Raw genomic sequence first — 56,953 nt, forward strand, 5'->3', positions numbered from 1 at the left:
TGGGCGTATGCGTGCAGGACAGCGCGCTGCGTGAGAAGTTCACGGGCACGCCGGAGAAGGTCATCAATCTGATGACCTTCATCGCCGAGGAAGTGCGCGAAGTGCTGGCACGACTGGGCTATCGCAGCCTGGACGAGGTGATCGGCCGGACCGAACTGCTCAAGCAGATCAATCGCGGCGCCGAACATCTCGACGACCTCGACCTCAACCCCATATTGGCCAAGGTCGATGCGACCGACGAACAACGTCGCTTCTCGCTGAAGGAATGGCGCAACGAGGTGCCCGACAGCCTGGACGCGCAGATGATGCGCGACGCCAAGGCCGTGTTCGAGCGGGGCGAGAAGATGCAACTGACCTACACGGTGCGCAATACGCACCGTGCGGTCGGTACGCGCCTGTCGGCCAAGATCACCGAGAAGTTCGGCATGTCCACTCTGGCGGACGGGCATCTGACCGTGCGGCTGCGCGGATCGGCGGGCCAGTCGCTGGGCGCGTTCCTGTGCAAGGGCATCACGCTGGAAGTGTTTGGCGACGCCAATGACTATGTCGGCAAGGGCCTGTCGGGCGGCATCATCGCCGTGCGGACAACCGTGTCCAGCCCGCTGGTCAGCAAGGATAATACCATCCTGGGCAACACCGTCCTCTATGGCGCGACCAGCGGCAAGCTGTTCGCGGCGGGTCAGGCAGGCGAGCGCTTCGCAGTCCGCAATTCGGGCGCCAAAGTGGTGGTCGAGGGCTGCGGCGCCAATGGCTGCGAATATATGACCGGCGGGACCGCCGTGATCCTGGGTGAAACAGGCGCCAATTTCGGCGCGGGCATGACCGGGGGCATGGCTTTCATCCTGGACGAGGATGGCAGCTTCCCGGCGCGGGCCAACCCGGAGAGCATCGTCTGGCAGCGGCTGGAAAGCGCGCATTGGGAAGGCGAGCTGAAGGCGCTGATCACCGAACATGCAAAGATGACCGACAGCAAATGGTCGGCCACCATATTGGAAGATTGGAATCGCTGGCGGCGTTATGTCTGGCAGGTTTGCCCGAAGGAAATGATCAATCGCCTCGCCCAGCCGTTGAGCGATGCACCGCAAGAAGTGGTTGCGGCGGAATAGGCCGACCCGCCACCCTGTCGATCGCCATCCTTAGGTCGGCGGCGCAGGGATTGGCGGGGCCGGCACCAACGTCAGAGATGGGACCGGGGGCGACGCGACAGGCGGTGCCCCCTCCTCCCCATCGGCGAATCGCTGGATGTTGGCGGGCAGACGATGCATGTCCGACGGTGGCCGTTCGACAGGTGGTGCTTTGACCTCCTGCGTCAGATACTCGGCGACCACTGGGTCGCTTGTACCCTCGATCATACCATCGGCATCCCAGCCCGGATTATCTGCGGCCATGCGTCGCTCTGCCAGCGTCGGACCGCAACCTTTGCAGACGATCTCCCCTGGTCCCTTGTCCGGGCGGCTATTGGCAAGAGCCGACGAATCGCCAACGTCGTCATTGATCGTGCCCGCATAGCCGGGCAGGACGCGGGGCGGCTGGCTGGTCGCGAACGACCCCACCGCCAATCCCAGCATCACGCTGCCGCCGATCAAAGCCGCGCTAGCCATCCAGAATCGTGTCGACATGGCGGCATTTCTCCTGATTCTCGCGCGGCGAGAGGCCGATTGTCGCTTCATGAGGCCTTGTCCCCGCGAAGATCATGCCATCCATAACGAGGGACGCGATCGGTTGTTGCATGGGGCACAAGCCTTTGCTAATGGCCTGCGCCTACCAAGTGCCGGACCCGTCCGGTTTCCCTTGAAATGTGCGGTCATGGCGGAATTGGTAGACGCGCAACGTTGAGGTCGTTGTGGCCGAAAGGCCGTGGAAGTTCGAGTCTTCTTGACCGCACCAATTTCCTTTGAAAACAAAGGATTTTTCGGGGGTTTGGCGCAATTTGGCACATAGAGAAATCTGCAAGCTGTGCCAAACCCGCGTCGAACTGCATGATGGGTGGCCCCAATCGAGGCCTAGCGGATGATGCGAGGACGTCCCATTCGTCCGTTCAGTTGGACGCTGCTAACCCGCGCCCATTCGCGAGCAACTTCGGGAAGCCACCTAGGTCGCGCCAGCGCGGAGACATGCGGAGGTATAGCCGCCATTTCCCTGAGAGATGCACCATCCGCGCGAGCATCGTAGGCGCGCAGCGCCATGGCCGATCGTACTATCCGGGAAGTCCCCGCGACCGGGCCCGGCTCAATCCCCGCCAATGCCTGCTCAAGTCGTTGGATCGTGTCTATCTTGCGAACCAACCGCCCATCCTGCGCGAGCTGGTAGGTGAGATGGACGGGGCCTGACATGACGGTTCCCGAGACAACATCCAGGCGAAACACCTCGCCATGAACGATAAGGCGGACATGTTCGCCATCCACATCAGGGAGGATGCGGGAATCGAAGCGGTGAATGTTCGTGGCATCCGATGCGGTCGTCGCTTTCGCAGCGACCGAGTAGCCGATCTCGCCTGCAGACATTTCCGCAGTCAGTGCGCTGGCCGCGGCAAATCGCCGGTAGACAGGATCGCGACGCAACACTTCCCAGGCAAGAGCGTCCCGGCCAAGCGCCGGGATGGCATCATATGCTGCCCTGTCGCGCCAGTCCGGCAGTCGCGCGGTCCCGGTCACGCTGCTCATCCCTCAGCCCATTTCACCCATTTGGGACCGGACGAACATCGCTGCGGCCTCGGCTTGGTCGGGGCGTAGCCGACGAGCGCTGCTAGCTGTGGCGAGAAGAGCCTCGCCACCTGCGGCGGATAGACCAGCCATTGCAGTTCGAACGGTTTCAGCCAGCCGAGACAATAGCTGACGACGATGCCGCGCCGTGGTGCGGCGCTGACGTTGCCCCCGCCACCATGGAGGGTGGAGCCGAGGAAGATCAGGGCATCACCCGGCGATACCGTCGGCACGTTCGCTTCCTCCTCGGGAAGGATGGGAACGTTCCAGTCAAAATGGCTTCCGGTCCAGAGCCGCGTGCCGCCGTTCTCCCGCGTGAACGTCTTCAACGGCCACATGACGTTTACGAGATATTCGAGGCTGCCCTTCGGCCCGGCCCACATGTCCTGGTCGCGGTGGGGCAGTTGCGCCAACGCGCGGGGGTGGATCTCGATCGCCTGGGTCAGGTTGAGCGCGATCCGCTCGCACCACGGCAGCAGCATCTGCTCGACGATATCGAGGACCAACGGATGCATCACCAGCCGCTCGATCGCCGGCGAGCGCGTCAGCAGCAAACCGAAGCGCTTGGTGCGCTCGCCATAGAAGGCGCCCCGGCACAAAGGCGTCGCAGCAAAGCGGGGATTCAACTCTGCCTCAATGTCGAAGATCAGTGCCGGCTCGATGGCGTGTCCCAATACGCACCGGCCGTCGCACGCGAGCGTACCGACATGGCGGTCGACTGCGGCGCTCACGCCGGCACCCGTTCGAGCACGGGGGAATAGACACCGGACCAGCGAAGCCGCTCCGGCGTATCCGGCCGGACATGGATGAGGAAGGCGCCGATCGGCCCGCCCGGAATGCGTACCGCGGGCCCGAGCGGTTCGGCCTGCCAGCCCAGCGACAGCACTTCCTTGCGGAACGGGTCGGGAATGATGCCCGTATAGCGCTCGATGCCGCGATCGAGCGCGACGTCCACCATCGCAGAGAAGAGTATGTTGCGCAGCTCGCGGCGGCGCTCGGCCCCATGCCGCTGGGGCAGGCAAAGCCGCGTGCTTTCCCATGTTCGCTCGTCGGCCGGCACACGCCGAGCGGACAGAGATGGGGGACAGCGTGCCGAGCATATGCGGCCGGGTGCTCGGGAACAGCCGGATCGACGCCGCGTGGCCGCCATCGTCCTCGGCGATGATCAGGTAGATCGTATCGGCATTGTCGAACTGGTCGATCTCGTACTGGCCATCGACGACTGGTACGTCCCAGCCGAACAGGTCGACGAAAAGGCGCTTGCGGTCGGCGAACATGGATTGAAGCAGGGGGCGTTTTTTGGTGCCAGGTGACTGTCGATGACTTGGATCATGAGAGGGTGCTCCTGGTCGTGGTGTCGCCCACAAGAGAAGCAGCCGGAGGGTTCCTGAAATAGACCGAGTGATTACTCGGGTTGACGCCTCAATTCGTGAAGGCCGATCTCGCCGGCAAGCACGGCGCTCACCACCAATTCGGTGCGATCATGTGCGTTGAACAAGTGTCGCGCCTCGGTCAGATATCCGTCCACGGTTCGCGGCGTTAGCGAAAGCGCCCGCGCAATTTCCTTATTGGAATATCCACGGCCAGCCAGTGTGACGCAATCGCGCGGGCGTGGGTGCAACTTGGGTTGAGGTGGAACGATCTCCCTTTCGCCGAGAATCAACCGCCGAGCGGATTGAAACGCGAAAATCCCGATCATTTGGGCAGCGCCGAGGTAGCGCGGGCCGTGCTCCGGGCGACGCATGCCTGCGAAGGTGCACGACCCCATGCAGTCGCCTAGTCGAACGTAAGGCAGCGTGATGCCTTCGTTCAAACCTTCGCGCGCACCCATTTCTAAGCTGGCGCGATCCTGTCGATCCAGTTTGATGATGCGGGAGAGATCGGACCAAAGAAATGCGCTGTCGGCAAAGATACATCCCCGAATAACCGGATCGCGGCGATATCTCTGCCGACCAATAAGATGTTCGGTGATTGCCGTTGGATAGTCTTTCAGATCGACACGGTCCCATCGCTGTGCCCGCAAGTCGTCATGGTGGATCAAGGCATAATGCAAAAAACCTAATTCCCGCGCGATGGCCTCCATTAAAGCTACTAATACCAAGACTCATTGATCGGAACCTGTGAGCCCAATTTCGAAGTCCGAGGGTCATGATGCGCCATGGGTGATCGATGAGGCGGTTCCATGCGAAGCAGCAATGGTCGACGATATTGTCATAGGACGAGAAGATACGGTTCGAGAGCCAGTTATCGCGCATAAACTGCCATAGATTTTCGACTGGGTTCAACTCTGGGCATTTGGGCGGCACCGGCAGCAATGTGCTATTGGCGGGGATCGTCAGTGCGCCGGACATATGCCACCCGGCCTGATCGAGCATGAGGATGGCATGGGCGCCCGGCGCGACCTGACTGCTGATCTCGGCCAGATGCATGGCCATCGCTTCACTATTGCAATGGGGCATGACGAGCCCCGCGCCTTTCCCCTCGGCCGGACAGATGGCGCCAAAGATCCAGGCCGATGCCCGGCGCAGATCGCGGGGCGCTATTGGCCTGGTTCCGCGTTTGGCCCAGCGCCAGGTGACCTTGGTCTGCTGGCCTATCCGAGCTTCGTCCTGCCACCACAGCTCTACGGGCGTGCCTTTGGGAAGGGTTTTGCGGATTTGCGCCAGACTGGCGGGAACTCTTTTTAAAAACGGCGATATCCGCGAGGTTCTGCGCATGATGGCGCGGGCGAGCCGAGAGCTTGCGATAGCCCATGGTCCGCAGTTCATGCCCCAACGCCTGTTTGCTGATTGAGATATTGAACTCGTCCCACAGCCACTGGCCCAAATCAATAAGGCGCCAACGCACAACGCCATGGACAGCAGGTGTCGGCCCCGTCTCGATGATCTCCTCCAGCGCGCGGCGGTGTCCGTCATTGAGGATCGTTGCCGGCCCTGGCGCCTTGCGTGTCAGCAACCCGTCCGGCCCCTCAGCGTTGAAGCGAAAGACCCAATCCCGCACAATCTGACGCGTCACGCCGCCGACAAGGGCAGCATCACTGCGGCTGCCGCCGTCCAAAATCGTCGCTATTGCCAGTAGTCGACGTACTTGTGCCCCGTCCTTGCAGCGCCGTGCAAAGGCACGAACATCACCGGCGCTGAAATCACCGCGAAGCGTGATCGGAACAGACATCGCAAAACTCCTCCAGTTTGCGATGTTGAATCACGATATGGCGCCTTCCCAAAGCCCCAACAAGTCAGATTCCGCAGCTCTTGGTATAATTCATCTTTCGTGTCAGTCGCGCGCAAGGCATCCACAACGGTGTACGTCAGCGAGAGACAAGAAATACCGCGTGTAAGTGTGAGACTAGCGAGCATCTACCCATATTCCTCGCCCCCAACAAATTTGCCGCCAAAAACAGTCCTCTCGGGCGAGATGTTCGAGCCGACGGAAGTGGTAGGCCACACAGAACGCGCTCAAGGCATTAGCTTATCGTATGAATGACAAAGGTATCGGCGATTCTGGCGTCGCCATTGTCGGGCCACTCGGCGTTCCGGGTGAGTGACCTTTCGAAGAATGGGTCGTCACGGCCAGGTTCATTCTGCAGCCTCCAAGATGACCGACGGAGCAGCGAACGGACAAGTCGCATCAATATCCGTACTTCAACGTAAACCCGACTTGCCTGGGTGGATTATAGACGGCCATATCCGCTGCGGCCGTCGGCACCAGGCCTTGAACGAACGCCTTGTTCGTGATGTTGTTTGCAAAGAATGCTACGGAAAAGCGGCTCTCGTCCGAAGTGAAGCCGAACGTCGCATTTATCTGCTCATGGGCCTTGGCATAGACACGATAGCCCAGCTCCAGCGGGCTGCGGCTGGTATAGTAGACAGAGACCGTCGCATCAAAAGCACCCGCCTGCGTCGAACGCTTATAGTGTCCCGTCAAATTGGCCGTAATCTTCGGCGTCCGCAGAAGGCGTTTGCCCGCGACGGACTCGCTATATGTGGTCAATCCAGAGGCGCTCAACGGAGGTACGTAATAGATCGCACCGTCGAAATCGTTGTATTTCGCCTTTGGCAGCCATGAACCTGCCGCGCGAAGCGAAAATTCGTCCGACACGTTCCAGGTCGCATCAACATCGATGCCATATATGGACGCCTTCGCCGCGTTCGAGGTCAGGATTGTGAGGCCGCTAAAGTTTTGTACTTGGATATCCTTATACTGATAATAAAAGGCGCTCGCGGCCAGCGACAGCCGGTGCGCGCCCTTCTTGAAGCCGACTTCGAAAGCATCCAGGCTTTCCGGCGCCGCTACCAACGCTTCCGTTGATGAACCGGGCAGGACGATCACCGGGTTTATCACACCGCTTTTGAAGCCCTTGCTGTAAGTGAAGTATAGGTTGCTCGATGGATCGAGCTTGTAGCGCGGCGTGAACGAACCCCAGCCCGCGTCGGGCCCCGGAATCGGCGTCGCCGCCGTGACACGGTTCGCAATAACAGTGCCTTTCTTGCGATCATGGGAATATCTTCCACCGACGGTCAGCGCAAGACTGTCCAGAAGATCGTAGGCACCTTCGGCAAATGCCGCATAGGAGTGCGTGATGACGCCCGTATCGGAGTTCACCAAGTTCGGAAGGACATCGGGATTTATGATCGTGCCTGCGGTTTCATTTCCCCGGAACGCGAACACACCCGCGACATATTTGAACCTCGACGCGCCCTTCGAGGTCCAGATCAGTTCTGCGGACGTGGTCCGGGTGAGCTGCGGAACCTGAAAATCGAGGCATGGGAATGTCACATAACATCTAAGGCGTTCGGCGGGATCGGCGATTGCCCCGCCGCTGACGTCGACGCGCACATTCGCCTTCACCCGATTATGCGCGATCAGCGCCGTGAGGCTTCCAGCGTCGGTGTCGACCGTCCCTTTCAGCGAGGCGCCGTAAATTTCGGTCTTGATGAAGGCGGAGAAATCATGGGCAGTGGTCCAGGGATAGCGGCAGCGTGGCGTGCGCAGTATCTAGAGGCCGATATACTCCCAAATTGCCAAGCGGGACGCACAAAGGAGCCATTGCCTCATCGGCGATGCGACCCGCCATGCCCGTCAGCCCAGCGATCGCGCGCTGCTGCCTACCAAACCGGGCTTGCCACCCATTTTTATATTATCGCTATATATAGCGCATATATGCTATTTCTTCATTCAATATCCCTATTGACTGAATAATAATATGCATATTATTCTTTCTCCAGAAATAGGCCGAGTCACCAGCGGCCATATTAGGAGAGAGACATGGGCATTGCCCTTCCGGATATGCACGTCCTGCCAAAACATCCCCTGATCATTGGCGGCAAATTGCTGGAACGCGGCAGCGGCGCGGTGCAGCCCCATATCTATCCCGCCAACGGACAAGTGACGGCGGACCTGCATATGGCGAGTCCCGCCGATGTCGATGCCGCGGTTGCCGCCGCCCGTGCGGCTTTCCCCCAATGGCGGGCGCTGACCGGCGACAAGCGCCGCGATCTCATGTTCAACCTTGCCAGCCTGCTGGAAGCCAATGTGCAGCAACTGGCCCAACTCGGTGTGATCGAGAAGGGCGAACCGGCGATGATGGCGCCGCATATACCCCCCATCGCGGCGCAGAAATTTCGCTATTTCGGCGGCTGGGCGGACAAGATTCAGGGGCTGACGGTCAGCACCTGGGGCGGCCCGGCACATGATTATGTCGCCTATGAACCCTATGGCGTGATCGGCGCGATCATTCCGTGGAACGGTCCTCTATTCGCAGCGGCCATGGTGCTGGCCCCCGCGCTGGCCGCCGGCAACTGCGTCGTGCTGAAGGCCCCGGACCTCGCCCCCTATACCGTCATGCGGCTGGGCGAATTGTTCGTGGAAGCTGGCTTCCCGGCGGGCGTCGTCAATGTCGTCACCGGCGGCGCGGATGCGGGCGAAGCGATGGTCGCCCATCCCGGCATCGACAAGATCCAGTTCGTCGGCAGCGGCGCAACCGCGAAGAAGGTGCTGCGCTCGGCGGCGGAGACGCTCAAGCCGTGCGGCCTTGAACTGGGCGGCAAGTCGGCGGTGATCGTCTTTGCCGACGCGGACCTGATGGACGCGGGCAAGCGCGGCCTGACCGGGGGGGTCAGCGCAAACGGTCAGGGATGCGTCAACGGCACCCGCCTGCTGGTCGAGCGCCCTGTTTACGATCAATATCTGCAAATATTGGGCGGCATGGCCGCGCATATAAAGGCGGGCGATCCCAATGACCCGGTGACCATATTGGGACCAGTCATCTCCGACGCCTCCGCCCAGCGCATCACCGGCATGGTCAGTGCGGCGACGAGCGCAGGCGGCAGGCTGATTGCGGGCGGCGAGCGGCTGGGGGGCGATCTTGCCTCCGGCTATTTCCTGCCATTGACGATCGTTGCCGATGTCGCGCCCGACAGCGTGATTGCCCGGCAGGAGGTATTCGGCCCGGTGCTGACGGTAACGCCCTTCGACACGGAAGAGGAGGCGATCGCCATCGCCAATGGCACCGACTATGGCCTTGGCGGCTATATCCACACCCGTGATTTGCGCCGCGCCCATCATGTCGCCTCGGCGCTCGACGCAGGCATGGTCCAGGTCAACGGGTCGGGCGAAGGCATGACGCCCTGCGTGCCCTTCGGTGGCGTGAAGCAGAGCGGCTTTGGTCGCCTCGGCGGCGAGGCGGGCCTCAAGGAATTTTTGCGCGTCAAGAATGTGTGGGTCAACCTTGCAAAAGGGGCCGGGCAATGAGCCTGCTTGATCCGGCGGAGCGCACCGCGCGAGGCGTCGAACGGCAAAATGCGCTGCTGGATGCCCCCGCCCCCACGCCCGGTACGCTGATGGAAGAATCGTGGCGGGACTATGTCTTTGCCGAAGTGTGGGCGCGTCCCGCACTCGATCTGCGCGCCCGCTATCTGATCTCTCTGGCCAGCGCCGCCAATGTCGGCGACGCCGCTGCAACGGAACGCTATGCGCGGGGGGCGCTCGCCAATGGCGAACTGACGCTGGCGGAATTGCGAGAGGCCGCGCTGCATGTGGGCGTATATAGCGGCTGGTCCTTCGGCACCGTGCTGGACGAGGCCGTCACCCGCGCAGCGACCGCGCTGGGCCTGCCGCCTGTAACCACGCCACCCATCCGCGCGGAGCCGTGGGATCCGGTGGTGCGGCATCAGGAAGGCATGGACAATTTCCAGGCGGTGATGGTGTTCGGCGGCCCCAAGCCGCAGACCGCCTATTTCGAGGGCGGCATCCTCAATTTCGTGTTCGGCGAAATGTGGATGCGGCCGGGTCTGGATCAACGCGCACGGCGCTGGCTGACCCTCGTCGGCGTCAGCAACGCATCGGCCAGCACGCCGATCCGCAGCCATGTCTGGTCGGCAATGGCGAGCGGCAATGCCTCCTGGGAGGAGATGTACGAATTCGTCCTCCAATATGCAGTCCACGCCGGCTGGCCGCGCGCATCAGTCGTTCAGGGCGCGGTGATCGAACAGGGCAAGCGGGTCGCCGAAGGCCTGTCGTTCGCCCCCTGATCGGAGAGAGAAATGACCATCGTTGGAGATATGAGCGGCAAGGCCGCACTGGTGACGGGCGCGGCATCGGGCCTTGGACGCGCCACGGCAGTCGCATTGGCACAGGCGGGTGCGGACCTGTGCCTGGTCGATGTCAACGCGACCGGACTGGAGGAGACGGCAACGCAGATCCGTGATCTGGGTCGCACGGCGATCGTGCAGACGGTCAACCTTGCCCTCCCGGAGAATTGCGAGGTCGTGGTAACTGCCGCGATCGACGCCTTCGGGCGTCTGGATGCGCTGTGCAACGTCGCGGGACTGATCAGCTTCACCCATACGACCGATATGCCAGTCGCGGACTGGGACCGGACGCTGGCGGTGAACCTTGGCGCGCCCTTCCACCTCAGCCGGGCGGCCATTCCGCACCTGCTGGAAAAGGACGGCGCGATCGTCAACGTCGCCTCCTCCGCCGCCTTCATCGGCGAGGCCTATGCCGCCGCCTATTGCGCCAGCAAGTCGGGACTGATCGGTCTGACCAAGGCGATGGCGATGGAATATATGAACCGGCCGATCCGCATCAACGCGGTCGCGCCGGGCGGCATGGCGACCAACATCGCGGCGAACATCGTCTGGCCCGAAGGTGCGGACATGAGCCTTATCAAGCGTTTTTCGGGGATGCGGGGACTGGTCGAAGTGGACGATGTCGCTGCGATGATCGCACATCTCGCCTCGGACGCGGGACGCGCCTTCCACGGTGCCTGCGTGACGATGGATCGCGGCATCACGGCGGGGTGACGACATGACCGACAACAAGATTATCAGGACCGGCTTCATCGGCCTGGGCAGTCAGGGCGGGCCAATGGCGCGCCGCATGGCGGAGGCAGGCTATCCGCTCACCCTGTGGGCGCGCAGGCCGGAAGCGCTGGAGGCCTTTGCCGATACGGCGGCCACCCACGCCCCCTCGATCGCGGCGCTTGGCGCGGCGAGCGATCATGTCGGCCTCTGCGTCGTCGACGATGCGGGCGTGCAAGCGGTGTGCGCCGACCTCATCCCGACGATGGCGGCGGGCAGCCGGATCATCATCCATTCAACCGTGCATCCGCAGACCTGCCTCGACCTTGCCGCGCAGGCCAGCACGCGCGGCATCGCCCTGATCGACGCGCCGGTAAGCGGCGGCGGACCGGGCGCGACGGCGGGCACGTTGACCGTCATGGTCGGCGGGGACGCCAATGCCGTGGCCGACGCGCGCCCGGTGTTCGAGAGCTTTGCCGGCTCCATCGTCCATCTGGGCGGCGTGGGCGCAGGGCAGCTCGCAAAGCTGATCAACAACGCACTGATGGCCGCGCATATGGCGCTGGCCAACCATGCGCTCGATGCCGGATCGACGCTGGGCATCGACCACAAGCCGCTGACCGAGCTTGTTCGCGTCAGCAGCGGGCGCAGCTATGGGTTCGAGGTGGCGGCGCGCCTGCCGGACCCGACCGCCTTCGCCCATGGCGCAAAGCTGCTGGCCAAGGATGTCCGCCTGCTCGGCGAAGTGCTGGGCGACGACCCGGACGCGCGCATTTTCGACCAGCTTACCCGCCCCTTCCTCGACCGCGCGCAACAATAAAGCCGCCTCTTCGTCCCTTCAGGAGACATATAACATGACATTCTCGATCGATCAGTTCCGTCTGGACGGCAAGGTCGCCATCGTCACTGGCGCGGGGGGACGCGGCAACGGCATCGGCCGCGCCTATGCGCTGGGGCTGGCACAGGCGGGCGCGGCGGTCGTCGTCGCCGACATCAATGCCGATGGCGCAAAGGCCGTGGCGGACGAGATCGTGGCGAGCGGGGGACAGGCCATCGCGGCCACCGTAGACATCACCGATCCCGCGTCCGTCGCGACCATGGCGCAGGCGGCCACCAATGCCTTTGGCGGCATCGACATCCTCGTCAACAATGCCGCACTGATGGCCGAGCTGGGGCAGTTGGCCGCCGCCGACGTGTCGCTGGACGAATGGAACCGGATCATGACCGTCAATGTGACGGGCGCGCTGCTGTGCGCGCAGGCCGTCATCCCGGCGATGCGCGCGCGCGGCGGCGGGCGGATCGTCAACCAGGTGTCGGGTGGCGCTTTTCCCGCCATCTCCATCTATGGCGTCAGCAAGCTGGCGCTGGTCGGCCTCACCACCACGCTCGCCCGCCAGTTGGGGCGCGAGGGGATTGCGGTCAACGCCATCGCGCCGGGCAACACCACCAGCGACGCGGGCAAGTTGCTGACGCCCGACGATTCGCCGTTCATCAAATATCTGGAGATGAATGTCGCGATGCGCGTGCGCGGCGCGCCTGATGAGCTGGTTGGATCGCTGCTGCTGCTCTGTTCACAGGCCGGTGGCTGGATCACGGGACAGGTTATCCATGTCGATGGCGGCTGGGTGCTGCGCCCCTGATCGCCGCTTGATCCCTGACCATCAATGGCGCAGCAGGGCGCGAACGTTATGAAGGGATCGGGAAGACGCATGGCTGTACGCAATGCCGAAGAGCAGGAGGCCAGCTATAGCCGCCGACTGGTCAGCGCCACGGCCGAGACTATGCGCGAGCTGATCCTGTCGCGCGCGGAAGACGAACTGATCGGTTCGCTGCCGGATATCGCCCGGCAGTTGAACGTCGGCATTGCCACCGTCCAGCAGGCCGCCCGCATCTTGGAGCATGAGGGGTTGTTGACGGTCCGCCGTGGTCCGGGCGGTGGCTATTTCGGAACCCGGCCCGACGCTGCGGCACTGAGCCGGTCGGTGGCGACCTATCTGCGCGTGCGCGGCGCCGACGACTATGAAGCGCTGGAGATGATGACGCTGCTCGACTGCGAGTTGATGCCGGCGGCGGCGCGCTGCGACAGTGCGGCGCGGCATGAAGACCTGCGCCTGCTCCAGCAACGCGTCGATCATTGTCATAGCGGCGCGGATCGGGTCGCGTTCGAGGATGATCTGCACGCCGTCCTGTTCGCGATGGTCGACAGGCCGTTGATGGAACTGCTCGCCGGGGTCGCCATGCGTTATTATCGCAGCAGCCCGATCCCGCAGGTTTTCGAAGGGGAGAAAGGTCTGATAGACTGGCGTCGGTGGCGCCACCAGATCATTGCGGCGATCCTGGCCCGCGATCCCGACCTGGCGCGCTTCGAGGCGGAACGGCATCGGCGCGACCTGCTTGCCCGGTTGGAGAAAAACGACAGGCGCTAGATTTTTGACCGTGCGCGATGCGCAACAATCGGATTTAAGGGCGGATATTCTCACTTGGGAGGCTCCGCTTGAAACTGTCCGTCTACGCCGCCGCCGGCGCACTCGCGCTCCTGTCCTCTGCTGGCGCCTCCGCGCAGGATGGCAAGCCGCGCGCCGACCAGTTGGCCTTCCGCGATCTCTACAAGGAACTGGTGGAAACCGACACCTCGGTCGCAACCGGCAGTTGCACGCTGGCCGCGGAGAAGATGGCGACGCGTCTTAAAGAGGCGGGCTTTACCGACGCCCAACTCCTGCCCTTCTCGGTCAAGGAATTTCCGCTGGACGGCGGGCTGGTCGCGATCCTGCCCGGCAGCGATTCCAAGGCGAAGCCGATGCTGCTGCTCGGTCATCTCGACGTCGTCAACGCCCGGCGGGAAGACTGGCAGCGCGATCCCTACCGCTTCATTGAGGAAAATGGCTATTTCTACGGGCGCGGCACGGCGGACATGAAGGCGATGGTCGCAACGTGGGTCGACACGATGGCGCGGTTCAAGACGGAGGGCTTCAAGCCCAGGCGCACGATCAAGATGGCGCTGACCTGCGGTGAGGAATCGGGTGCCCGCTTCAACGGGGCGCAATGGCTGGCGCAGAACAAGCCCGACCTGATCGCCGCCGAATTTGCCCTGAACGAAGGCGGCGGCGGGCGTACCGATGGCAAGAACAAGCTGGTCAGCCAGTCGATGCAGGTGGGCGAGAAATCCAATCGCAGTTTCGAACTGCAAACGACCAATCCGGGCGGCCACAGTTCGATCCCCATCAAGGACAACGCCATCTATGAACTGTCCGACGCGCTGGTGAAACTGCGCGCCTACGCCTTCCCGGTCCGCTTCAATGACACGACCCGCGCTTATTTTGCGAAGGAGGGTGCATCGCGGGGCGGCGAAATGGGCCGCGCGATGGTCGCCCTTTCGAAAAACCCGAATGACAAGGCCGCCGAAGCCATCGTGTCGACCGATCGCGGCTTCAACTCGATGCTGCGGACGACATGCGTCGCAACCATGCTGGACGCGGGCCATGCCGTGAACGCCCTGCCGCAGCGGGCGAAGGCAACCGTCAATTGCCGGATCATTCCGGGCGAAGATGCCGACACCACGCGCGCCGCGCTGGCAAAGGTAATCGGCGATCCCAAGGTCAGCGTCACGCTGGTCGGGCGGCTACGCCCGGTGGCGGTGCCGCCGCCACTTGATTCCAGGATCATGGCCCCGGCGGAAAAGCTGGTCGCGCGCTATTTCCCCGGCATCGCGCTGATCCCCACCATGTCGACGGGCGCGACCGACGCCACCTATCTGGCGCCGATCGGCATCCCTACCTATGGCGTGCCGGGCGGCTGGGGCGACCCGGATGGCAATGGCGCGCACGGGCTGAACGAACGCCGCGAGGTCCGGTCGGTCTATGTCGGGCGTGATTTCCTCTATGATCTGGTCAAGGCCTATGCCAGCCAGCCCTGACGGCTGGGTCTGGACCAGCCCGCGACCGACCCGATACAGACGTCCTAAAGGTGGACATATGTTTCAGATAATGGTCTGATCATCCGCCGAAACGGACGGAGCGGGTGATGATCGGTAGACTGTGCGTGGCCTTGCTAGCGATTCTGGCCCTTTGCCCTTCTCCGTCAATGGCGAAGGCAGACGGCCTGACCGTTCATGCGGCCACGCGCGGCAGCTTCCCGTTGGCAACGCCCGGTCAGGCCACGACCATTATGCGCGATCCCGACGATCACATAGTGGTCGCGCACGCTGCCGACGCGCTGGCCGACGACATCAAGGCCGTGACCGGCACCCGCCCCGTCATCGCGACCGAAATCACCCCCACCGTCCGCAGGCCCGTCATCATCGGCACGCTGGGCAAGAACAGGCTGATCGACCGGATCGTCGCCGCCGGGAAACTGGACGTCACCCGCCTGCGTGGTGCGTGGGAGAGCTTCCTGATCGCGACCGTCGACCGACCCCTGCCGGGGATCGAACAGGCGCTGGTCATCGTCGGCAGCGACCGGCGCGGCACCGCCTTTGGCGCCTATGAACTCAGCGAAGCGATGGGCGTGTCGCCCTGGGTCTGGTGGGCGGACGTCACGCCCCGCCATCGCGCCACGCTGTCCGTGGCGCGCGGCATCCGCCGGTTCGGGCCGCCATCGGTGCGCTATCGCGGCCTCTTCCTGAATGACGAGGACTGGGGGCTGTTCCCCTGGGCGGCCCGCACCTTCGACCCGGAAAAGGGCAATATCGGGCCGAAAAGCTATGAGCGCATCTTCAGCCTGCTGCTGCGGCTGAAGGCCAATACGCTGTGGCCCGCCATGCACAAGGTCAGCGCACCGTTCAACGCCGATCCCGCCAACGCAAAGCTGGCCGACGACCATGGCATCATCATGGGGTCGTCCCACGCCGAACCGATGCTGCGCAACAATGTCGGCGAATGGAAGCAGGCGCCGGACGCCTTCAACTATGCCGCCAATCCCGCTGGGGTCCATGCCTATTGGGAGGAACGGGTCCGCAGCAACGCGGGCTATGAGAGCCTGTGGACGCTGGGGATGCGCGGCATTCATGACTCCGGCATCGTCGGCGCGAACAGCCCGGAGGAGCGCGTGGCGCTGCTCAATCGCATCATCGCCGACCAGCGCGCACTGCTGCGTGACCATGTCAGCCCCGACGTCGCCAAAGTGCCGCAGATGTTCGTGCCATACAAGGAGGTGCTGGATATCTACCGCGCCGGACTGAGCGTGCCGGATGATGTCACCATCGTCTGGCCGGACGATAATTTCGGCTATATCCGGCAGTTCCCGAGCGAGACCGAGCGCAGGCGCGCGGGCGGGACGGGCATCTATTATCACCTCTCCTATCTGGGTGCGCCGCTCTCCACCCTCTGGCTGAACAGCACACCGCCCGCGCTGATTCAGGAGGAGATGACCCGCGCCTATGATCGGGGCGCCCGGTCGATCTGGATCGCCAATGTGGGCGACGTCAAGCCTGCCGAAATCGGCATTACCCTGTTTCTGGAAATGGCGTGGGACATCGACCGCTGGCGAGGGCGCAGCCAGCGCGCGTTTCTGGACGACTGGGCTGCGCGGACATTGGGCGCGGCACAGGACAAGGCGATCGGCGGCATCCTAGACACGCATTTCCGCCTGAATTTCGAGCGTCGCCCCGAACATCTGCAATGGTGGCTGCCCGGCCAGAAGGCGCGCCATAGCAGCCTGTCGCCGCAAGCAGTCGATGCGCGCCTCGCCCGGTTCAAGACGTTGGTGGAAGAGACGAAAGCCGTTGCCGCGACCATGCCAGCCGACCTGTCGGATGCCTATTTCGAACTGGTCGATTACCCGGTGCGTGCCGCCGCTGCCGCCAATCTGCGCTATTTCGGAACGGAGCGTTACGCGAAGCTGATCGACAGTCGACCAGAAGATGCGCGTCTGGCCGCTGGCATGGCGGCCACCGCCGATCGCGAGATCAAGGCGCTGACCGATCGGTTCAACAATGACATTGCGGGCGGCAAATGGCGGCACATCATGGCGGAGGAACCGGCCGACAATCAGTGGACATCCTATCGCACCGTGCCGATCGCCCTGCCTTCGGCCGGGATGCGGCAGGACGGCGCGACAGTGCTGCCGACGATGGCCGCGAGCACCAGCGACGAGATGATCGTCGAGGCGGAGGATTTCGCCAGCAATCGCGGCTGGCGGCTGGTCGAAGGATTGGGCCGGGGCAAGGGAACAATGATCGCGTCGCCAGATGCTACCCTTTCCTTCACGATCACGGTTCTGTCCGGCGATCCGCGCCAACTGACACTGGGCCTGCTGCCGCTCTATCCCGATGCGGGCGACGGGGCGTTCCATCTGGATGTCGCCATCGACGGCCGTGCAGCCATGCGGGTGGATGTGCCACGCGACACGGGTAGCCCGGACTGGGCGCAGGGCGTTTTGGACAACCAACTGCGCGTCGCGGTTCCGGCAATCCTGACGCCCGGTCGCCATAAAGTCCGCATCACCGCCCAATCCAGCGGACTCGCGCTCGACCAGTTACTGCTACGTCCTTAGTCCCGCCGCCCGATCCGGGGATCATGGCGACGGGATTTTGGAGATCAGGCGGCATCGACCAGCACGATCTCACTGTCCTCGATCGCGGTGACGCGCAGCACGTCCATGTCGCTGACCGCCGCGCCGTCACGGGCATTGACCCGCACATCGTCGATCGTCACCGCGCCGGTGGCGGGCACCAGATAGGCCTTGCGGTCCTTGCCCAGCGGATAATCGACGCTTTCCCCGGCCTTGATCGTCGCGGCGACGACGCGGGCGTCGGTGCGGATCGGCAGGGCGTCATCATCATTGTCATAGCCCGACGCCAGCGTCACGAACTGGCCCGACCGCTCGCCCTTCGGGAAGGGACGCGCACCCCAGGCGGGTTGCTCGCCCGAGCGGGTGGGGACGATCCAGATCTGGAAGATCCGGGTGGTCACATCCTCCTCATTATATTCCGAGTGGCGGATGCCGGTGCCCGCCGACATGACCTGCACATCGCCTGCTTCTGTCCGGCCCTTGTTGCCCAAACTATCCTGATGGGTGATCGCGCCTTCGCGGACATAGGTGATGATCTCCATGTCGCGATGGGGGTGCGGCGGAAAGCCGGTGTGCGGCGCGATCGTGTCGTCATTCCAGACGCGCAGGTTTCCCCAGTGCATCCGGGCCGGGTCGTGATAGCCCGCAAAGGAAAAATGATGCTTGGCATCCAGCCAGCCGTGATTGTCACCGCCAAGGCTGTCGAAGGGGCGCAGTTCGATCATGGGTCGTCTCCATATTGAAGGAATTGGCGGTCCAGATGTCCGCCGGTTGACCTTCATTTAGACCTTGCAGGCTTTCAGCATCACTGGGATAAAATCATCCCGATCATTCGAGGAAGTTGAATAGTGAACAATCCCGGCACACCAACCTTCGACCAGTTGCGTATCTTTCTGGCGATCGTGGAGACGGGCAGTTTCGCGGCGGCGGGACGCAAGCTGGGTCGCGCCGTGTCGGTCATAAGCTATGGCATCGCCAATCTGGAAACCCAGTTGGGCCTCATCCTGTTCGAGCGGGAGGGGACGCGTAAACCCCAATTGACCGTCGCGGGCCGCGCGGTTCTGGCGGAGGCGCGCGCCGTGAGCCAAGGGATCGACGGGCTGCGCGCGAAGGTGAAGGGGCTGCTCGACGGGTTGGAGGCGGAGGTGGATTTTGCCGTCGACGTGATGCTGCCCGCCGAACGACTGGGCCGTGTCCTGCGCACGTTCGCAACCGAATTTCCAACCGTGCAGTTACGCCTGCATGTCGAGGCGCTGGGCGCGATCACGGCGATGGTGCTGGATCGCAAGGCGGCGATCGGCCTGTCGGGTCCGCTGGCCGCCGGGGTCGAGGGGGTGGAGTGCGTCGCGGCGGGATCGGTGGCGATGGTACCGGTCGCCGCGCCCGACCATCCGCTGGGCCGCATGGCGCGGATCGCACCGGGCGCCGGGCGCGATTATACGCAGCTGGTGCTGAGCGATCGGTCGCGTTTTACCGAGGGGCATGATTATGCGGTGATGAGTCCCAAGACATGGCGGCTGGCCGATCTGGGGGCCAAACATGCGCTGCTGCGCGAGGGGATTGGCTGGGGCAATATGCCGCTGCCGATGATCGAGGGCGATCTGGTGGCCGGAACGCTGGTGCGGCTGGCCATGCCCGACCATCCGGGCGGCATCTATCGCTTCGCCGGCGTCTGGCGGCGCGACGCGCCCCCCGGTCCCGCTGCCTCCTGGCTGATCGACCAGTTTGTGGCGTTGGGGCAGCAGGACCGGGAAGAGGCCGGATTGACCGACATATAGAAGGGAGGGGGCACAGTTGCCCCCTTCACATCAGTCCTTGATGAACGCCAGCAAGTCGGCGTTGAACCGGTCCTGATGCGTGGCGGTCAGGCCATGCGGTGCGCCTTCGTAGATTTTCAGCGCCGCGTCGGCGATGATCTCGGCGGAGAGCAGGCCCGCATTACCGATCGGCACGATCTGATCGTCGTCGCCATGGATGACCAGTGTCGGCACATCGATCGCCTTCAGGTCATCGGTATAGTCGACTTCCGAAAACTCCCGGATGCACAGATATTGGCCCAGCACCGACCCAGCCATGCCCTGCCCCCAGAAGGACTTTTGCAGCCCCTCATTCACCGACACGCCCGCACGGTTGAAGCCGAAGAAGGGGAGGGCGAGGTCGAGGTAGAATTGCGAGCGGTTGTCGGCCACGCCCTTGCGAATATCGTCAAAGACGGAGAGAGGCAGGCCGTTCGGATAGGCCTCACTTTTCGACATGGTCGGCGGCACCGCGCCGACGAGGACCATCTTCGCCACGCGGGCAGTGCCGTGGCGACCGACATAGTGAGCGATCTCGCCGCCGCCGGTCGAGTGGCCGACAAGAACCGCATCCTTGAGGTCCAGCGCCTCGATCACTGCCGCCAGATCGTCGGCATAACTGTCCATGTCATTGCCGGTGGCGGGCTGGTCCGACCGGCCATGTCCGCGACGGTCATGAGCGATGACCCGATAGCCCTGTTGCACCATGAACAGCATCTGCCCGTCCCAGGCATCAGCGCTGAGCGGCCAGCCATGGGAGAAGACGATCGGCTGGGCATCCTTCGCACCCCAATCCTTGTAGAAGATGCGGGTGCCGTCATTGATGGTTATGAAGCCCATGGGGAAGATCCTTCTGCTGCGATGACAAAGAGGTACAACCCGGCCATCCGACGAAACAGCCGGATAATATCGCTTCATGCATTCGATAAAGTCGAAATGTTGTCCGCGCCCGCTTCCTTCCCTAAGGCAACGCATCCCAATTGGAGCCAAGGCCATGACCCCGCGCGAACTGATCGACGTTGCCCGCATCCCCGGTGGGGATGAATTGCGGCTGTTCCGGCGCGGCAAGGATTATATGATCGTGCTCGACCGCAACGAACTGATGAGCAGCCGGATGAGCGGATCGGAAGAAGCGCTGGCCAACATGAGTTGCGACCGGATCGCCGGACGACCCGCGCCGCACCTGCTGATCGGCGGCTATGGCATGGGCTTCACCCTGCGCGCGGCGTTGAAGGCATTGGGCGCGGACGCGACTTTGACCGTGGCCGAGCTGGTGCCGCAGATCATCAAATGGGCGCGCGGACCGATGGTGGAACTGGCCGCCGGATGCCTGGACGATCCGCGCGTGATACTGGTCGAGGCCGATGTCGCGGCGGTGATCGCAGACGGCAGGGCGACCTATGATGCGATCCTGCTGGACGTGGACAATGGTCCCGACGGGCTGGTGCGCAACGCCAATGACCGCATCTATTCAGCGAGCGGACTGGCGGCGGCGCGTGCAGCGCTGAAGCCCGGTGGAGTGCTCGCGGTCTGGTCCGCCGGTCCTGATGCATCTTTCACCCGGCGATTGAAGGACGCAGGCTTCTGGGTCGACGAAGTCGCGGTGAAGGCCCGATCCAATGGCAAGGGGCCACGCCACGTCATCTGGTTCGCCACGCAGCGTTAGGGCCACAGCGCCTTTTCCACCAGCGGCGAAACGCCTGCCACCATCACATCGACGCCCTTGGGATTGGGGTGAATGCCGTCCGGCAATTGCAACGCCCGCTGCCCCAGTACTCCGTCCAGCAGGAAGGGGTAGAGTTGCACGCCATAGGCCTTGGCGAGTCGCGGATAGATGGGATTGAAAGCAGCGGCATAGTCCGGCCCCAAATTGGGTGCGGCCAGCATGCCCGTCAGCACCGCCGGAATGCCGCGCGTTTTCAGTTCGGCAAGAATCGCATCCAGATTAGTACGTGTCTCTTCTGGGCTAAGGCCGCGCAGCATGTCGTTGCCGCCCAGGCTCAGCACTACCAGATCGGGCTTGCGCGCTAGTCCATCCAGGGTGAAGGCAAGCCGCGCCCGTCCCGCCGCGCTCGTGTCGCCCGACACCCCGGCATTCACGACTTGCGCTTTCACGCCCGCCTTGTTCAACGCGCGTTCCAGCGTGGGAGCGAACCCCTCGGCCAGTTCCAGATTATAGCCCGCGAACAGGCTGTCGCCGAACGCCACGACCAGCTTCGTATCCGCCGAGGGCGCCGGTGCAGGCACTGGCGCGACTGCATCGGCCACATTCATCATGCGGTTTTGTGGCACCGAATCGTCTGAACAGGCGACCAGCGGTTGGAGAAGCAGCACACAGCCGCCATATGCGATGTTCCTGATGCGCAAATGGAGCGCCCTTTCCTGATGACCTTGCAGACCGATCCCGCCCATATTGCGATCCGCGCGCGCAATGTCACCCTCTCCCTAGGCACCGCAGCCGCCAGAGTGGACATATTGAAGGGCATAGACCTCGACATCGTGAAGGGTGAAAGCGTCGCCCTGCTCGGCGCGTCAGGGTCGGGCAAGTCATCGCTGATGGCTGTGCTGTCGGGTCTGGAGCGTGCCAGCGATGGCAGGGTGGAGGTCGCGGGGGTCGACATGGGCAAGCTCAGCGAGGATGCACTGGCGCAGGCGCGGCGCGGGCGGATCGGCATCGTCCTGCAATCCTTCCACCTCCTCCCCACCATGACAGCGCTGGAAAATGTCGCGGTGCCGCTGGAACTGGCGGGCATGGCCAACGCGTTCGACCGGGCGCGCGAAGAATTGGAGGCTGTCGGCCTTGGCCATCGCATCGACCATTATCCGGCCCAGCTTTCGGGCGGCGAGCAGCAGCGCGTCGCCATCGCCCGCGCCGTGGCGCCGCGACCGACTATCCTGTTCGCGGATGAACCCACGGGCAATCTCGACGCCGCGACCGGCGAGCGGATCATGGACCTGCTGTTCGATCGACGGACGGCGGCGGACGCAACCCTGTTGATCATCACCCACGACGCAGCGCTCGCCACCCGTTGCGAGCGGATCATCGAAATGCGCGACGGGCTTATCGCCGCATGACGTCGCTGGGCTGGAGCCAGAGTTGGCGGATCGCGCGACGGGATCTTCATACGGGATTTCGCGGCCTGCGCCTGCTGTTCCTCTGCCTGTTCCTGGGCGTGGCGACGCTGGCCGCGATCAGCAGCCTGACAGCCTCGATCACCGACGAACTGTCGGCGCGCGGCCGCACGCTGCTGGGCGGCGACGTCGAGATTGCCATGATGCAGCGCGAGGCCGGAGCCGCAGACAGGCGCGCCTTCGCCCGTCTGGGCACTTTGAGCGAAACCGTGCGGATGCAAGCGATGGCGCAATGGGCCGGGCCTGCGCGCGTTGATGCACCGCCCGCCGTGCTGACCGAACTTAAAGGGGTGGACACCGCCTACCCACTCTATGGTACGCTAACGCTGACGCAGGGCCGCTATGCCCCGCTCACCCCCGACCGCATCCTCATCGGCCCGGCGCTGGCCGAACGCTTGCAGGTAAAACCCGGCGACGCGTTGCGCTATGGCGGGGCCAGCTTCACCATCGCCGCCATCATCGCCGACGAACCGGACCGGATCGGCGAGGGGTTCACACTTGGCCCCGTGGCGATCGTGTCGATGGCGGGCCTGCAACGCACCGGTCTGATCCAGCCCGGCAGCCTCACCACCGCCAAATATCGGGTGAAGCTGCCCCCCGGCACCGATGCCAGGGCGCTGCACGACCGATTGGAAAAGGCCTATGCCTCGCAGGGCTGGACCTTCAAGGATCGCGAGCGCGCCGCGCCGGGCGCGAGTCGCTTTTTCGAACGGATGGGGCAGTTTCTCTCGCTCATCGGCCTTGCCGCGCTGGTGATCGCGGGCATCGGCGTCAGTAACGGCGTCTCCTCCTATCTGGCGCTCAAGCGCGGTAGCATCGCCACGTTAAAGGTGCTGGGCGCGACGTCGGCCGACATTGCGCGCATCTATCTGCTCCAGATTGGCGCGGTCGCGGCGCTGGCCATAGTGGCGGGGCTGGTCGTCGGCGCGCTGCTGCCGCCCGCCCTGATAGCGCTGGCGGGCGACATATTACCGGTGAAGCCGGGTTTTGCGATCCATGTGCTGCCGCTCGCGACCAGCGCCGTCTATGGCCTGTTGATCGCCTTCCTCTTCACCCTGCCGCCGCTGGCGAAAGCGCGAACGCTGCCGGTGGTGGCGATCTTGCGCGAACTGGTCGATCCCCGGTACCGGCTCGACCGGCAGAGCCTGATCGCCATGGGTCTGGCGAGTACCGCCCTGTTAGTGCTGGCGATCGGGACGGCGCGCGAGCCGCTCTTTTCCGCCGCCGTGCTGGCCGCGACGGCAGGCGTCCTGCTGTTGCTGCTGGGCCTTGGATGGGTCGTCACATGGGTGGCGCGCCGCCTGCCCCGTCCGCGCCGCCCGCTATGGCGGCTGGCGATCACCAACCTCTATCGCCCCGGCGCGCAGACCGCCGCGCTGGTAGTGGCGCTGGGCCTTGCCCTTACCCTGTTCGTGACGCTGGCGGGCATCCAGACCAGCCTGCGGGCGGAGATTGCGCGGACGGTGCCGGAAAAGGCGCCCGACCAGTTCGTGCTCGACATCCCATCGGCAAAGGAAGCGACCTTCCGCGCGATCCTGACGATCCGCGCGCCGGGCGCGACGGTCAATGTGGTACCCGCATTGCGAGGCCGGATCGTTGGCTATGGCGATGTTCGCGTGGCCGACCTCAAGGAAATACCCGAAGGCGCATGGTTCCTGCGCGGCGAGCGCGGCGTCACCTATAGCGCCACCTTGCCGCAGGGCAGCGATCTGGTGGCCGGTCAGTGGTGGCCGCGCGATTATACCGGGCCGCCCTTGGTGTCGCTGGACGAGGAAGCGGCCAAAGTTCTGGACATCGGTGTCGGCGACAGCCTGACCGTCAGCCTGTTGGGTCGCGAGATGACGGCGCGGATCGCTTCGCTCCGCAAGGTCAACTGGGACACGATGGGCTTCAACTATGTGCTGGTCTTTTCCCCCAACGCTCTTGCCAGTGCGCCGCACAGCCTGGCCGCAACCATCACCCTGCCCGACGGCGCGTCGCAGCAGGTGCAGGGCGCAACGACGCGGGCGTTGCTCGCCGCCTTTCCCGGCGTTTCGGTTGTCGCGGTGGGGGAGATTATCGGTCAGGTTGGCAGCCTGCTCGACCAGATGGCGACTGCCATCGTCGCCGCCGCCTCGGTCGCGATCCTTGCCGGGATCGCGGTGCTGGTGGGCGCCATCGCCGCATCGCGTCAGGCGCGCGCCTATGACAGCGTGATCCTAAAGACATTGGGCGCGACCCGCTGGCAGATATTGGGCACGCAGGCGCTGGAATATGGGCTGCTCGCGGGGATACTGGCGATGGTATCGCTGGCGCTGGGCAGCGTGGCCGCATGGTTCGTGATCGTGCAGGTCTTCGACTTTGGCTGGGCACCCGACTGGAGCATCGTGCTGGCGACGCTGGGCGGCGGCGCTCTGCTGACGCTGGGGATCGGGCTGGCGGGATCTATTCCGCTGATGTCGGTGCGACCGGCACGGGCGCTGAGGGCACTGTAACGCCCCCGCCACGCCGCACATCGGTGAAGATATCCCACGCCGCGATGAAAAGCGCGGCGATCACCGGGCCGATGACGAAGCCATTGATGCCGAACGCCTCGATCCCGCCCAGCGTGGAGATCAGCACCACATAATCGGGCATCCGCGTATCTCGTCCGACCAATATGGGGCGCAGCAGATTGTCGACCATGCCGATCACCAGCACGCCGCAGCCGACCAGCACGGCCCCCTGCCACATTGCGCCGGTGGCAAAGAGATAGATGGCGACGGGTACCCAGATGATGGCAGTGCCGATCGCGGGCAGCAGCGAGAAGAAACCCATCATCACCCCCCACAACAGCGCGCCGGGAATGTCGAGAATGTAGAAGACGACGCCACCGATGAACCCCTGAACGATGGCGACGACCACGCTGCCCTTGATTGTCGCACGGATCACGGTGACGAATTTTTCCGCAAGCGCCTCCCGATGCTGGCCGTGCAACGGCACGGCGCGGGCAAAGCGGATGAGCAGCCCATCGCCATCACGCAGCAGGAAGTAGGTGAGGTACAGCATCACGCCCAAGCCGACGAGGAAGCTGAACGCGCCCTGCCCGATCGAGAAGGCCTGTGCCGCCAGCGTCCGTACACCACTCGCCACGCCCGCGCCCAGCATGTCGCGTGCGGCAGCAAAGCTGGTCAGGCCCAGACGGCGCAGCCAGCTCGACGCCCAGGTCGGCAGCACTGACAGAAAATCAGGCCAGAGATGGGTGATGTCGAACTGGCCAGCGCGAATGCGGGCATAAAGGGCGGTCGCCTCCTGCAACAAGGCCATGCTGAGGAAAATGGCGGGTATGATGACCAGCGCGATGATGACGATCAGCGTCAGCGCGGCGGCACTGTTGCGATGCCCCGGCAGTGCGCGCAGAAATCCGCGATTCATCGGCGCGAACAGGATCGCCGCAACCAGTCCCCACAGAATCGCGCCGAAAAAAGGTCCAATCACCCAGCCAAGCGCCAGCGAAATGAGGACCACCAGGGCAAGGAAGCCCATATCCTCTATCCGGGATCGATGCGCGTCGGGGCTGGTCATTGTTTCTCGCATCTCTTGCGGCCTGGCACCGACATGGCATCGGCTGAATAGTTGGCGATGGGCGCCCCCCTGCTGCCCGGCCTAGGGCCGGACCTGCCCCGCGCCACGCACCAGCCATTTATAGGTGGTCAGCCCCTCCAGCGCGACCGGCCCGCGTGCATGCAGGCGCCCGGTCGAAATACCGATTTCCGCGCCCAGCCCAAACTCGCCGCCATCGGCGAACTGGGTGGAGGCGTTCCACATGACGATGGCGCTGTCGCAGGCGCTCAGGAAATGCTCGGCGATGGCGGCGTCTTCGGTAATGATCGCGTCGGTATGATGGCTGCCATGCGCGGCGATATGGGCGAGCGCGCCCTCCATCCCGTCGACCATGCGGACCGAGACGATGGCCTCGAGATATTCGGTATCCCAATCCTCCTCGCTCGCCGCCGTGACGCGACCATCCAGCGCCGTCACCGCCTCATCCCCGCGCACCGCGCAGCCCGCGTCGAGCAGCGCGCGCACCAGCGCTGTCGGATCGGCATAGCCCCGATCGACCAGCACCGTCTCGGTCGCGCCGCACACGCCCGTGCGGCGCAGCTTCGCATTGACCACCAGCGCACTCGCCATGGCGGGATCGGCAGCAGCATCGACATAGCTGTGATTGATACCGTCGAGATGAGCCAGCACGGGCACCCGCGCCTCTTCCTGCACCCGCGCAACCAGACTCTTGCCCCCACGCGGCACGATCATGTCGATATATTGCGACGCCTTGAGCAAGGCGCCCACCACCGCGCGATCGGTCGTGGGAACCAGTTGCACCGCATCCTCGGGCAGGCCCGCCGCGACGATGCCCTGAACCATGGCGGTATGGATCGCACGATTGCTCTCTTTCGCCTCGCTACCGCCGCGCAGGATGACGGCATTGCCCGCGCGCAGGCACAAAGCAGCGGCATCGGCGGTGACGTTGGGGCGGCTTTCGTAGATGATGCCGATGACGCCCAGCGGCACCCGAACACGGCTCAGCTTCAGGCCGTTGGGCCGCTCGCTTTCCTCGATCACTTCGCCCAACGGATTGTGCAGACGCGCCACCTGTTCGACCCCGTCGGCGGTGGCGGCGATGCGTGCATCGTCCAGCTTCAACCGGTCGAGCATCGCGGGCGACAATCCGTTGGCGGCGGCATTTTCCATGTCGCGCATATTGGCGGCCAATATCGCCGGCGCACCATCGCGCAAGGCCTGGGCCGCACGCAGCAACGCGTCCGCCTTTTGTGCGTCACTGGCGCTGGCAAGCAGGGCAGCGGCGCGGCGCGCGCGCGCGCCCATCGTCGCGATCAACATCTCGGGAGTTTGCGTCAAATCATTCATCTGTGGCCGTGCCTTTCACCATTGGCCTTAGCATGGCGCTCCGGGCAACGAAACCATTGCCATCGATCAGCCTTTGACAAGGCCTGTCAGGGGAAAGGGGATGCACAGGCCGCCAGTCAGATGGCAACAACATGATGCCGACGGCCGGATCGTGGGTCGCATACGATCCGGTCGTCGGTGGCAGTGGACTGCCATGTCCGGCCCTTACTCTCACCGATCCGCGGGCGCATACCCCAAAGAGGGTAAGACGGTCCGATCGGGATCAAATTCGTCGCCGCGATCAACCGCCCAACAGGGTGACGATCCGCACAAGTTGCGATTCACGATTGCAGCCGGTCTTTTCATACAGGCTGCGTATCTGCGCTTTCAATGTCTCGGTCGAGACGCCCCGCGCGGCTGCGATCGCTGGCCGCGTGGCGCCGGACGCGATGCGTAGCGCGATATCCGCCTCTGCACGGGTCAGGTGGAACGTCCCGATCAGCGCGCGGGCCTGACGATCGGTCGGGGTGCCCAGGCGCGCGGTGATGATGGCGCGCGGGGCGAAGGGCAAATCCCAGGCGCGACGGGGAAGCGGAAAGATTTCCAGCAGTATCGCCACGCCGCCCTCATCGTCGGGCAACGGCACGGGATCGGGGAGCTGGGCCGGGGGCGTCAGCACGGTGTAAAGCGCCCGCGCGATTCGCCTTGCCTCATCTGCTCGCATAGTGCCGAGCCGCCCATCCTTGAGCGTCAATCGCGTATCCGCCAGCAACCGATCCGCCGCCGGTGTCATGCCACCAACCCGCCCGCTACCATCGACCAGCCAGCAGGCCTTGTCCATCGCCTCGAACGTGCCCGCCAGCAATGCAAAGCCCTGTAGTTCGATCGCCCGCTGCATCCGCACCGCCGCGCCCGCATGGGCAGCGAGTCGTGCGAAGAGGTCGCGCTGCTCGATGCTGCTGCGCCCATCCCTTTCCCCACGCAGCAAGGCCAGACCGATCATGCTGCCCTTGTCGACCAACAGGCGTGTCTGGCACCCATGGGGAATGTCGAGATCCGAACACAAGTCGAGATAGTCGTCCCCGCGCAGCGTGTCGCGCACATCGTCATAATGCGCTTCATGGACGATCGGCGCCCCATTGCCGACCCTGTCGGCAGCGACGCGGAAATTAACATCGGGGGTGACCAGATTCATGGCCCCGGCCGATACGAGCATAGCCTCGTCGACCCCGCTGACCCAGTTGAAGGCGGCAGCGCCGGGGCCAAAGCCGATCAACTGACCATGCGCCGATCCGGTCGCGTCGGCCATTTCGCCCAAAACGTCCCGCCACAGATGCGGCTCCAGCGCCGCTTCTATGAAACGGTCGGCCCACCGATCGGCGTCCGCCATGCCCATGCCTCAGCCTTCCCCCGACTGCCCCACTCTTTCCTCCGCCAACTGCAAGACGGAGTCAAATGGCGTATTTCCGTCAGAGTGCCTGGCCAGCCACCCAGCCGCTCGCCCAGGCCCATTGGAAATTATAGCCGCCCAACCAGCCGGTCACATCCACCGCTTCGCCGATCACATGAAGGCCAGGTAGGCGCTTTGCCTCCATCGTCTGTTGGGACAGGCCATCGGTGGCGATCCCGCCCACCGTCACCTCCGCCTTGGCGAAACCCTCCGTCCCATTGGGGGTGAAGGGCCAATCCGACAGGCGCCGCGTGGCATCAAGCAGCGCACGGTCCGACAGGTTCGCCAATTCGCCCGACAGGCCGATGCGCTCGGCCAGCGCGTCGGCCAGCCGCGAGGGCAGATGCCCGCCCAGCACCGCACCCAGCGTGCTGCGCGGACGGGCTCGTTTCGCCTCGACCAGCCATTGCGGGGACTGATCGGGCAGCAGGTCGATCGCGATCGGTTGACCATGCCGCCAATAGGAGGAGATCTGAAGGATCGCCGGACCGGACAGCCCCTTATGCGTGAACAGCGCCGCCTCACGAAATTTTGCCTTGCCGCAGCGCACTTCGACCGGGGCGGAGACGCCGGACAGCGCGCGAAAAAGCACATCGTCCCCACCCAGCGTAAGCGGCACCAGCGCCGGGCGCGGCTCCACCACCTTGAGGCCGAACTGGCGGGCCAGCCCATAGGCGAAGTCGGACGCGCCCAGCTTTGGAATGGACGGGCCGCCCGTGGCGATCACCAGCGCTGGTGCGCTACTTAAGGTTCCACCATGACGCACGGTGAAGCTGGCATCGGCGTGGGTGACATCGGTGATGGACTTGCCAAAAGCGAAATCGACCCCGCCCTTGCCGCATTCCGCCATCAACATGGCTACGATCTGCCGCGCCGAGCCGTCGCAAAAGAGCTGCCCCAGCGTCTTTTCATGCCAGGCAATGCCATAGGCATCGACCAGGGCGATGAAATCCTGCGCGCTGTATCGGCTCAATGCCGAGCGGGCAAAATGCGGATTGGCCGACAGATAGCGGTCCGGCGCGGTATGGATATTGGTGAAGTTACAGCGCCCGCCGCCCGAAATCAGGATCTTGGCGCCTGGTCCCGCCGTATGGTCGATAACCAGCACGCGCCGACCGCGCTGTCCCGCAACACCGGCGCAGAACAAGCCCGCCCCGCCCGCGCCAAGGACAATCGCGTCATAAGGGCCACTCAAGAATGCGGCCTGTTCAGACCGCTCATGCCGCTTGCGCCAGCACTTCGTCCTTCACGGCCCGAAAGACACGGCAGGGCGGAATGTTGAACCATTCCACCTCTTCCTTGATCCGGTCGAACAGCGGGTTGAGTAGCCGATGGGTGAAGCGGGAATATTGGTAGACGAGAAATTCGCCGCCGGGTCGCAGGGCAGCCCGCGTCTCAGCACAGATCGCTTCGCCGACCCCCTTAGGCAGGGTGGAGTAGGGCAGGCCCGACAGGACATAGTCGGCCTGACGATGGCCGGCCTCGGCAATGAAGCGGCGAACATCCGCTGCCGATCCATGCACAGCGCGAAGGCGGGGATCATCGATCTCCGAAGCCAGATAGGATATGAAATCGAGGTTCAGGTCGATCGCCAGCAACATCGCGTCCGCAGGCAGCCGCTCCAATATGCTGTGGGTGAAGGTGCCGACTCCCGGACCATATTCGACAAACAGCCGGGTGTTGGCCCAGTCGACATCGTCCAGCATCCTGTCGACCAGCATGGGCGAGGAAGGAATGATCGACCCGATCATGCCCGGGTGCTTCATGAACTGGCGGAAAAACATGCCCCAGCCACTGAAGAACCGACGCGCCCGTTCCAGCATTGAAGCCCGCTTATGCTGCTTTTTCAAGGGTATGGAAGCCATTACGTCCCGCCTGTTCCTACTCTGTCGTGGCGTGGCAAATATGCCGCCGGGATGCAAGGCGCTTCATGCGCCCTGCCTATCCAACTCCCCGGCGGTCTATGGGTTCAATCTGTCCCGGACAGCTTCGTCCCCTCGCGAGGGCGAAGCATTCCGGGAACGACGAAGCCGATCGGATCGACCTGCATCGCGCTTTGCTTCAGCGTCGCACGAATTTCCTCATATTCGCGCTCCATTTCGGGCGTGACGGAAGCGCGGGTTTCTTCCAGCGCATCGGTGAAATGGTACATGGACACCGCCTCCACCTGCAACGATTCACGCAAGGCGAAAAGGCCTGCCCGGCGGACCAGATCCTCCAAATCCGCGCCCGTGAAACGTTCCGTCCGTTCGGCCAGCCGGTCCAGATCAACATCCGCGCCAAGCGGCATCTTGCTCGTGTGGATGTCCAGGATACGCCGCCGCCCCGCCTCGTCAGGAACGGGAACGTAGATCAACTCGTCGAACCGACCTGGCCGAAGCAACGCCGGGTCCACAAGCGTCGGGCGGTTTGTGGCGCCGATCACCACGACCGATTGCAGTTCCTCAAGGCCATCCATCTCCGAAAGGATGGTGTTCACCACCCGCTCCGTCACCGCCGGTTCACCAAGCCCCCCGCCGCGCGCGGGGACAAGGCTGTCCAGTTCGTCGATGAAGATCACCGTCGGTGCCACCTGCCGCGCGCGGGCGAACAGGCGGGCAATCTGCTGCTCGCTCTCGCCATACCATTTGGAAAGCAGGTCACTGGACTTGGTAGCGATGAAATTGGCCTGCGCCTCCCGCGCAACCGCCTTCGCCAGCAGCGTCTTGCCGGTACCGGGCGGCCCATAAAGCAGGAAGCCCTTGGCCGGCCGGATACCCAGTCGCCGAAAAGCCTCGGGGTCCTTGAGCGGCAGTTCGACGCCTTCCTTCAGCTTCATCTGCGCGTCGTCCAGACCGCCGATGTCGGACCAGCCGATATTGGGCGCCTGCACCATCACCTCGCGCATGGCCGAAGGATGGACCCGCTTGAGCGCCGCCATGAAATCCTCCCGCGTGACGGACAATTCCTCCAGCACGTCGGGCGGGATCGTCCCTTCCTCAAGGTTGAGGCGCGGCATGAAGCGGCGCACTGCATCGATCGCCGCTTCACGGGTGAGCGCCGCCATGTCCGCGCCGACAAAGCCGTAGGTCGTGCGGGCGAGTTCGGCGAGGTCCACCCCATCGGCCAGCGGCATGCCACGGGTGTGGATACCCAATATCTCCCGCCGCCCGCGTTCGTCGGGGACGCCCACGACGATCTCGCGGTCGAAGCGGCCCGGACGACGCAGCGCTTCGTCCAGCGCTTCGGGCCGGTTGGTGGCGGCGATCACGACCAGGTTGATGCGCGGCTCAAGGCCGTCCATCAGCGTCAGCAACTGGGCGACAAGCCGCTTTTCGGTTTCACCGGTAACTTGCCCCCGCTTGGGCGCAATCGAATCAATCTCGTCGATGAACAGGATCGAGGGTGCGGCCTTGGCCGCTGCCTCGAATATCTCACGCAGCTGCTTTTCCGACTCGCCATAAGCCGACCCCATGATCTCCGGTCCGTTGATCAGGAAGAATTCCGCGTCCGATTCATTGGCGACCGCGCGGGCAAGCCGCGTCTTGCCGGTGCCCGGCGGGCCATGCAGCAGCACGCCGCGCGGCGGATCGACTCCCAGCCGCAGGAACAGTTCGGGATAACGCAGCGGTAGCTCCACCATCTCGCGCAGCTGGTCGATCGTATCGGCCATGCCGCCGACATCGTCATAAGTGACGTCAGCGCGCCGCGCTTCGCGCGGTTCCTCATATTCCGGGCGCAGCTCGACCTCTGTCTCGGCGTCAATCTGGACGATACCCTTGGGCAGGGTCGACACGACGACGAGGCGAATTTCCTGGAGCGCATAGGCAGGCGCGGACAACATACGCTGCACTTCCAGCGGCATGTCGCCGGGCGGCACCTGCTGCTGCCCGGCAGTCGCCACGACGTCGCCAGAGGCGAGCGGGCGTTGGAAAAAGACGCGCTTCAGCGCATCGGGATTGCCCTGAAGCCGCAGGTTGCTCTGCGCGGGCGCAAAGACCACCCGCTGAGCGGGCCGCGGCTCAATCTTGCGGATCGCCACGAAATCGCCGGAGCCAGCGCCTGCATTGGCGCGCTGAAGCCCGTCCAGCCGGACTACGTCCAGTCCTTCGTCTTCCTTATAGGGGCGCACGGCCCGGGCGGGCGTGGTGCGCTTGCCGACGATCTCGATCACGTCGCCTTCGGTCAGGCCCAGCTCGGCCATCACCGCCAGCGGCAAGCGAGCAAGGCCGCGCCCCGCATCCTCTGGCCGCGCATTGGCAACCTGAATCTTCCGTCCGACATCTTCCTGCTCGGCCATGCCTATCCCCGTCCTGCGTCGTGTCTACAGGAGATAGGAAACACCAATGTGCAGCGAAAGTCCCCCGGATCGTTAAGGAGACAACAAAAAAAAGGCCGACCAGAACGGCCGACCTTATAAAGTTTTAGGAGAGGATGCCTGAAAGGCCTGCTCTATGTGCGGCTCCGGCCCCCTCTTCGCAAGTGCGAAATAATACGACCAGTTGCAAAAATTGCATCTTGCCATTTCCAGCAATTTACTGCTCATTATCGAAAGGATGCAGAAATAGTCCTGCGAAAGTGCGAAAAGTCATAAATGACGCATTGCAGCAGGCGGCGCTTCGGATATTGAGCGGTTATGCGTAGATTACCGCCCCTAACGGCCCTTGAGGCCTTTGTGCAGGTTGCGCGCCTGGGATCCGTGAAGGCCGCGGCGGAGGAGCTTGCGCTCTCGACTCCGGCGCTCAGCCGCCGGGTACAGGCGCTGGAGCGCTTCATCGGTCGCCCGCTTTTCGACCGCAAGCATCAGGCGCTGGAGATCAATACCGACGGTCAGCGCCTGCTGGAGGACATGGCTCCAGCACTGGATGCGATGAGTCAAGCGCTGGAAAATATCCAGAGCGGCGGCAACCAGTTGCGCTTGCGTCTGGCGGTGATGCCGTTGTTCGCGACTCAGCGACTATTCCCGCATCTGGGAACGCTGCGCCAGTTGCATCCCCAATTGCATATCGACATCGAGACCACGCCTCATGCGGTCGCGCGGCTGGGTGAGGGGCTGGACGCGGCAATCGTACTGGCCAAGGATATCGACCCAGCGCTCTACGTCCATGAACTGGACCATGAGGAAGTCTATCTGATCGGTCGTCGCGGCCTGAGCGAAGGCCCCGATGCGCTGAAAAGCCCGGAAGAGCTGAGCCGCCACACGATCCTGCTCCATCGTGACATGAATCTGGCCTTTGACGCGTGGAAGGAAGCGGTCGGCTTGCCCGACCTGCAACCCGCCGCCATCGACAATTATGATTCGGGGCAGTTGATGCTGGAGGCCGCCGCGCAGGGGCTGGGCGTCGCCGTCATGCACACCAGCCATTTCACACAGTCGGGCGACGAGCGGCTGGCGCGCCTGTTCCCCACCCATGTCGAAAGTCCCTATCGCTATTTCTTCGTCTGCCGCCCCCGCGCGCTCCAGACGCGCGCAGTACGGCTGTTCCGCGACTGGCTGGTGGCTGCGGACATCTGACATCCGTGCGCACGCCGATTGCCTGCACGACAGAATCTTTTGCACGCCCTTAACCCTGTTCCTGTCCGGTCGTATTCAAGCGCATGACAGGCACCTCTTCTTCTGCTTCTTCTGCGAGCGCGCAGCATGGACTGACCGACCGCTTGACGCGGTGGGCCAGAGGCTTTTCCGGCAAGATCGAGGACGTCGCGGAGGCAGACGAGGAGCAAGTGCCCCCCTCTCGCGTCGACAATGCAGGCCTCAACCGTGAGATCAACCGACGGCGCAAGCTGTATCAAGAGATTGGCGATTTCCTGTTCGCCCATGATCTGGACCTGACACCGCTCAATTTCGGCGTCGCGCACGATTATCTGACCGGCGCCAATATCGGCGTGGAAAAGGCGATCCGGGCGGTATTGATGGAGCGGGGCAAGATCACCAACGGCTGGGTCGAAACGCTCACGACCGAACAACGCTCCGATGAAGTAACCCCTGAATCGCTGGCGACCATGCTCGACAAGGTCGAGGAAAATCTGTCGCACTTCACCGGCCTGGTGCAGGAATCGCGCGATTCGGCGAAAGACTATGGTGCTGCCCTGCAAGAGCAGGCCAAGGATCTGGCCAGCACCCATGATAGCGAACCTATATTGGCGCGCCTGGTCAACCTGACCCGGTCGATGGTGGAGAAGACCCGCCAGGTCGAAACGCAACTGCGCGAAAACCAGAAACAGACCCATGCCCTGAAATCGAGCCTGGAATGCGCCCGTCACGCCGCCGAGCATGATCATCTGACAGGTCTTCCCAACCGCCGCGCCTTTGAGACGGTTTTGCGCGACGAGGTGATCCTCGCGCAGAATAATGACGAGCCGCTGAACGTCGCTTTTTGTGACATCGACCATTTCAAACAGGTCAACGATGCCCATGGTCATGACACGGGGGATCGGGTGCTGAAATTTGTGGCTGGTCTGCTGGCCAAGATTTCCGACGACCACTGCCACGTCGCACGGCATGGCGGCGAGGAGTTCGTGATGCTCCTGCGCGGCAAAACCGCCGCGCAAGCGTGCGAACTGGTCGATTCGGTCCGTGAAGACCTGGCCACTCGCAGTCTGGTCAACCGCGCCAGCGGTGAACGCATGGAACGGGTAAGCTTTTCAGCCGGGATTGCCAACGTCCTGGGCTATGACGATCCGCGCACAGCCCTGAAGGCTGCCGACCGGGCGCTCTATCTGGCGAAAGAACATGGCCGCAACCGCGTTTATCTCGCGGCCGAGCATGACTGAACCACACGTCTGAGATCAGGGCAGGCGCCGCGCCGTCACGATCCTGATCGGCGCGTCGAGCATCTGTCCCTTCATCACGCCCTCCCCAGCCGTGGGCGATTTGGGCGCGGCAACTATGGCGCGCACCACATCCATCCCCTCGACCACATGGGCGAAGACCGCAAAGCCCTGATTGTCACCCGCCGCCTCTGGGTGGGCGTCCATCGCCGGCATCGTTCCCAGCACGATGAAGAAATCACCATTGGCGCTACCCGGCGCATAGCGCGCCATCGACAACGCGCCGTCATCATGGGCAAGGCCGGTCTGGCTGGTCGGCTCGTGCTTGATCGGCGGCAGAATGCGTTTGGGATCATTCTGGGTACCGCCCTGAACGAACCCATAGACCGCGTTGCCCACCCCCCGATAGAAGCTGGTGCCGTCGAACCGCTTCTGATCGACATAACGCAGGAAATTGCCTGCCGTCACCGGCGCTTTGCCCAAATGAAGGGCAATGACCATCCGTCCGGCGCTGGTGTCCAGCACCACCTTCACATCGGCTGATGGCGGTGCTGGAGGTGTCATGGGCGATTGCGCCTGGAGCGGCGCGGTAAATAGCAGCGAGACAAGGGCAAACAGGAGTGTGCGGATCATGCCCCTGCTTCTATCCCAGCGCCAACTGCTTGTCAGCCTTCCAACTGGCGCTGGAGCGCACGGATGTCGGCGTCCATGTCCGGGTTGCTCTGGCGCAGATCCTCGATTGTGCGAATCGCATGAATGACGGTGCTGTGATCGCGACCGCCAAAGATGCGACCGATTTCAGGCAGCGAGCGGGGCGTCATCTTCTTGGCCAGATACATGGCGACCTGACGTGGCCGGGCAACGGCGCGCGCACGGCGCTTGGACCGCATTTCTGACGGGTCGATCCGGAAATGGGCGGCGCATACCTTCTGGATCTCATCCACGGTGATACGACGGGCGTTGGCACGGACAGCGTCGGCCAGCATCTTCTGGGCGAAATCCATGTCGATCTGGCGACCGGTTAACTGACCATAGGCGATCAGCTTGTTGAAGGCGCCTTCCAGCTCACGGATATTGGAGCGAATCGCGCCAGCCAGGAAATCGATCACAGCGTCGGGCACCGGCGGATCACCGGCAATGGCGCGCTTTGCCTCCAGAATCGCCAGGCGCAGCTCCAGTGCGGCCGGCTGAATATCGGCGACAAGACCGCCCGCCAAGCGTGAGAGAATGCGTGGATCGACCCCGTCCAGCATCTGTGGCGGCCGATCGGCGGTGACGACGATTCGCGCGCCGGTGTCGATCAGTTCGTTGATCGTGTGCAGGAACTCTTCCTGCGTCGATCCCTTGCCCGCGATGAACTGAATGTCATCGATCAGCAGCAGCCGGGCCGCGCGCAACCGCGCCTTGAACGCCATTGTCTCGTTGGCGCGCATCGCGTTTACAAATTCCATCATGAAGCGTTCGGCCGACATGTAGAGGACGGCTGCAGCAGGCGAATGGTCGGAAAAAGCTGCGGCAATAGCGTGCAACAGATGCGTCTTGCCCTGACCGGTGCCGCCATGGATGAACAGCGGTGAAAAGCGCGGCTGCGCCTCACCCGCCATCGCCTGCGCCGCCGAGAAGGCAAGCTGGTTGCTCTCGCCGGTTACGAACTGGTCGAAACGATGACGGGGCTGGAAATTGGACGTCGGCGCGCGCGGCACGGCTGCTTCGACCGGCTCGACGGCAACAGGCAGTTCCAGCACGCGCGGACCGGTTGCGTGGCGAGCGCGTACCAGACGCAGCTCGCGCACGGCGGCACCGGCGCAGCGCCACGCCATCCGCAAGCGATCGCCAAACTGGCCCGACACGAAATTGGCGCTGAAGTCGGAGGCGAACTGAATGTCGAGTGTCTGCGAGTCGGGGCAGTAATCACCCAGTTGCGCAGGCTTCAACCACTGGTCGAACATCCGCGCGCCAATGTCGCGGCGCAGGCCCACCCGGATCTCAGTCCAGGCAGCATCCAGTCGCGCGCGATCACCCGCGTCAGACTGGTCCGATGCCAAAACAGAAATACCGGTGTCATTCATGCCTGCGTCATCCCCGCCTGTACGATTCTAAGCTCATATTTGCCGCGCACAAAGGCCCCTGCGGAAAAGCCATGCTTTTCCGCACTCTACGCGCGACCAAAACTAGTAAGGGCCGCCAGGAAAGTGATTCGAGCGGCGACCGGACAACTTGGATAGACTTGCTCACCCATCGCGATCAAGGCCGATAGAGGTCAAAAAACTGAAATAAAGCCGTTGACTCTCCAAGGCCTTGGAAAAGCTGGGATATTGAAATTATCTTGTATTTTCAAAGATTTAATAAATCTCAAAAAGGACGACTGCGCTCGAATCGTTGCAAAAGCTTGATTCCGTAATCGTAACGAATTTGTGACGGACATGTGAAAAGGCCCGCCCGGCTAATGCCGGACGGGCCTTTTTCAATAGCGATGTTCGTCGAGTTTAGCCGAGGGCGCTGACAGCCTTGGTCAGGCGACCGAACTTGCGCGAAGCAGTATTCTTGTGGAGCACGCCGCGCGCAACGCCGCGAGCCAGCTCGGGCTGAACGGTCTGAAGCGCCGAAGCAGCAGCGGCCTTGTCGCCAGCCGCCAGAGCGCTCTCAACCTTCTTCACCAGGGTACGGATGCGGCTGACGCGCGCGCCATTGATGGCGGCGCGACGCTCGTTGCGACGGATGCGCTTCTTGGCTTGCGGCGTATTGGCCATTCTAGTCCTCAGTCAAATATCGTGAAAGAACTGCCCGGCGGAAACCAGACGGCTCAATGAAGGTGCGGCCCCTACACAGGATCTTGGGTCCAGTCAACCGATAGGCCGCATCAACGCTGGCATTTGGGGCAATAGAAGGTGGAGCGTCCGCCCTCCACCCGGCGCGCTATAGTACCGCCGCACGGGCATTCCTCCCCCTCGCGCCCATAGACACGCCATTGTTTCGAGAAATAGCCCAGTTCTCCGTCCGGTCGGGCATAATTGCGCAGGGTAGAGCCGCCCGCTGCAATAGCGGAGACAAGGACGTCGCGAATCGCCTCGACCAATGCCGTGAGCCGCTTGCGCGCTACAGTGCCTGCTGCGCGAGAGGGCGCGATGCCCGCCATGTTGAGCGCTTCGCACACATAGATATTGCCCAGCCCCGCGACGATTCGCTGATCCAGCAGCGCCGCCTTGATCGAGGCGCCCTTTCCTGTCAGCACGATTGTCAGATAGGCGGCGTGGAAATCCGGTCCCAGCGGCTCCGGCCCCATGCGCGTGAACGGACCATGGCTTTCCCATGAGTCGCTCCGCAGCAGGTCGATGGAACCGAATCGGCGCGGATCGTTGAGCGCCAGCACCCGACCCCCTGCCGTCTCCAGCAGCAAATGATCATGCGCCCCAATCTCGGTCGGGTCGATTCGCCAGCGTCCCGACATGCCGAGGTGAAAGAGCAGCGTGTCACCCCGATCCGTGTCGATCAGGCCATATTTGGCTCGGCGGGACAGGCCCGTGACGGTAGCTCCGGTCAGTCGCTGGCGCAGATCCACCGGGATCGGCCAGCGCAGGTCCGCGCGGCGCGGCTCGACTCGGGTCAGCACCGCATCCTGCAACACGCTCCGCAGGCCCGCGACGGTGGTTTCGACTTCGGGAAGCTCTGGCATAAGGATCATCTAGGCATGGAGACGGATAATAACCAGCATCATGGCCGTCCTCAAACCCTGACCAGAGCAAGCCGCATTAAATCCGACGCAGGTCGCTTGTTCTACTTTTTTCGTTATCGCATCGTTTTTGCGGAAAACCGGTTCCCACTTTTCCGCCCGATGCTCTAGAGCGTCAGCCATGAGCGAAACTGCATCCTTTGGCTATCGCGACGTCGATGCCGACCAGAAGGCGGGCATGGTCCGCACCGTCTTTTCCAATGTCGCAGGCAAATATGACCTGATGAACGACGCCATGTCGGGCGGCGCCCACCGTTTGTGGAAGGATCAGTTCGTTGCCCGCGTGAAGCCGCGCAAGGGCGAGGCGATCCTGGACATGGCGGGTGGCACCGGTGACATCGCCTTCCGCATGCATCGCCACGGCGCCGATGTGACGGTGGCCGACATCAATCCCGAAATGCTGGCCGTGGGTGTGGAACGCGCCCGGAAAAAGAAGCTGGAAGGGCTGATCTGGTCGGAGCAGAATGCCGAGGAACTGACTTTCGCCGATCGCCGGTTCGACGCCTATACGATCGCCTTTGGCATCCGCAACGTCACCCATATCGACCGCGCGCTGGCCGACGCGCACCGCGTGCTGAAATTTGGCGGGCGCTTCTATTGCCTGGAATTTTCGACCACCACCTGGCCGGGCTTTGCGGAAATCTACGAAACCTATTCGCACAAGCTGGTGCCCAAGATCGGCAAGCTGCTCGCCGATGACGAGGACAGCTATCGCTATCTGATCGAGTCGATTCGCCGCTTTCCTGACATGCCAACCTTTGAAGCCATGATCCGCGCGGCGGGCTTCACCCAGACGAAGGTCGAGCCGATCCTGGGCGGGCTGGTCGCGATTCACAGCGGCTGGAAGATCTGACCGCCTCGTGACAACACATATCACGCATATCTGGCGGCTGCTCAAATGGGGCCGTATCCTGGCGCGTCACGGCGCGCTGCGCGGCATCGAACGCGATCCGTTGACCCCCACGCCCGTTCGGCGACTGGTGCGAATCGCCCGGTTCGGCGCGCGCGTTCCAAAGGAGCCACGCTATGCCGACGCTTTCCAGGCGATCGGCCCGGCGGCGATCAAGCTGGGGCAGACGCTGGCGACCCGGCCCGACCTGGTCGGAGACGCAGCGGCCAACGACCTGCTGCGCTTGCAGGACGCGCTGCCCCCCGTGCTGTTCGAGACAATCCGCGCGGAGATAGAGACGAGTTTCGGGCGACCGCTGGAGGAAATTTACGCCAGCTTCGATGAAGTGCCGGTCGGTGCGGCCTCCATCGCGCAGGTGCATCGCGCGACCACGGCCGATGGCCGCGACGTCGCGGTCAAGGTGATCCGGCCCGGCGTTATCGACCAGTTCAACCGCGACATCCAGACCTATGAATGGGCAGCCGCCCATGTCGAACAACTGGGCGGCGAAATCGCGCGCCTGCGCCCGCGCCTGGTCATCGCCAATCTCAAACGCTGGACCGCACGCGAGCTGGACCTGCGGCGCGAGGCCGCGTCGGCATCGGAACTGGCCGAGGCGATGGTCGCCGAGCCGGGCTATATCATTCCCGCCATCGATTGGGACCGGACATCGGGCCGGATCATGACGATGGAATGGGTGAACGGCATCAAGATCGCCGACCGCGCGGCGCTGGTGGCGGCGGGTCATGATGTGCCCGCCCTTGCCGCCCGACTGGTGAACGCCTTTCTGCGGCAGGCGATCGCGGAAGGCTTCTTCCACGCCGACATGCATCAGGGCAATTTGTTCGTGACGCCCAATGGCGACATCGCCGCGATCGACTTTGGCATCATGGGCCGGATCGACCGGCGCGCGCGCATGTGGCTGGCGGAAATTCTCTACGGCCTCATCACCGGCAATTATCGCCGCGTCGCCGAGATTCATTTCGAAGCGCAATATGTGCCCGCCCATCATGACGTCGCCGAGTTCGCAACCGCACTGCGCGCCGTGGGCGAGCCGATGCGCGGCAAGCCGGTGAGTGAATTGTCGGTAGGCGGGATGCTCGATGGCCTCTTCGCCATCACCCGCGACTTCGATATGCAGACCCAGCCGCACCTTCTTCTCCTTCAGAAGACGATGGTCATGGTGGAGGGCGTCGCCACTGCGCTCGACCCCAATATCAACATGTGGGAGACGAGTGGCCCCTATGTGAAAGAGTGGTTGCGGACGGAACTGGGGCCAGAGGCCAAGGCCGCCGATGCGCTGATCCAGAACTGGCGCACCTTCCAGCGGCTGCCCGACCTGGTCCGACGGATCGAGGACAGCTTCCCGGAAAAGGGCGGCGCCCCACCCCCGCCTCCGCTCACCGAGGTCAAGCTCATCCGCGTCGGCGCGGGCTGGCGCTATGCGCTGGTGGCGGTGATTGCGGCTGTGGCTGGAGCCAGCGTGATGGCGCTGCTAGGGTAGCGCCATGGACAAGCGCATCCTCCTCATCATCTCCGGCGGCATCGCCGCTTACAAGGCGCTGGAACTGGTGCGCGTGCTGCGGCGCAAGGGCATTGCCGTGCGCGCGGTGCTGACCGACAGCGCCCAGCAGTTCGTGACTCCCCTCAGCCTTGGCGTGCTGACCGAGGATCAGGTTTATGGGAATATGTTCGACCTGAAAGAAGAGCGGGAGATAGGCCATATCCAGCTATCGCGTCAGGCCGACCTGATCGTCATCGCCCCCGCGACCGCCAACATATTGGCGAAGATGGCGAACGGCATTGCCGACGACCTTGCCACCACGATCCTGCTCGCCACCGACAAGCCGGTGCTGGCGGTACCTGCGATGAATGTCCGCATGTGGCACCACAAGGCGACCCAGCGCAATCTGGAGCGGCTCCACGCCGATGGCATCCACATCATGGAGCCGGACAGTGGCGACATGGCCTGCGGCGAATATGGCAAGGGCCGCCTGCCCGAACCCGAAGCGATCGCGGCGGAGATTGAGCGCCTGCTGGCCGCGCCCCAGCTCGCCGACCCGCTGGCCGACCAGCCCGATTTTGCAGCGCCCGACCAGCCGCTGGCGGGCAGACATATCCTCATCACCGCCGGGCCGACGCATGAGCCGATCGATCCGGTGCGCTACATCGCCAATCGCTCCTCTGGCAAACAGGGCTTCGCCATCGCCCGTGCAGCGGCAGCGGCGGGTGCGCGGGTGACACTGGTGGCGGGGCCGGTCGCCCTGCCCACGCCGCCCAATGTCGATCGCATTGACATCGAGACGGCGCGTGAGATGCTGGCGGCGGTCGAGGGCGCGCTGCCCGCCGACGCCGCGATCATGGTCGCCGCCGTCGCCGACTGGCGCACCGCCGACAATGCGGCACAGAAGATCAAGAAGGACGGCAGCGGCGCACCGCCACCGTTGGAACTGGCCGAGAATCCGGACATATTGGCGACCCTTGGCCACCATTCGCAGCGGCCCCGGCTATTGGTGGGCTTCGCGGCCGAGACGGAAAAAGTCGCCGAACATGCGCAGGCGAAGCTGGCGCGCAAGGGGGCCGACTGGATCGTCGCCAACGACGTTTCGGGTGACGTGATGGGCGGGGACGCCAATAGCGTCCACATTATCACCACCGCCGGGATCGAAAGCTGGGACTCCATGCCCAAGGATGCGGTCGCCGACCGCCTGATCGAGAAAGTTGCTGATGCCCTCAATTGAAATTCGCCTGAAGCGTTTGCCCCATGGCGATGGGCTACCCGCGCCCACCTATGCCACCGCGCATGCCGCGGGCATGGATGTGGTGTCGGCGGAGGATGTGACGATCACACCGGGTGGCCGCCATGCTGTCGCCACGGGGTTCGCGATGGCGATTCCGCAAGGATTTGAGGTACAGGTGCGCCCTCGCTCCGGTCTGGCGCTCAAGCACGGCATCAGCGTGCCCAATGCACCCGGCACGATCGACGCGGATTATCGAGGCGAGGTGAAGGTCATCCTCATCAATCTGGGCGACGCGCCGTTCGTCATCGCGCGCGGCGACCGGATCGCGCAACTGGTGGCCGCGCCGGTGCAAATGGCGACCTTCGCCGAGGTTACCGATCTTGATGACACCGCACGCGGCGCGGGCGGCTTTGGATCGACGGGCGTATAAAACATGAGGAGCGACCGCCGATGACGCTCACGGACGCGCAACTGGAACGCTATGCCCGGCATATCGTGCTGAAGGAAATCGGCGGCGCCGGTCAGGCGCGGCTGCTCTCCGCAGATGTGGCGGTAATCGGGGCCGGGGGCATCGGCAGCCCGGCGATCCTCTATCTGGCGGCGGCGGGTGTCGGCACGATCCGGGTGATCGACAATGACCAGGTGGCGCTGTCCAACCTTCAGCGACAGATTCTTTTCGGTACCGACGATATCGGCGCGCCCAAGGCGGAAGCGGCGATGAGCGCCATCGCGCGGGTCAATCCAGACGTGAAACTGATCCCCATCAACCAGCGGATCGACGCGGACAATGCTGCGCTGATGCTGCGCGAAGCGGACGTGGTGCTGGACGGCTGCGATAATTTCGACACGCGGCTGGCGGTGGCCGATGCGACGCAAGCGTTGCGCATGCCGCTGGTGTCGGCGGCCGTTGGCCCGTTCGAGGGGCAGATCGCCACCTATCGCGGCTGGGAAGCGGACAAGCCCTGCTATCGTTGCCTGGTCGGCCAGCCAGTGGATGCGCCGGAACGCAATTGCGCCGAAACCGGCGTGATCGGGGCGCTCACCGGCATGATGGGCAGCCTTGCCTCGCTGGAGGTGATCCGCGCGCTGGTGCCCTTTGGCGCGGACATGGCCGGACGGTTGCTGATCGCGGACCTGCTGTCGATGCGGTTCAGGACCGTGCGCGTGCCCAAAGATCCCGCCTGCCCGGCTTGTGCGGTGGCCTTGTGCACCCCTTGAAAATCGTCCTGATCACGCCCGATGCGGAGCGGTTTCGCGGCGCTTTGACGCTGGCGGCGGCGCAGGCGGCGCTGGGCGGTGCCGTTGCGCTGTTCCTGCAACTGGATGCCGTGGCAATGCTGCATACACCCCTGTCCGCCCCCCGCGATGAGGCCCATGCGGCGGCGGGTCTGCCGACGCTGGCCGCGCTGCTCGCTGACGCCATGACGCTGGGCGTACAGGTGATCGCCTGCCAGAGCGGCATGACGCTGGCGGGCCTCACCGCCGGCGCTTTGCCCAAAGGCATTGATGTCGGCGGCCCGGTCCAGTTCCTCGCCGATGGCGCAGACGAGACGCGGATATTAATTGGCTAGAAACGCCGCTGAAGACTGACCATGAAGGTCCGCGGTTCGCCCACCGTGGTCCGGGTAAGCGAGGCCGTCGGGAAATAGCGTTCGTTGAAGATGTTCCGCAGGTTCGCCTGAACGGACCAGTCGTCCCACTTATAGAACAGCGCGGCATCGACCAGCGTATAGGCGTCGAGCAGGAAGGGCGGCGCAGCGCCCACGACGGCAGAGGCTGTGCTGGCCGCACGATTGCCCTCATGATGCACACCCATCCCCGCGCCCAGATTGGCCAGCGCGCCGTCCTGTATCGTGTAACGCGCCCAGATATTGGCAATATGACGCGGCACGCTGCCCAGCCGCGATCCCACCGCCAGCCGGTTGTCGGCCGTCACCTTGGCATCCAGATAGGTATAGGCGCCGGTCAGTTCCACGCCAGGCAGCGGCCGCCATGCCGCCTCCAGTTCGATACCGCGGGTGCGCTGCTCCCCGGTCAGTACATAGACGTTCGGCAGCACCGCGTCGGCGGTTGCGACATTGCTGCGCGTCAGTTCAAACACGGTCGCCATGCCGGTCAGCGTGCCATCTGCACGACCCACCTTCACCCCCGCCTCATAGTTGACGCCCCGCTCCGGCGGCAGCGACGATCCGTCTGCCGAGCGATAGCTGCCCTGCGGTGTGAAGGATTTGGCGTAATTGACATAAAGCGACACCGACTTGTCCAGCGCCAGCGTAGCCCCTGCACGCGGGCTGAAGGCATTATCCTCGACCTTCGCGGCGAACACGCCGTTGCTGGCATTGTGGCTGCTTGCCCGATCCCAACGCCCGCCGATGGTCACGGTCAGTATCTCACCCAGCTTGATATGATCCTGCACATAGAGGCCGCGCTGCCGGGTCCGCCGTGCGGAACGGGTCGCTGGCACAGCCGGATTATGCGTGCTCGGATAACCATTTTCGGGATCGTAAAGGTTCAGATAATAGGGAAAGCTGGTGTCATAGAGGTTGGTGTCGGCCGCGTTGCGCCGGCTGAAATCGACGCCCATCAGCAGATAGTGGTTCAGCGGCCCGGTATCGAAGCGCAGGCTGGCGTTGGTGTCCACGCGCAGATAGGTGCCATGCTCGTCATAGGGACCGTAGAAAGCGCGACTGATGCGCGAATAGGCCGGGATCAGCGGCGTCGTCGCGGTCGCCGGGATGGCGGTCGTATTGATGCCGGTCACGAACAGCCAGTTGTCCCAGCTATTGTGGAAATCCTGATAGCGTAGCGCCTGATGCACGGCCAAAACCTCGCTGAACTTGTGATCGAACACATAGCCCAGGCTCCAGTAATTGTTGCGCTGAACCGCCGGATAATCGCCATCATTGATCGCCCGGCTGCGCGGCAACGGGCCGTTGGGATTGGGCAGAGCGGTCCCATAGGCGGTGGTCGGCGACCAGGGGTTGATATGATCGTCGACATAGCGGCCCAGCAGCGTCAGGCTGGTATCCGCCGATGGCGCCCACGTTATAGAGGGCGCGACAAGGAAACGGCGCTGCCCCGAATAATCGACAAAGAAATCCTGATCGCGCACCACCGCGCTGACCCGCGCCAGCAGCCGTCCGTCCGCATCCAGCGGCGTGTTGGCGTCGACGCGCAGTTCAGCCAGATCATAGGAGCCGCCAGTGACGGCCATGTCCAGAAAGCGTTCCTGCTGTGGCCGCTTGCTGACAAGATTGACGATGCCCGACAATGGTCCCTGACCGAACAGGCCTGATGCCGGTCCCTTCACCACCTCAATCCGCTCCAGCACGGACACTTCCGACGTGCCATAACCGGTATCGTCCAGCAGCCCGTCCAGATAGGTCGCGCCCGATGAGGCATTGAAGCCTCGGATATTGAAGCCGTCGAAAAAGCCGTAATTATTGTTCTTCGACACACCAGCGACATTGTTGAGCGCATCGCCCAGCCGCAACACGCCCTGCGCGCTCAACGTCTCACGCGAAAGAATGGTGATGGCCTGCGAATTTTCGAGCAGGGGGATGTCCGCCTTGGCCGCGACGACGGCGTCGTTGTCGAGATGGCCGTTGACGATGATCTCGTTGCGATCAGCGGCTTCTTCGGCAGCCGCCGCAGCGGCGCTGGTTGGCCAGAGCGCGAACCCCGCCAACAGCAGGCTCGCGATCGATATGGAACGATTGGACATTGGTTTCCCCCTTCACTTTCGCGAGGGCGGATAACGATAATGATAGTGAGTCGCAATAAACTTTTGCAATCTGGACATCTTGACCCAGCGAAGGGGGTTTAGCCCCCTTGCCTCAACCCGCCTCCAGCGCCGCGCCCGCTTCCATCCAGACTTCCTCGGCCTGTTCCAGCTTCTTCTCGACCTCCGCGCGCTTTACCATCAATTGTGATGTGGTGAGCTTCGCCTCGGCTCCGGTTGCGGTTTTGGGATCGAACAGGGCCTGATCGATGCGGCTGCGATCGGCATTAAGGGCCGCCATCGCCCGCTCTGCCTGGTTGACCGCGTTTTTGAGCGTCTTTTGCCGCTCGCGCCACTCGGCGGAAGCCCGCTTTTCGGCTTTGCGGTCGACCTTGGGTGCGTCGCCGCCCGAAGGGGCAGCCCCGCCATTCTTGCCCAGCACGAAGTCGGTATAATCCTCGATCGTCCCGCCATATTCCTGCGCCGTGCCGTTATCGACCAGCACCAGCCGGTCGGCCACCAGTTCGAGCATGTGCCGATCATGGCTGACCAGCACAACCGCGCCCTGATATTCGTTGAGCGCCTGCACCAGTGCCTCCCGGCTGTCGACGTCCAGATGGTTGGTCGGCTCGTCGAGGATCAGCAGATGCGGCGCGTCGCGTGTGATGAGCGCCAGCGCCAGTCGCGCGCGCTCGCCGCCCGACAGGCTGCCGACCTTCTGCGTCGCGCGGACGCCCGAAAAGCCGAAGCGCCCGAGTTGCGCGCGCACCGCACCCTGGGTCGCGCCCTTCATCTGGCGCGTCATATGTTCCAGCGGCGTATCGCCGGTATCCAGTTCCTCCACCTGATATTGGGTGAAATAACCGACATTCATCTTGGGTGAAGAGGCCATCTCGCCCTCCATCGTCGGCAATTGCGCGGCGATCAGGCGGGCCAGCGTCGTCTTGCCGTTGCCGTTGCGGCCCAGCAGCGCCACCCGGTCGTCCGGGTCGATCCGCAGGTTCACCCGCCGCAGGATGGGCGTCTCGTTATAACCGACCGCCGCCATGTCCATGGTGATGAGCGGCGGGCGCAGTTCGGGCGGGCTGGGAAAAGTGAAGGTAAGGGTGGGGTCTTCCATCGCCGCGGCAATGGGCTGCATCTTCGCCAGCGCCTTGGCCCGCGACTGCGCCTGCTTGGCGGTGGAGGCCCGCGCGGAGTTGCGCGCGACATAATCCTGAAGCTTTTCGCGTTCAGCCGCCTGCTTGGTGCGCGCAGCCTCCTGCTGGGCCAGACGCTCGGCCCGCTGCCGCTCGAACGCGTCGTAGCCGCCCGGATAGAGCATGACCTTGCCCCCTTCCAGATGCAGGATATGGTCGACGACATTGTTCAGCAGGTCGCGCTCATGGCTAATGACGACGATCATGCCGCGATAGGATTTGAGGAAATTCTCCAGCCACAACGTCGCTTCGAGGTCGAGATGGTTCGACGGTTCGTCCAGCAACAGCAGGTCGGGGTTGGAGAAGAGCAGCGACGCCAGCGCCACGCGCATCTTCCAGCCGCCCGAATAGCTGTCGAGCGGGCGACCCTGCATCTCTTCGTCAAAGCCAAGGCCGACGAGGATACGGGCGGCGCGCGCAGGCGCGGTATAGGCGTCAATCGCCGTCAGCCGTTCATAGATATGCCCCATGCGGTCAGGGTCTTCGCAGGTTTCGCTCTCCGCCATCAGCGCGGCGCGCTCCTTGTCGGCGGCCAGCACCGTCTCGAACGGGGTGATCGTGCCCGATGGCGCTTCCTGCGCGATATAGCCCAGCTTCGTGTCGCGCGGCATCTCGCACCCGCCATCGTCAGGATCGAGCTGGCCGATCATCACCTTCATCAGCGTCGATTTTCCAGCGCCATTACGGCCGATGAGGCCAACGCGGCTGCGCGCAGGTAGCGCGGCCGAGGCGCGGTCGAGGATCGTGCGGCCGCCGAGGCGCACGGTGATGCCATTCAAGTTCAACATGGCCCAGCCCCCTAGCAGTTTATCCGCAAAAGGCCAGTTATCCGCATCAAGAGTGTCAAGTAGCGGCTGGTTCCCCGGCATAGAGGGTGAATTGCGTGTGCAATCCACCAATGGAGCTGTCGCCGATCCACAGATCGAACAGGCCCGGCTCCACGATCCGCTTGTTGCCCGCACCGATGAAAGACAGGTCCGCGCGCGAGATGGAGAAGCGCACCACCTTGCTATCGCCCGGATTCAGGGTGACGCGCTCGATCCGCTTGAGTTCGCGGATCGGCCGGGTTCGGCTCGCCACCCGGTCGCGCAGATAGAGTTGCACCGCCTGCGTGCCGCGCCGCTTGCCCTTGTTCGTAAGTGTTGCGCGCACCTCTATCGCCTGATCCCAGCGCAGCGCGGCATCGCTCAGTTTAAGCTTGTCCAACACCAGATCGGTATAAGTCAGGCCGTGACCGAACGGAAAACGGGCGCTGTTATCAGCCGTCGCGTAGCGCGCCTTATATTCGGTGCGCTGGTCAACCACCGGGCGACCCGTCGATTTTCGGTCATAGAAAAACGGCTCCTGTCCCGATTCCCACGGAAAACTGACCGGCAGCTTGGCCGATGGATCAACGCGCCCGAACAGGATGTCGGCGATGGCGTGCCCCGCCTCACTCCCCAGGAACCAGGTCGCCAGAATCGCCTGCGCGTTCGCCACCGCACCGTGCAGCGCCAGCGCGCGGCCATGGCGTAGCAGGACGATGACCGGCTTGCCCGTGGCCGCGACCGCTTCCGCCAAAGCCTGCTGCACCAAGGGTATCTCGATCGTGGTGCGTGACTGCGCTTCGCCAGACATGTCCTGCGATTCGCCGATCGCCAGAACCACCACGTCTGCGGCCTTCGCCGCTTCGACCGCACGGGCAAGCCCGCCGTCCAGTGGCCCATCGATCGCGCAACCCGGTTCGATCATCAGCCTGGTGGGATCGCGCATGGCCGCGCGCATGCCCGTGGCGATATCGACACCTTTGCCTTTGTCGCCATAAAAGGCCCATGGGCCATAGAGATTATCGCGATCCTCGGCGAATGGACCGATCAGCGCGATCTTCTCCCCATCATCCGCGCCTAATGGCAGGACGGCATCCTTGTTCTGCAACAGCACGATCGACCGCGCCGCCGATTCGCGGGCCAATGCGCGATGCCCCGACGTACCGATTCGCGCAGTTTCAGCGGCCGGATCGAGCGAGCGATAAGGATTGTCGAACAGACCGATGGCGGTTTTAACATAGAGGATACGCCGCACCGCCACGTCGATCGTGCCCATCGGCACCGCGCCGCTCTTCACCAGATCAGGCAAGTGCCGGACATAAAGGCCGCTCTGCATGCTCATATCCACCCCGGCCAGCACGGCAAGACGCGCGGCATCGCGCTCATCCTCCGCATAGCCGTGGGCGATCAGTTCCTCGTCGGCGGTATAGTCGGAAAAAACGAAGCCCCGGAACGTCATCTCGCCGCGCAATATATCGGTCAGCAGCGTGCGGTCGGCAGTGGCCGGCACGCCGTTGATCTCGCTGAAGGCGGCCATCGTCGTCAGCGCGCCAGCCGCAAAGGCGGAATCGAAGGGCGGCAGATGCGTCTCGCGCAATGTCTCCTCCGAAATGTCGACGCTGCCATATTCCATGCCCGCCGCGACCGCGCCATAGGCCGCGAAATGCTTCGGGCAGGCAAGCAGGCTGTCGTCGCGGCGCAGGTTGCGCCCCTGGAAACCCCGCACGCGGGCGGCGGCATAAAGGCGACCGAGATACAGGTCTTCGCCCGATCCCTCCACGACCCGGCCCCAGCGCTGATCGCGCGCAATGTCGACCATCGGCGCAAAGGTCAGGTGCAGGCCCGCTGCCGTCGCTTCCAGCGCCATCGCCCGCGCGGTCCGCTCGGCCAGTGCTGGGTCGAAACTTGCCGCCTCGGCCAGTGGCACCGGGAAGATGGTCTTGAGACCATGGATGACATCGCCCGCAAGCAACAGCGGAATGCCCAGACGGCTTTCCTTGACCGCCATCTCCTGCGCCCGTAGCCCACCGGCAACACCGATGCCGTTGAACAGGCACCCGACGCGCCCCTTGACGATCTCCTGCGCCAATTGTTTTTCATTCTGGATACCCGCTTCGGGATTGGGTGGGTTGTAGGGACGAAAACTGTCGGCAAGGCAGGTCATCTGCCCGGCCTTCTCCTCCAATGTCATCTTGCCGATCAGCGCGTCCACCCGTGCGACATCCGTTTGCGCCAGCAAGCGCGCAGGCACGCCCAGCGTCATGGCGCCGGACAGGGCGCCCAGAATGATCTGCCGTCTATCAAGGCTCATGGGAGGGAATGTGGATGGGTTCATATGAACAAAGTCTGTCGCACATCAACGCGCGTCAGGCCAATATGTTGCATTGCGGGAGAGATGGTCCGAGCGGCGAATGCGCCTGCTCGGAGAAAGGATGGTGGACAGGGCTGGATTCGAACCAGCGTACGGGAAACCCGGGCAGATTTACAGTCTGCTGCCTTTAACCACTCGGCCACCTGTCCAGTGCCTTATGCGGTGCCAAACCGCGCTGGAGGGGCGCTCAATGACGAATGGAGGCTTGCCTGTCAATGCTTCCCGTGAAATGAGCGCAACATGAAAAGAGGACATCGTACCGGCAAGCCCAAAGCAGGCTTTCCACGCTTTTACGGCCGCCACGCCGTGACCGCCGCACTCGCCAATCCCGACAGGGTCGTGCGCAAGATCTGGGGCACCCGCGAAGCACTGGGCGCACTGGAACTGCCCCCGGTCCTGCCCATCGTTTATGCCGATGTCGCGGACCTCGGCCGGATGGTGCCCAGTGACGCGCCGCATCAGGGAATCGTCGCCGAGGTAGAGGCGCTCGACGATGTCTGGCTGGGCGACATATTGGAGCAGGGGCAGGATGATCTGCGCCCCGTGCTGGTGTTGGATCAGGTGACGGACCCGCACAATGTCGGCGCTATTCTCCGCTCTGCCGCCGCGTTCGACGCGCTGTGCATCGTGACGCAGGACCGGCATGCACCGCCCGAATCGGGTGTGTTGGCGCGTGCGGCGTCGGGCGCCCTGGAAATCATGCCCTGGGTGCGAGTCGTAAACCTCGCCCGCGCGCTCGATGAAATTGCCGAGGCTGGCTATTGGCGCATCGGCCTTGACGGCGAAGCGACCAGCACGATCAGCGAAGCGATCGGGCAATCGCGGGTCGCGCTGGTGCTGGGCGCCGAGGGCGAAGGACTACGCCACAACAGCATGGCACATTGCGACATATTGGCTAGACTGCCCATCAGTCCGCGGATGGAGAGCCTTAACGTCTCCAATGCCGCAGCGATCGCTCTGTACGCCGCCGCCAGCCGGTAGCGGCCTGTGAGGGCTGGGGTCGGCGGGGCCGCGATGACAATGGGGGCCGTGCTACGCTTTTGGGACAAATAGAAAAGGCGGGGCGCGGTGATTATACCGCGCCCCGCCCCTTTATCCATTTGCAAACATTCAATCTTCCGGCGCGATCGTCACTCTCAGGCCATCTGTCGCCTCGCCCAGGATGACCTGGCAGGACAGGCGGCTGGTCTCGTTACGATGATCGCTGCTGTCGAGCAGGTCATTCTCGTCCTCGCTCATTGCCGGCAGCGAGTCCGCAAAAGCGGGGTCGACATAAACGTGGCAGGTCGCGCAAGAGCAGCAGCCGCCGCACAGCGCCAGAAGTTCATCGAAACCACTGTCGCGAATGACTTCCATCACAGACAGGCCAGCATCTCCTTCGACCGTCTGTTCCTCGCCCTCACGGTTGACCACGATCAGCTTCGGCATATATCCATCCCCTCGGAAGTTCTTTCCGGGCCGCTATGAAGCCCGGGACAGGTGAAATCAAGCGTCGGAGCGCAACGATATGGTGATGAGCGCAGACGCAATGAAGGCCAGCCTGGACGCGATCGCCGCGATCGAACCGGGCTTCATGGCCGCGCTGGGGCGCGTGGGCTATCCCGCGCCGCGCGTCCGGGAGCCGGGCTATGAAACATTGCTACGCACTATCGTCGGCCAGCAGGTCAGCGTGGCGGCGGCCGCAGCGGTGTGGCGCAAGCTGGAGACGGAACTGGGCGCGGGCTGCGCGCCGGATGTACTGCTGGCCCGTGATTTCGACGCGCTGCGGGCCTGCGGCCTGTCGCGCCAGAAACAAGGCTATGCCCGCAGCCTGGCCGAACTGATCCTTTCGGGCGAAGTGGACCTCCACTCCCTGCCCGCCGACGATGAGGATGCGATCGCCCAACTGATACGAATCAAGGGGATTGGGCGCTGGTCCGCCGAAATCTACCTGTTATTTGCGGAAGGACGGCCCGACATCTGGCCCGCAGGTGACCTGGCCGTCCAGATAGAGATCGGCCGCATATTGGGCCTGCCTGAACGTCCCAGCGAAAAGACGACCCGCGCCCTTGCCGAAGCCTGGCGCCCCCATCGCGGCGCCGCCGCGATCATGGCTTGGCACCATTATAACACAGAGGTTCTGTAACACTCATGGCCCTGCCCACAGCCCGCTATATCGTCCTCAATCATGAGGGCGTCTGGAAGATCAATCTCGACAATCGCTATTATGGCCCGTTCACGACCCAGGCCGAGGCTGTGGATAGCGCGACGAAGACCGCGCAGGAAGCCAATGCCAAGGGCTACCCCGCTGCGGTGCTGCTGATGCGCGATGGCCAGTTCGAGACTTTGTGGGAGGCGTCCGCGCCGTTGACGGCGCAGGACAACACCGCAACTTCCGAATAATTCATGCATATTATGGAACTGCATGCCTCCACGGACATTTATCATTTCCAAAATCGGATCGGAAAATGTCCAAACGTGTATTGATCGTAGAAGATGAGATTTTCGTGGCTCTGGAGATCGAGCAGGTCGTGGAGTCGGCGGGCTTTTCCGTGGGTGCCATCGCTGCGGATCAGGCTGCGGCACTGGCGGCTGCCGCCGATTGCGACATTGCGCTGGTTGACCTTAACTTGCGCGATGGGCGGACCGGGCCGCGAATCGGCATGGAACTGGCCAGCCAATATGGGCTGCGCGTTATCTATGTGACGGCCAACCCCTCCCAGATTGGCGAAGCATCCATTGCGGCCATGGGTGTCGTGACCAAGCCATTCCTGTCGCAAAGCATCCGGGCCGCGCTGGAACTGGCGGCGTCCGATAACCCGAATCCCTATACGACCGACATCGCCGGATTCACGCCGTTCCTGCCGCCGCGCGGCTCATGGTTCGCGCTGGAAGCACAAGGCTGACGATGAGTCCTTCGGATCGCCATTCGCGTGCGATCTGGCCGCCCAGTTGACGCTCAACACTCAACGCCATCAGGCGGCTGCCAAACCCATCCCCTTCAGCCCTGATCACAACGGGACCACCGGTTTCGGTCCAGACGATACGCAGGGCGTCACCGTCGCGGGATATGGTCACATCCACGATACCATCGGATGTTGAAAGCGCGCCATATTTGGCGGCGTTTGTCGCCAGTTCGTGGAACAGCAAGGCCAGCGGGGTGGCGGATCGATCGTCCACCGGCGGATTTTCCCCTGTGATCCGAACCCGCTTTTCGCCCTCCCCCGTATAGGGCGCGAACAACTGCTCCAATACGCCCCACAGACTGCCGTGCCCACCCTGGGGCCGCGATTCGGCGCTATGCGGTCGCACATAGTCATGCGCCCGGCCCAGCGCCAATATCCGATTGCGCAGATCGTCCGCCACTGGGCCGATCTGTGGATTGTCACGCGCCGAAAGGCCGATGAGGCCCGCAATCACCGAAAAGATATTCTTGATCCGGTGCGACAGTTCATGCGCGATCATCTCGCGCTCTTCCATCAACTGCTTCTGTTCGTGGATGTCGGTGTCCGTCCCCATCCAACGGATAATCTGTCCATCTTCGCCACGGATCGGCAGCGCTCGTCCCAGTGCCCAGCGATATTGACCGCTATGATGCAGCAGCCGATATTCGATCTCATAGGGTTCGCCGGTGTCCAGCGAATGTCGCCAGCGCGTCCATGCGCGATCCCGATCGTCGGGATGGAACCTATCATTCCACCCTTCCCCATCCGTTGCGCCATCCGGCAGCCCGGTAAATTCATACCACCGGGCGTTATAATAGTCATGAAAGCCATTCGGCAGCGTCGACCAGACCATTTGCGGCATCGCATCGGCCAGCGTGCGAAAACGGTTGTTGCTGTCGATTACCGCCTCGACATGGCGGCGACGTTCGGCCTGCACGACATGATCGCGCCGGCGCCCCTCCAGCGCCGCCATCACTTGCCGGGCCAGCACCGTCAGCCCGTGGCGCTGTAACGATGTCAGCGTCGCGCGCGGCCTGTCATCGATAACGCAAAGCGCGCCCAACGGCATGCCATCCGGGTCGATCAGCGGCGCCCCGGCATAGAAACGGATATGCGGCGTGCCCGTTACCAGCACATTGTCGGCAAAACGCGGATCTCTCGTCGCGTCGGGGATGACGAATGGCTCGTCCCCCAGCATCGCATGAGCGCAGAAAGAAACGTTGCGCGGCGTCTCTGTAACATCAAGGCCGGTTCGGACGAGAAAACGCTGCCGATCCGCTTCGACCAGGCTCACCAGCGCAATCGGCGCATCGCACAAGGCCGCAGCGAAACCCGTAATCTCGTCCAGCGCCTCGAACCCGCCCGCGTCGAGATCGTAGAGCGCCAGAACAGCCGCCCGGTCAGTCTCGACGCCGCACCATTCAGCCATCGCTGACCCGCTCGATATCCGCGCCAACGGCGGACAATTTCTCTTCCAGCCGCTCATAGCCGCGATCGAGATGATAAACGCGGTTGACCTGGGTTTCACCCCGCGCGGCAAGACCCGCCAGGATCAGGCTCATCGACGCGCGCAGGTCGGTCGCCATCACCGGCGCGCCGGTCAGGCTCCCCACCCCGCGCACGACGGCGGTCCGTCCGTTGACGGCGATATCGGCACCCATGCGCGCCAGTTCGGGCACATGCATATAGCGGTTTTCAAAGATCGTTTCGGTCAGCACCGATGCACCGTCCGCCAGCGTCAGCATCGCCATGAACTGCGCCTGCATGTCCGTGGGGAAGGCCGGGAAGGGTGCGGTCGACAGGTTAAGGGGTTTCAGCTTCCCCTGCGACGCGACCAATATGCTGTCCTTGCGGGTTTCGACATGAACACCCACATCGCGCAGGGCGGCAAGGATGGCGTGCATATCATCGGCATCCGCGCCCACCAGTTCCAGCGACCCGCCGGTAATGGCGGCTGCGCAGGCATAGCTGCCCGCCTCTATCCGGTCGGGCATGACCCGATAGGTTGCGCCGTGCAGCCGATTCTTGCCATGGATGGTCAGCGTGTCGCTCCCCACGCCCTCAATCTCAGCGCCCATCGCCAGCAACAGGCGGCACAGGTCGACAATTTCCGGCTCACGCGCAGCATTTTCCAGTATGCAGGTGCCTTTGGACAATACAGAGGCCATCACCGCATTCTCGGTCGCGCCAACCGACACGACGGGGAAGGTATAGGTGCCGCCGGTCAGGCCGCCATCGGGCGCGCTGGCGCGGACATAGCCCGCCGTCACCTCGATCGTGGCGCCAAGGGCTTCCAATGCTTTCAGATGCAGATCGATGGGCCGGTTGCCGATGGCGCAACCGCCCGGCAACGACACCGTCGCTTCACCCGCACGGGCCAGCAGCGGTCCCAACACCAGGATAGACGCGCGCATCTTGCGCACGATGTCATAGGGCGCTTCGGTCGATGTAACGCGACCTGCACGCATCGTCATCACCCGGCCAAAATCCTCCGGCCGCGCACCCTCGATCATGGTCGACACACCCAACTGGTTCAGCAGATGGCCGAAACTGTCGACATCGGCGAGGCGCGGCAGATTGCGCAGCGTCACTGGCTCATCGGTCAGCAAGGCACAGGGCAGCAGCGTCAAAGCCGCATTTTTCGCGCCGGAGATGGGAAGGCGGCCGCTCAATGCTTTGCCGCCGCGAATTTGAATGCGATCCATCTTCGGCGTCATAACGGTTAATGCGCCTCGCGCAAGGCAGTGATGGTCCTGATCGCCCCGCAAAACCGCGCCATCACCCCTCATTTTCAAAGAAACGACTATCAAGCGCCATAGCTTGATCGAGTTTAGTGCAGAAGCCGAAAATGAAGCCAAAAGACGGCTGGGGCGTTCTGCCATCGTAACGACACGGATCGTCGCGACATTGAAGAAAAAAGGTGGATAGGTGGCAGGCAGTTGTTTCGCGGACAGACTGAGCAAAAATGTTTCGCTGGCGGAGGCAGAGACACGGGCGCTGACGCGGCTTGAGGAGAATCAGCGCAAGATCAAGCGCGGTGGGATGATCCAGCGCGTCAATGACACG

At 63.5% G+C, this 56,953-nt stretch carries 52 protein-coding genes, 2 tRNA genes and 2 pseudogenes (2 of these 56 only partly in view); 27 read left to right on the plus strand and 29 right to left on the minus strand.

What is annotated here, in order from left to right:
• Positions 1-1,106, plus strand: the end of a protein-coding gene (gene gltB / locus WFR25_RS01165) for a glutamate synthase large subunit (protein ID WP_336967751.1). Its footprint begins 3,433 nt before the window's first position; the window shows 1,106 of its 4,539 coding nt (coding positions 3,434-4,539); the start codon falls outside the window, past its left edge; its stop codon occupies positions 1,104-1,106.
• A 30-nt stretch (positions 1,107-1,136) separates the two neighbouring features.
• Here the strand turns inward: gltB and WFR25_RS01170 are convergent, their stop codons facing one another.
• Positions 1,137-1,619: a hypothetical protein gene (locus WFR25_RS01170; RefSeq protein WP_336967753.1), complete on the minus strand. Its 483-nt coding sequence runs from the start codon at positions 1,617-1,619 to the stop codon at positions 1,137-1,139.
• 181 nt (positions 1,620-1,800) lie between these two features.
• Between WFR25_RS01170 and WFR25_RS01175 the strand changes: the two genes are divergently transcribed.
• Positions 1,801-1,887, plus strand: a tRNA-Leu gene (locus WFR25_RS01175).
• A gap of 116 nt (positions 1,888-2,003) precedes the next feature.
• Here WFR25_RS01175 and WFR25_RS01180 read toward each other — a convergent pair.
• The 7 genes and pseudogenes from WFR25_RS01180 to WFR25_RS01210 form a co-directional block, all read right to left on the minus strand.
• Positions 2,004-2,654, minus strand: coding sequence for a transcriptional regulator domain-containing protein (locus tag WFR25_RS01180; protein WP_336967756.1), 651 nt, complete (start codon positions 2,652-2,654; stop codon positions 2,004-2,006).
• A 5-nt stretch (positions 2,655-2,659) separates the two neighbouring features.
• A complete protein-coding gene (locus WFR25_RS01185) occupies positions 2,660-3,433 on the minus strand; it encodes a phytanoyl-CoA dioxygenase family protein (RefSeq protein WP_336974565.1) in 774 nt (257 codons plus the stop codon).
• The gene (locus tag WFR25_RS01190; RefSeq protein ID WP_336975045.1) at positions 3,430-3,762 is read right to left on the minus strand and encodes a hypothetical protein; all 333 of its coding nucleotides are present in this window, start codon (positions 3,760-3,762) and stop codon (positions 3,430-3,432) included. Before WFR25_RS01190 ends, WFR25_RS01185 begins: the two co-directional genes overlap by 4 nt.
• Positions 3,763-3,853: 91 nt before the next feature.
• Positions 3,854-3,979 (minus strand): annotated as a pseudogene (locus WFR25_RS01195) (acyl-homoserine-lactone synthase); the annotation flags it as partial.
• A gap of 128 nt (positions 3,980-4,107) precedes the next feature.
• Positions 4,108-4,785: a helix-turn-helix transcriptional regulator gene (locus tag WFR25_RS01200; protein WP_336967757.1), complete on the minus strand. Its 678-nt coding sequence runs from the start codon at positions 4,783-4,785 to the stop codon at positions 4,108-4,110.
• 31 nt (positions 4,786-4,816) lie between these two features.
• Positions 4,817-5,873 (minus strand): annotated as a pseudogene (locus WFR25_RS01205) (IS630 family transposase); the annotation flags it as partial.
• A 456-nt stretch (positions 5,874-6,329) separates the two neighbouring features.
• Positions 6,330-7,550: a TonB-dependent receptor gene (locus tag WFR25_RS01210; RefSeq protein ID WP_336967758.1), complete on the minus strand. Its 1,221-nt coding sequence runs from the start codon at positions 7,548-7,550 to the stop codon at positions 6,330-6,332.
• Between the two features lie 417 nt (positions 7,551-7,967).
• Here WFR25_RS01210 and WFR25_RS01215 point away from each other — a divergent pair, with 417 nt between their 5' ends.
• The 8 genes from WFR25_RS01215 (at position 7,968) to WFR25_RS01250 (ending at position 17,491) form a co-directional block, all read left to right on the plus strand.
• Positions 7,968-9,452 carry an aldehyde dehydrogenase family protein gene (locus WFR25_RS01215; protein ID WP_336967760.1) on the plus strand — a complete coding sequence of 495 codons (1,485 nt, stop codon included), beginning with the start codon at positions 7,968-7,970 and terminating at the stop codon, positions 9,450-9,452.
• A complete protein-coding gene (locus WFR25_RS01220) occupies positions 9,449-10,231 on the plus strand; it encodes a carboxymuconolactone decarboxylase family protein (protein WP_336967762.1) in 783 nt (260 codons plus the stop codon). Before WFR25_RS01215 ends, WFR25_RS01220 begins: the two co-directional genes overlap by 4 nt.
• Before the next feature lie 12 nt (positions 10,232-10,243).
• The gene (locus tag WFR25_RS01225; RefSeq protein WP_336967765.1) at positions 10,244-11,005 is read left to right on the plus strand and encodes an SDR family NAD(P)-dependent oxidoreductase; all 762 of its coding nucleotides are present in this window, start codon (positions 10,244-10,246) and stop codon (positions 11,003-11,005) included.
• Between the two features lie 4 nt (positions 11,006-11,009).
• A complete protein-coding gene (locus WFR25_RS01230; protein ID WP_336967767.1) occupies positions 11,010-11,822 on the plus strand; it encodes an NAD(P)-dependent oxidoreductase in 813 nt (270 codons plus the stop codon).
• Positions 11,823-11,856: 34 nt separating this feature from the next.
• On the plus strand, positions 11,857-12,642 hold the full coding sequence (locus tag WFR25_RS01235) for an SDR family oxidoreductase (RefSeq protein ID WP_336967768.1): 786 nt from the start codon (positions 11,857-11,859) through the stop codon (positions 12,640-12,642).
• A gap of 69 nt (positions 12,643-12,711) precedes the next feature.
• The gene (locus WFR25_RS01240; RefSeq protein ID WP_336967770.1) at positions 12,712-13,428 is read left to right on the plus strand and encodes a FadR/GntR family transcriptional regulator; all 717 of its coding nucleotides are present in this window, start codon (positions 12,712-12,714) and stop codon (positions 13,426-13,428) included.
• Between the two features lie 74 nt (positions 13,429-13,502).
• On the plus strand, positions 13,503-14,915 hold the full coding sequence (locus WFR25_RS01245; RefSeq protein WP_336974567.1) for a M20/M25/M40 family metallo-hydrolase: 1,413 nt from the start codon (positions 13,503-13,505) through the stop codon (positions 14,913-14,915).
• Positions 14,916-15,022: 107 nt separating this feature from the next.
• Positions 15,023-17,491 carry a glycosyl hydrolase 115 family protein gene (locus WFR25_RS01250; RefSeq protein ID WP_336967773.1) on the plus strand — a complete coding sequence of 823 codons (2,469 nt, stop codon included), beginning with the start codon at positions 15,023-15,025 and terminating at the stop codon, positions 17,489-17,491.
• 44 nt (positions 17,492-17,535) lie between these two features.
• Here the strand turns inward: WFR25_RS01250 and WFR25_RS01255 are convergent, their stop codons facing one another.
• Complete coding sequence (locus WFR25_RS01255; RefSeq protein ID WP_336967774.1) at positions 17,536-18,234, minus strand: pirin family protein; 699 nt, start codon at positions 18,232-18,234, stop codon at positions 17,536-17,538.
• A 123-nt stretch (positions 18,235-18,357) separates the two neighbouring features.
• Between WFR25_RS01255 and WFR25_RS01260 the strand changes: the two genes are divergently transcribed.
• Positions 18,358-19,287: a LysR family transcriptional regulator gene (locus WFR25_RS01260; RefSeq protein WP_336967777.1), complete on the plus strand. Its 930-nt coding sequence runs from the start codon at positions 18,358-18,360 to the stop codon at positions 19,285-19,287.
• A 30-nt stretch (positions 19,288-19,317) separates the two neighbouring features.
• Here the strand turns inward: WFR25_RS01260 and WFR25_RS01265 are convergent, their stop codons facing one another.
• Positions 19,318-20,145, minus strand: coding sequence for an alpha/beta fold hydrolase (locus tag WFR25_RS01265; protein ID WP_336967780.1), 828 nt, complete (start codon positions 20,143-20,145; stop codon positions 19,318-19,320).
• Positions 20,146-20,299: 154 nt separating this feature from the next.
• Here WFR25_RS01265 and WFR25_RS01270 point away from each other — a divergent pair, with 154 nt between their 5' ends.
• Positions 20,300-20,971, plus strand: a complete 672-nt coding sequence (locus WFR25_RS01270; protein ID WP_336967783.1) for a spermine/spermidine synthase domain-containing protein — start codon at positions 20,300-20,302, stop codon at positions 20,969-20,971.
• Here WFR25_RS01270 and WFR25_RS01275 read toward each other — a convergent pair.
• Positions 20,968-21,672, minus strand: a complete 705-nt coding sequence (locus WFR25_RS01275; protein ID WP_419723127.1) for an arylesterase — start codon at positions 21,670-21,672, stop codon at positions 20,968-20,970. The two genes, WFR25_RS01270 and WFR25_RS01275, sit on opposite strands and share 4 nt — an antisense overlap.
• Before the next feature lie 18 nt (positions 21,673-21,690).
• On the opposite strand from WFR25_RS01275, the gene WFR25_RS01280 reads away from it, so the two are divergent.
• Positions 21,691-22,380, plus strand: coding sequence for an ABC transporter ATP-binding protein (locus WFR25_RS01280; protein ID WP_336967786.1), 690 nt, complete (start codon positions 21,691-21,693; stop codon positions 22,378-22,380).
• On the plus strand, positions 22,377-24,911 hold the full coding sequence (locus WFR25_RS01285; protein ID WP_336967788.1) for an ABC transporter permease: 2,535 nt from the start codon (positions 22,377-22,379) through the stop codon (positions 24,909-24,911). Before WFR25_RS01280 ends, WFR25_RS01285 begins: the two co-directional genes overlap by 4 nt.
• On the opposite strand, the gene WFR25_RS01290 is transcribed toward WFR25_RS01285, so the two are convergent.
• The 6 genes from WFR25_RS01290 to WFR25_RS01315 all read right to left on the minus strand — a co-directional run bounded on the left by WFR25_RS01290 (position 24,862) and on the right by WFR25_RS01315 (position 33,035).
• The gene (locus WFR25_RS01290) at positions 24,862-25,980 is read right to left on the minus strand and encodes an AI-2E family transporter (RefSeq protein ID WP_336967790.1); all 1,119 of its coding nucleotides are present in this window, start codon (positions 25,978-25,980) and stop codon (positions 24,862-24,864) included. The genes WFR25_RS01285 and WFR25_RS01290 overlap by 50 nt on opposite strands.
• Before the next feature lie 81 nt (positions 25,981-26,061).
• Complete coding sequence (locus tag WFR25_RS01295; RefSeq protein ID WP_336967792.1) at positions 26,062-27,327, minus strand: glutamate-5-semialdehyde dehydrogenase; 1,266 nt, start codon at positions 27,325-27,327, stop codon at positions 26,062-26,064.
• A 280-nt stretch (positions 27,328-27,607) separates the two neighbouring features.
• Positions 27,608-28,696 (minus strand): helix-turn-helix transcriptional regulator, encoded by a 1,089-nt coding sequence (locus tag WFR25_RS01300; protein WP_336967795.1) that lies wholly within the window; start codon positions 28,694-28,696, stop codon positions 27,608-27,610.
• A gap of 79 nt (positions 28,697-28,775) precedes the next feature.
• Positions 28,776-29,951, minus strand: coding sequence for a BaiN/RdsA family NAD(P)/FAD-dependent oxidoreductase (locus WFR25_RS01305; protein ID WP_336967798.1), 1,176 nt, complete (start codon positions 29,949-29,951; stop codon positions 28,776-28,778).
• Between the two features lie 22 nt (positions 29,952-29,973).
• Positions 29,974-30,621: a class I SAM-dependent methyltransferase gene (locus tag WFR25_RS01310; protein ID WP_336967799.1), complete on the minus strand. Its 648-nt coding sequence runs from the start codon at positions 30,619-30,621 to the stop codon at positions 29,974-29,976.
• A gap of 104 nt (positions 30,622-30,725) precedes the next feature.
• A complete protein-coding gene (locus WFR25_RS01315) occupies positions 30,726-33,035 on the minus strand; it encodes a CDC48 family AAA ATPase (protein WP_336967802.1) in 2,310 nt (769 codons plus the stop codon).
• Positions 33,036-33,371: 336 nt separating this feature from the next.
• Here WFR25_RS01315 and WFR25_RS01320 point away from each other — a divergent pair, with 336 nt between their 5' ends.
• Both WFR25_RS01320 and WFR25_RS01325 read left to right on the plus strand, forming a co-directional pair.
• Positions 33,372-34,250: a LysR substrate-binding domain-containing protein gene (locus tag WFR25_RS01320; protein ID WP_336967804.1), complete on the plus strand. Its 879-nt coding sequence runs from the start codon at positions 33,372-33,374 to the stop codon at positions 34,248-34,250.
• An 83-nt stretch (positions 34,251-34,333) separates the two neighbouring features.
• Positions 34,334-35,509: a GGDEF domain-containing protein gene (locus WFR25_RS01325; RefSeq protein WP_336967807.1), complete on the plus strand. Its 1,176-nt coding sequence runs from the start codon at positions 34,334-34,336 to the stop codon at positions 35,507-35,509.
• Positions 35,510-35,524: 15 nt separating this feature from the next.
• Here the strand turns inward: WFR25_RS01325 and WFR25_RS01330 are convergent, their stop codons facing one another.
• The 5 genes from WFR25_RS01330 to WFR25_RS01350 all read right to left on the minus strand — a co-directional run bounded on the left by WFR25_RS01330 (position 35,525) and on the right by WFR25_RS01350 (position 39,359).
• Complete coding sequence (locus tag WFR25_RS01330) at positions 35,525-36,139, minus strand: peptidylprolyl isomerase (RefSeq protein ID WP_336967809.1); 615 nt, start codon at positions 36,137-36,139, stop codon at positions 35,525-35,527.
• A 32-nt stretch (positions 36,140-36,171) separates the two neighbouring features.
• The gene (gene dnaA, locus WFR25_RS01335; RefSeq protein WP_336967812.1) at positions 36,172-37,575 is read right to left on the minus strand and encodes a chromosomal replication initiator protein DnaA; all 1,404 of its coding nucleotides are present in this window, start codon (positions 37,573-37,575) and stop codon (positions 36,172-36,174) included.
• A 417-nt stretch (positions 37,576-37,992) separates the two neighbouring features.
• Positions 37,993-38,256 carry a 30S ribosomal protein S20 gene (rpsT, locus tag WFR25_RS01340; protein ID WP_336967814.1) on the minus strand — a complete coding sequence of 88 codons (264 nt, stop codon included), beginning with the start codon at positions 38,254-38,256 and terminating at the stop codon, positions 37,993-37,995.
• 110 nt (positions 38,257-38,366) lie between these two features.
• On the minus strand, positions 38,367-39,179 hold the full coding sequence (gene mutM, locus WFR25_RS01345) for a bifunctional DNA-formamidopyrimidine glycosylase/DNA-(apurinic or apyrimidinic site) lyase (protein WP_336967815.1): 813 nt from the start codon (positions 39,177-39,179) through the stop codon (positions 38,367-38,369).
• A 9-nt stretch (positions 39,180-39,188) separates the two neighbouring features.
• Positions 39,189-39,359 (minus strand): hypothetical protein, encoded by a 171-nt coding sequence (locus WFR25_RS01350; protein ID WP_336967817.1) that lies wholly within the window; start codon positions 39,357-39,359, stop codon positions 39,189-39,191.
• Here WFR25_RS01350 and WFR25_RS01355 point away from each other — a divergent pair.
• The 6 genes from WFR25_RS01355 to WFR25_RS01380 are packed head-to-tail and all read left to right on the plus strand — an operon-like array spanning position 39,358 to position 44,437.
• Complete coding sequence (locus WFR25_RS01355; protein ID WP_336967819.1) at positions 39,358-40,089, plus strand: class I SAM-dependent methyltransferase; 732 nt, start codon at positions 39,358-39,360, stop codon at positions 40,087-40,089. The genes WFR25_RS01350 and WFR25_RS01355 overlap by 2 nt on opposite strands.
• A 7-nt stretch (positions 40,090-40,096) precedes the next feature.
• Entirely contained in the window at positions 40,097-41,629 is a 1,533-nt protein-coding gene (gene ubiB / locus WFR25_RS01360; RefSeq protein WP_336967821.1) for a 2-polyprenylphenol 6-hydroxylase, read from the plus strand.
• Positions 41,630-41,633: 4 nt separating this feature from the next.
• Complete coding sequence (gene coaBC / locus WFR25_RS01365) at positions 41,634-42,866, plus strand: bifunctional phosphopantothenoylcysteine decarboxylase/phosphopantothenate--cysteine ligase CoaBC (protein ID WP_336967823.1); 1,233 nt, start codon at positions 41,634-41,636, stop codon at positions 42,864-42,866.
• Positions 42,853-43,296 (plus strand): dUTP diphosphatase, encoded by a 444-nt coding sequence (gene dut / locus WFR25_RS01370; RefSeq protein WP_419723128.1) that lies wholly within the window; start codon positions 42,853-42,855, stop codon positions 43,294-43,296. Before coaBC ends, dut begins: the two co-directional genes overlap by 14 nt.
• 20 nt (positions 43,297-43,316) lie before the next feature.
• Positions 43,317-44,084, plus strand: a complete 768-nt coding sequence (locus tag WFR25_RS01375) for a HesA/MoeB/ThiF family protein (RefSeq protein ID WP_336967826.1) — start codon at positions 43,317-43,319, stop codon at positions 44,082-44,084.
• Complete coding sequence (locus WFR25_RS01380) at positions 44,072-44,437, plus strand: DsrE family protein (RefSeq protein ID WP_336967827.1); 366 nt, start codon at positions 44,072-44,074, stop codon at positions 44,435-44,437. Before WFR25_RS01375 ends, WFR25_RS01380 begins: the two co-directional genes overlap by 13 nt.
• Here the strand turns inward: WFR25_RS01380 and WFR25_RS01385 are convergent.
• The 4 genes from WFR25_RS01385 to WFR25_RS01400 form a co-directional block, all read right to left on the minus strand.
• Positions 44,434-46,590: a TonB-dependent siderophore receptor gene (locus WFR25_RS01385; protein WP_336967828.1), complete on the minus strand. Its 2,157-nt coding sequence runs from the start codon at positions 46,588-46,590 to the stop codon at positions 44,434-44,436. The genes WFR25_RS01380 and WFR25_RS01385 overlap by 4 nt on opposite strands.
• A gap of 112 nt (positions 46,591-46,702) precedes the next feature.
• Positions 46,703-48,574 (minus strand): ABC-F family ATP-binding cassette domain-containing protein, encoded by a 1,872-nt coding sequence (locus tag WFR25_RS01390; protein ID WP_336967829.1) that lies wholly within the window; start codon positions 48,572-48,574, stop codon positions 46,703-46,705.
• A 55-nt stretch (positions 48,575-48,629) separates the two neighbouring features.
• Positions 48,630-50,903, minus strand: a complete 2,274-nt coding sequence (locus WFR25_RS01395) for a glycoside hydrolase family 3 N-terminal domain-containing protein (protein ID WP_336967830.1) — start codon at positions 50,901-50,903, stop codon at positions 48,630-48,632.
• A 122-nt stretch (positions 50,904-51,025) separates the two neighbouring features.
• Positions 51,026-51,112, minus strand: a tRNA-Tyr gene (locus WFR25_RS01400).
• Positions 51,113-51,203: 91 nt separating this feature from the next.
• Here WFR25_RS01400 and WFR25_RS01405 point away from each other — a divergent pair.
• Positions 51,204-51,944, plus strand: coding sequence for a TrmH family RNA methyltransferase (locus tag WFR25_RS01405; RefSeq protein ID WP_336967831.1), 741 nt, complete (start codon positions 51,204-51,206; stop codon positions 51,942-51,944).
• A 129-nt stretch (positions 51,945-52,073) separates the two neighbouring features.
• Here WFR25_RS01405 and WFR25_RS01410 read toward each other — a convergent pair whose 3' ends face one another.
• Complete coding sequence (locus tag WFR25_RS01410; protein WP_336967833.1) at positions 52,074-52,391, minus strand: 2Fe-2S iron-sulfur cluster-binding protein; 318 nt, start codon at positions 52,389-52,391, stop codon at positions 52,074-52,076.
• A gap of 79 nt (positions 52,392-52,470) precedes the next feature.
• Here WFR25_RS01410 and WFR25_RS01415 point away from each other — a divergent pair, with 79 nt between their 5' ends.
• The 3 genes from WFR25_RS01415 to WFR25_RS01425 all read left to right on the plus strand — a co-directional run bounded on the left by WFR25_RS01415 (position 52,471) and on the right by WFR25_RS01425 (position 53,848).
• Positions 52,471-53,088 (plus strand): DNA-3-methyladenine glycosylase family protein, encoded by a 618-nt coding sequence (locus WFR25_RS01415; RefSeq protein WP_336967834.1) that lies wholly within the window; start codon positions 52,471-52,473, stop codon positions 53,086-53,088.
• A 5-nt stretch (positions 53,089-53,093) separates the two neighbouring features.
• The gene (locus WFR25_RS01420; RefSeq protein WP_336967835.1) at positions 53,094-53,345 is read left to right on the plus strand and encodes a DUF2188 domain-containing protein; all 252 of its coding nucleotides are present in this window, start codon (positions 53,094-53,096) and stop codon (positions 53,343-53,345) included.
• A gap of 65 nt (positions 53,346-53,410) precedes the next feature.
• Positions 53,411-53,848, plus strand: a complete 438-nt coding sequence (locus WFR25_RS01425) for a response regulator (RefSeq protein ID WP_336967837.1) — start codon at positions 53,411-53,413, stop codon at positions 53,846-53,848.
• On the opposite strand, the gene WFR25_RS01430 is transcribed toward WFR25_RS01425, so the two are convergent.
• Both WFR25_RS01430 and murA read right to left on the minus strand, forming a co-directional pair.
• A complete protein-coding gene (locus WFR25_RS01430; protein ID WP_336967838.1) occupies positions 53,793-55,316 on the minus strand; it encodes a sensor histidine kinase in 1,524 nt (507 codons plus the stop codon). The two genes, WFR25_RS01425 and WFR25_RS01430, sit on opposite strands and share 56 nt — an antisense overlap.
• A complete protein-coding gene (gene murA, locus WFR25_RS01435) occupies positions 55,309-56,592 on the minus strand; it encodes a UDP-N-acetylglucosamine 1-carboxyvinyltransferase (RefSeq protein WP_336967839.1) in 1,284 nt (427 codons plus the stop codon). The genes WFR25_RS01430 and murA overlap by 8 nt, the downstream gene beginning before the upstream one ends.
• A 223-nt stretch (positions 56,593-56,815) precedes the next feature.
• On the opposite strand from murA, the gene WFR25_RS01440 reads away from it, so the two are divergent.
• A protein-coding gene (locus tag WFR25_RS01440) for a Crp/Fnr family transcriptional regulator (RefSeq protein WP_336967841.1) crosses the window boundary here: on the plus strand, positions 56,816-56,953 show its 5' end (the start). The gene runs 597 nt beyond the window's last position; 138 of the gene's 735 nt are visible here — the first part of the coding sequence; the start codon lies at positions 56,816-56,818; its stop codon lies beyond the right edge, outside the window.

Origin of the sequence: Sphingobium aromaticiconvertens (genome assembly GCF_037154075.1) — a bacterium.
In the GTDB taxonomy this organism is placed as follows: domain Bacteria; phylum Pseudomonadota; class Alphaproteobacteria; order Sphingomonadales; family Sphingomonadaceae; genus Sphingobium; species Sphingobium aromaticiconvertens.

What these genes read in the sequence shown, in the direction of transcription:
- WFR25_RS01170 (WP_336967753.1), bottom strand. Translation starts at nt 1,619, where the DNA reads ATGTCGACACGATTCTGGATGGCTAGCGCGGCTTTGATCGGCGGCAGC.
- WFR25_RS01200 (WP_336967757.1), bottom strand. Translation starts at nt 4,785, where the DNA reads ATGGAGGCCATCGCGCGGGAATTAGGTTTTTTGCATTATGCCTTGATC.
- WFR25_RS01215 (WP_336967760.1), top strand. Translation starts at nt 7,968, where the DNA reads ATGGGCATTGCCCTTCCGGATATGCACGTCCTGCCAAAACATCCCCTG.
- WFR25_RS01220 (WP_336967762.1), top strand. Translation starts at nt 9,449, where the DNA reads ATGAGCCTGCTTGATCCGGCGGAGCGCACCGCGCGAGGCGTCGAACGG.
- WFR25_RS01225 (WP_336967765.1), top strand. Translation starts at nt 10,244, where the DNA reads ATGACCATCGTTGGAGATATGAGCGGCAAGGCCGCACTGGTGACGGGC.
- WFR25_RS01230 (WP_336967767.1), top strand. Translation starts at nt 11,010, where the DNA reads ATGACCGACAACAAGATTATCAGGACCGGCTTCATCGGCCTGGGCAGT.
- WFR25_RS01235 (WP_336967768.1), top strand. Translation starts at nt 11,857, where the DNA reads ATGACATTCTCGATCGATCAGTTCCGTCTGGACGGCAAGGTCGCCATC.
- WFR25_RS01240 (WP_336967770.1), top strand. Translation starts at nt 12,712, where the DNA reads ATGGCTGTACGCAATGCCGAAGAGCAGGAGGCCAGCTATAGCCGCCGA.
- WFR25_RS01250 (WP_336967773.1), top strand. Translation starts at nt 15,023, where the DNA reads ATGATCGGTAGACTGTGCGTGGCCTTGCTAGCGATTCTGGCCCTTTGC.
- WFR25_RS01255 (WP_336967774.1), bottom strand. Translation starts at nt 18,234, where the DNA reads ATGATCGAACTGCGCCCCTTCGACAGCCTTGGCGGTGACAATCACGGC.
- WFR25_RS01265 (WP_336967780.1), bottom strand. Translation starts at nt 20,145, where the DNA reads ATGGGCTTCATAACCATCAATGACGGCACCCGCATCTTCTACAAGGAT.
- WFR25_RS01270 (WP_336967783.1), top strand. Translation starts at nt 20,300, where the DNA reads ATGACCCCGCGCGAACTGATCGACGTTGCCCGCATCCCCGGTGGGGAT.
- WFR25_RS01280 (WP_336967786.1), top strand. Translation starts at nt 21,691, where the DNA reads ATGACCTTGCAGACCGATCCCGCCCATATTGCGATCCGCGCGCGCAAT.
- WFR25_RS01285 (WP_336967788.1), top strand. Translation starts at nt 22,377, where the DNA reads ATGACGTCGCTGGGCTGGAGCCAGAGTTGGCGGATCGCGCGACGGGAT.
- WFR25_RS01290 (WP_336967790.1), bottom strand. Translation starts at nt 25,980, where the DNA reads ATGACCAGCCCCGACGCGCATCGATCCCGGATAGAGGATATGGGCTTC.
- WFR25_RS01295 (WP_336967792.1), bottom strand. Translation starts at nt 27,327, where the DNA reads ATGAATGATTTGACGCAAACTCCCGAGATGTTGATCGCGACGATGGGC.
- WFR25_RS01300 (WP_336967795.1), bottom strand. Translation starts at nt 28,696, where the DNA reads ATGGCGGACGCCGATCGGTGGGCCGACCGTTTCATAGAAGCGGCGCTG.
- WFR25_RS01310 (WP_336967799.1), bottom strand. Translation starts at nt 30,621, where the DNA reads ATGGCTTCCATACCCTTGAAAAAGCAGCATAAGCGGGCTTCAATGCTG.
- WFR25_RS01315 (WP_336967802.1), bottom strand. Translation starts at nt 33,035, where the DNA reads ATGGCCGAGCAGGAAGATGTCGGACGGAAGATTCAGGTTGCCAATGCG.
- WFR25_RS01320 (WP_336967804.1), top strand. Translation starts at nt 33,372, where the DNA reads ATGCGTAGATTACCGCCCCTAACGGCCCTTGAGGCCTTTGTGCAGGTT.
- WFR25_RS01325 (WP_336967807.1), top strand. Translation starts at nt 34,334, where the DNA reads ATGACAGGCACCTCTTCTTCTGCTTCTTCTGCGAGCGCGCAGCATGGA.
- WFR25_RS01330 (WP_336967809.1), bottom strand. Translation starts at nt 36,139, where the DNA reads ATGATCCGCACACTCCTGTTTGCCCTTGTCTCGCTGCTATTTACCGCG.
- dnaA (WP_336967812.1), bottom strand. Translation starts at nt 37,575, where the DNA reads ATGAATGACACCGGTATTTCTGTTTTGGCATCGGACCAGTCTGACGCG.
- rpsT (WP_336967814.1), bottom strand. Translation starts at nt 38,256, where the DNA reads ATGGCCAATACGCCGCAAGCCAAGAAGCGCATCCGTCGCAACGAGCGT.
- mutM (WP_336967815.1), bottom strand. Translation starts at nt 39,179, where the DNA reads ATGCCAGAGCTTCCCGAAGTCGAAACCACCGTCGCGGGCCTGCGGAGC.
- WFR25_RS01355 (WP_336967819.1), top strand. Translation starts at nt 39,358, where the DNA reads ATGAGCGAAACTGCATCCTTTGGCTATCGCGACGTCGATGCCGACCAG.
- WFR25_RS01350 (WP_336967817.1), bottom strand. Translation starts at nt 39,359, where the DNA reads ATGGCTGACGCTCTAGAGCATCGGGCGGAAAAGTGGGAACCGGTTTTC.
- coaBC (WP_336967823.1), top strand. Translation starts at nt 41,634, where the DNA reads ATGGACAAGCGCATCCTCCTCATCATCTCCGGCGGCATCGCCGCTTAC.
- dut (WP_419723128.1), top strand. Translation starts at nt 42,853, where the DNA reads ATGCCCTCAATTGAAATTCGCCTGAAGCGTTTGCCCCATGGCGATGGG.
- WFR25_RS01375 (WP_336967826.1), top strand. Translation starts at nt 43,317, where the DNA reads ATGACGCTCACGGACGCGCAACTGGAACGCTATGCCCGGCATATCGTG.
- WFR25_RS01385 (WP_336967828.1), bottom strand. Translation starts at nt 46,590, where the DNA reads ATGTCCAATCGTTCCATATCGATCGCGAGCCTGCTGTTGGCGGGGTTC.
- WFR25_RS01390 (WP_336967829.1), bottom strand. Translation starts at nt 48,574, where the DNA reads ATGTTGAACTTGAATGGCATCACCGTGCGCCTCGGCGGCCGCACGATC.
- WFR25_RS01395 (WP_336967830.1), bottom strand. Translation starts at nt 50,903, where the DNA reads ATGAGCCTTGATAGACGGCAGATCATTCTGGGCGCCCTGTCCGGCGCC.
- WFR25_RS01405 (WP_336967831.1), top strand. Translation starts at nt 51,204, where the DNA reads ATGAAAAGAGGACATCGTACCGGCAAGCCCAAAGCAGGCTTTCCACGC.
- WFR25_RS01410 (WP_336967833.1), bottom strand. Translation starts at nt 52,391, where the DNA reads ATGCCGAAGCTGATCGTGGTCAACCGTGAGGGCGAGGAACAGACGGTC.
- WFR25_RS01415 (WP_336967834.1), top strand. Translation starts at nt 52,471, where the DNA reads ATGGTGATGAGCGCAGACGCAATGAAGGCCAGCCTGGACGCGATCGCC.
- WFR25_RS01420 (WP_336967835.1), top strand. Translation starts at nt 53,094, where the DNA reads ATGGCCCTGCCCACAGCCCGCTATATCGTCCTCAATCATGAGGGCGTC.
- WFR25_RS01425 (WP_336967837.1), top strand. Translation starts at nt 53,411, where the DNA reads ATGTCCAAACGTGTATTGATCGTAGAAGATGAGATTTTCGTGGCTCTG.
- WFR25_RS01430 (WP_336967838.1), bottom strand. Translation starts at nt 55,316, where the DNA reads ATGGCTGAATGGTGCGGCGTCGAGACTGACCGGGCGGCTGTTCTGGCG.
- murA (WP_336967839.1), bottom strand. Translation starts at nt 56,592, where the DNA reads ATGGATCGCATTCAAATTCGCGGCGGCAAAGCATTGAGCGGCCGCCTT.